The following is a 41,573-nucleotide window of genomic DNA, read 5'->3' as shown; positions in this document are numbered from 1 at the left end:
CCCGCCACGATACGCCGCCCTTCAAATCACGCCATCACCCAAATTCCCGCATAGCTCCATAACCTCGAGCTTGTCCTCGTCTCGCCAAAAGCGCCGCCGCTCCGCACCAAGAATTTCGCCACGCATCACAGGCCCCGCATAAGAGACGTCAGTAATGACGTCATTAGCGACGTCTCTTAGATCATCGCCCCAGCCTCAGGCAGGCGGTGCCAATGGCGCGGTTACGATCAGCAGTAAGCAAATCAGAGCTTATGTCAGTGTCCAGTTTTCGGGGACCACCTCAACCATAGTCTGTGTGCAGCAAAGGCCGGGCGTGTAGCAACACAGCGTTTTGGTGGCACCAGCATCAGTGCGCCGCATCCCAGATCCAGAATGATCAAATTGGGACTCCGAAATTTGGTGGCTTCGGTGTTAGGCTTCTGACGTGAGCAGTTGATACGCGATCAATCGCTTTGTCGGTTCGGCCGGGGAGGGCCCAAAATCAACAGACCCCAACAGGGCATTCATTTTAAACTGGGAGGAAAATTATGAACCTGAGACCTGACCCAACATTCCACGCGTCGCCTAAATTGGCGATGGAAGCACCCGTTGAGAATTATGCCTTTACCGTCATGCTGAGCCCTGATGGTTCTCAGTCTGATGGCATCGCAGTCATTGACCTGAAGCCGGGATCCGACACCTACGGCGAGATCGTGCATCAAGTCATGGTGCCAAATAAAGGCGACGAGTTTCACCATTTTGGGTGGAATGCCTGTTCGTCATCTTTGTCGCCCCTGTCTGGCCATGCGTTCCTTGAACGCCGCTATTTGATCGTGCCGGGTATTCGCTCATCGCGTATCTACGTGATTGACGTCAAAGACCCACTCAAGGCCCACATCCACAAGACAATCGAGCCTGAGGAAGTGTTCCGCAAAACCGGCTATTCGCGCCCCCATACGATCCATTGCGGACCTGAAGGGATTTACGTCTCGTGCCTGGGTGGCGGCGGCGAGGATGGCATCGACGGTCCTCCCGGTATCTTTATCATGGATTGCGAGACCTTCGAGATCATTGGCCAATACGAGATGGATCGCGGCAAACAGGACAAACACTATGATTTCTGGTGGAACTTACCACAGGATTACATGGTCAGTTCCGAATGGGGGCTGCCGCCGCAGTTTGAAAACGGCATTGTGCCCGAAGATCTTCTGTCGAACAAATACGGCCATTCCATCCACTTCTGGGATCTGCGGGCGCGCAAGAACATACAGACGATAGACTTTGGCGAAAACTACCAGATGGCGTTGGAAATCCGCCCTGCGCATGATCCTACCAAGTCATATGGATTCTGCGGTGTCGTCGTAGATACGACAAACCTGCAGGGTGCCATCTTTACGTGGTGGCGGGATGATGACGGTGTGTGGCAGGCCAAGAAGACCATCACAATTGATCCGCGCCCCGAAGACCCTGCAAACCTGCCGCCATTGTTGCAAGGGTTTGGCGCAGTGCCACCGCTGGTCACCGACATTGATCTGAGCCTGGATGACAAATATCTTTACGTCGCATGCTGGGGCTTAGGTGAGATGCACCAGTATGACGTCAGCGATCCGATGAACCCTGTTCTGGCGGGCAAAGTGGAGTTGGGTGGGATCGCCAAAGGCAAGACTCACCCCAATGGCAAGCCCTTTGCATACGGGCCGCAAATGGTTGAAATCAGTCGTGACGGCAAACGTGTGTATTGGACCAATTCGCTCTATTCTACATGGGACGATCAGTTCTATCCAAATGATGAGGGCGGGCAGATGGTGATGGCGGACGTCGGTGAAAACGGGGGGCTGACGTTGAACAAGGATTTTTACGTCGACTTCCCCAAGGGCCTGCGGTCACACCAAATCCGGCTGGAAGGCGGAGATTGCTCTACAGATAGCTTCTGCTATCCGTCTGTCTAGATGATATCCGAGCTGACATCGGTGACGGCCCTTTGGGGGGCCGTCATTTTTTCGGGACTCTACCATGGCATCAATCCCGGGATGGGATGGCCGCTGGCTGTGTCGGCGGCACTTATGGAGCGCCGACACAAAGCCTTGCCAAAGGCATTGGTCATGCTCGCCATCGGGCATTTTTTGGCGATGATCGGGATTTTGCTTCCTTTTTCGATGATGATTGTCTTGATCACTTGGGAAGTCGAAATCCGCATCGGCGCGGGCGTGCTTGTCATTGCGATGGGTATCTATCTGCTGATCAACCGGCGACATCCGAAATTTCTGGCGCGCGTCCATCCGGCGCGGCTGGCACTGTGGTCGTTCTTGGCGGCGACAGCACATGGTGCGGGGCTGATGTTGGTCCCAATCTATCTGGGACTTTGTGCCATTGGCGCCGAAAGCACTGGCCATCTCGCGGCGCAAAGCCTGATGGGAAGTAACATCGTGACGGCTTTCACGGTCGCTGCCGTGCATACTTTGTCCATGACACTTGCCGGGGGCATCATTGCAGTCGTGATCTACTTCTGGCTGGGTTTGAAGTTTCTGTCGCGAACGTGGTTCAACCTTGATGTGGTCTGGGCCGTGAGCTTGGTTTTGGTCGGCGCATTTGGGATATATTCAGCTTACACCGGTCATTGATAAATATACCCTGTCACACCTCGTCTAATTGCAAAGCAGCGGCATGATCTTTTCAAGAACGGACACAAGAAGGGGCGCGCCCGTTTGTATCGCGGGCGCCTTAATCCCCGCGTGGGGTGTTTATGGTCAAGTCGCAGATTGACAGCGCGGCCTTGCAGATATCCTACTTCGTCAAAGTGATAGAAAAGGTGAGCGGATGCCGGACATCGACATCGTTGTAGCAGGGGCGGGGATCGTCGGGATGAGCACGGCGCTTTGGCTGCAACTGCGCGGCCATCAAGTTTTACTGGTGGACCCGCAGTCACCGGGGGCGGGGACCAGCTCCGGGAATGCCTGCACCTTGGCGACCTATGCATGTATGCCCGTGAACAACCCGTCGGTGCTGACCGGATTGGTCGGATTGATGACCCGCCGCGACAGCCCGCTGTCGATCTCTTATTGGCATGCTTTGAACAACCCGCGGTGGATTTTGTCATTCTTGGCCAATTGCCGCGCGTCACGTAGCCGCGAGATTGCTGGACATCTTGCGTCAATACTGTCGCATGCTGATGCTGGCATGAACCCGTTGATCGCCGAGGCGCAAGCCGAAGATTTGGTGGTTGATCGCGGCCAGCTTACTGTTTGGTCGACCCCGTCAGGTGCTGCCAGTGATGTGGCGGCTCTGGCGCTGCGCCGCAGCTTTGGAATTCCGTTCACGGAATTGACGCGCGATGAAGTGCGCACGATGGAGCCGGGCCTGACCATGCCGATCGAAAAGGGCGTGCACTACCCCGGCGCGCGCCACATCCGCGACCCCGAAGTGTTGGTCCGGCGATTTCATGCCCGTTTCGAAGCTCTGGGCGGTCGGACCTTGGCTGCGAGTGTCAAATCGACGCACGCCGATGCCGATGGAGTCACAGTAACGGCGGGCGACGCGGTGATCCGGGCCGGCAGGGTCGTCATCGCAGCTGGCGCGTTTTCGAAACAGATCAAAGGGTCAGGTGCCGAGCAGCTGCCGCTTGGCGTTGAACGCGGCTATCATGTGCTTTACGCCGGAGATGCGCACCGTATCACCCGGCCTGTCGGTTGGTCCGAAGGTGGGTTTTATGCAGTGCCTATGGCCAAAGGCCTGCGCTTGGCCGGCACGGTCGAAATTGCCGCCCTTGGTGCGCCCAAGAACAAGGAACGCATTGACTATATCGCGCGCAAAGGGACCGAGATGTTCGGCGATTTACCCGCACCCACCAGCGACTGGTTGGGCTATCGGCCATCCATGCCTGACGCTCTTCCGGTGATTGGGCCAAGCCCGACGTCGGATCGAATTATCCACGCTTTCGGGCACCAGCATCTTGGTCTGACCCTAGGTGGGATCACGGGACGGATCATGGCCGATCTGGCCGAAGGCCGGCAGCCGAACCTTGCCATTGACGCCTATCGACCGCAACGGCGCTATGCGCCGCTTTGATGCCATGTCAAACGGACCCAACGACCGTAACGCCCGTCGTCAGGGGGGGCTGCACCGACGCGACCCCTTGGTCACCTAGTCGAGTATCGACAACAGGTTTGCGTAGTCATCTGTCCAGATGCGCCCAGCATCGCTTTGCAGGACAGACCAGCGCGCATCGACGCGGAAGGGGGTCAGGCTGGCGGCATGATCCGACATAATGACAACTGTCGAGGGGCTGTTGGTCGGGTCGGTTGTCGCGCCGCGATAGGTCTGGATCAGGGCAGACAGACCCAAATCCTTGGCGCTGCGCCCCAAGGGGCGCGAGATATCATAATACCGGTTTGAGATGTGGAACATGATGATGCCGCCGGGTTTGATCCTGTTGCGGTACAGGTGCAGCGCTTGGTTCGTGGTCAGGTGCACGGGCACGGCGTCGGACGAATAGGCGTCGATCACAAGGATATCGAACCGCGCCGACGTCTGTTGGTCCAGCACGACACGCGCATCCCCGATGTGTGTTGGCGCATCGGGCGCGCATTGCGACATAAACGTAAAAAGCAACGGGTCGCGGGCCACGCGGTCCACCATGGCGTCGATTTCATAGAACTGCCATCTCTGTCCGGGCTCACCATAGCACGACAGCGACCCCACACCGAGTCCGACGACACCGACGTTCGCCGCCGCCTTGCCCGTGACCGAGGTCATGACCTGCGCCATCGGCCCGTCGGGGTGATAGTAATAAAGCGGCGTCGGGCGCGCATCATTGTTCAGCTCGCTACGTCGCTGGGCCCCGTGAACGGTTGTTCCGTTCTTGTATATCCGTGTGTTTTCAAGATCCCGTACGACATGAGTGCCAAAAAAGCTGCGATCCTTGAAGACAGATTGGCCCCGGGTCAACTGCCCGCCGATCCCCAGCACCGCAAGCGTCGCGATAAAGCCGATCAGCGGTTTGTGCCGCGCCATCACCAGAGTCGTGATGAAAACCGCGCCCATTACGCCGACCAGAGTTTCGATGCCTAAATCACCCGGCAGGACACCATAGGCCGCGACAGGCGCAATGATCAGGGCAGCAGCAAGAACGCCTTTGCCCAGGTCGCCTAGGCGCAGCCTGCCTGTCCCAACGAAAAGCAAGGTTGCCGCCAAAATGACCGTGATCCGTGCCTCGTGCAGGTCAGCGAACAGATTTGGCGCAAGAATTGCGTTGAATAACCCGCCCAAGGCACCGCCCACCGACATTGTCACATAGAAGATGGTCAAATTATTTTGTGCCGGTCGCGCATCATAAAGGGTCTGATGCGCCTTCATCGCGATAACTAAAAAGGACAATAGCAATGCCACGGTCAGCGGGATCGTTACCGACCCAAGCTTTACGCCCGTCAGCACCATCGCAAAGATCGCGAGGCTAAGAACAAACACCCCGTTCAGCAGCTTGGCGCCGACCCATGGCCGGTTGGTAAAGCATAGAACAAAGGTGAGCAGATAAAGCGACAAGGGCAAGACCCAGACCAGCGGAAACGATCCGATATCGGTGCTGATCGTGCTGGTGACGGACAGCATCAGCGAAGAGGGGATAAAGGCCAGCAACAGCCACCATGCGTAGTCGCGTGGGGTCGGGTTTTCTGCCAGCGGCGCGCTTGATGTCACCGCAGCGTGACCCTTGCGGGTCGCCAGGCCACTGAGCGCCAAAAAACCACCCAGCGCCACAAATCCCGCAGCCCAGCCCCAGCCGATCTGCGTCGCCCCGAACAGCGGTTCTGCCACGAGCGGAAAGGCCAAAAGCGCGCTGAGCGAGCCAAGATTGGACGCCCCGTACAGGAAATATGGGTCATCGGCGGAAGGTCCATCGCTTTTAGCGTACCAGCTTTGGATCAGTGGCGCATTGGCGGACAGCACGGCAAAGGGCATCCCCACGCCAAGCGCGAACAATGACAGTGTTTGCAGGGCAACGGGCGTGTCTGGGTCAAACTGCCAGCCGCTTTGGATTGAGAGCGGCAGGAATATCAGCGCCATCGCCCAAAGCAGCAGATGCAGCCCGACCTGCGCACTGACGGGCAGATATTTTGTGGACAAATGTGCGTAAAGGTATCCGGCGATCAGGATTGTCTGGAAAAATAGCATCGCTGTGGTCCAGACAGCAGGAGCACCGCCGATATAGGGCAGCACAATTTTGGTGAACAGCGGCTGGACAAAAAACAGCAGGGACGCAGAAAGGAATATTGTTGCGGTAAATAGGACAGGCACCAGCCGGGGGATGCGGCGGCGCCGGATGGCCGTGTTGATCGCAGTTGTCATCTTCTCTGCCTTGTTGGCCATTGTTTCCCCACGGTACACTATCCAAATGTGTCGAATTTGCGGAAACTCGGTGCATTCTAGGCAAGCCTATTGGCGCCATATCCACAATATGGGCCCCCGATTTCAGCAGGAAGCAGATGGACCCACACCGCGCGTTCGCGACCATTGCGCGCGGGGTGCATGGTGGGTTTCGGCCCGCGATGCGAGCTTGAAGCATTTTTGCGCAACTGACCGCTTGACGGGCCGCGCGGGGCCACTTAGAAGCAGCCCACATCCGGTCGATTGATCGGATTAGCAGATGCGCGGTTGTAGCTCAGTTGGTTAGAGTACCGGCCTGTCACGCCGGGGGTCGCGGGTTCGAGCCCCGTCAACCGCGCCACTGCTTTCCCCCTATTTCTGGTGTTGCTTCCTGATATGTCAGGGCTGTGCCATCACGGCGCAAAACAGACAATAACGCCCCATGAATAAAAGATAACAGGTTGGGACGTTTTTGCGTTGACGCAGTGCGCAACCCGGACTATCCCGCCCCTCACGCGCGGTTGTAGCTCAGTTGGTTAGAGTACCGGCCTGTCACGCCGGGGGTCGCGGGTTCGAGCCCCGTCAACCGCGCCATTTCACTAAAACCGATGTTATCCCGTAAGGTGGATCTTGATCCACCCTACTTGTCCGACAGATACTTGATGGCCTGTTGCAGGGTTTCATCCATACCATTGCGCGCCGCATCAACGGCGACGGCAACTTCTATGTCTGGTGGGATGCCGACCCCATCGAGCGATACACCATCCGGCGAGACATAGCGCTGATGTGACAGCCCAAGCGCCCAGCCGTTGGGCAGGGAAAAGCTGGCGATGTTCGACAGTATGCCAGACGTATTGGTCCCGATGACCGTGACCTGGGGCAACTGTCGCGTGGACATGACGAAAACCTCGGCGGCACTGCCGCTGAACCCAGAGATCAGAACCGCCGTGGGTTGTTTGATATGGAAGGTGCCGTTGGGCGCCAGCGCGACGGCATCCGGGGGTGTGTACCCGCCGCCGTTACGCGTTGCCTTTGTAAAAGCGGGGTGGGGGATATCGGTGAAATAGCCAGCATAGGCCAGTGCCACCTCGTCACTGCCACCTGGGTTATAGCGGACATCGAGGATAACGCCCTTGGCTGCTGCAAACGCCAGCGCAATTTCAGCAAATGCGCTGCGCGCCCGATCAGCGCCTTTGATATTGAACCCGGCGTTGGTATCCATGTGGCTCATGTAAACGTAGCCGATCTCGGGGGTGGCCCAGCCATAAAGCAGCCCGGTATCGGCAACGGCGGTCAGTTGACTGAATTGCGCAAGCGTATTGTCGCGCACCATGTGCCTGTCGGCATGCCATGACGGCCTGACCGACGGTGAATAGATCAAACCGTTGGTCGTGCGCAGGGATAGATGGCCATCATCAAGGCCCGCCAGCATGGTTTTGAACAGCGCCAGCAATGCGTCATCATCCAGAACGGTTTGCGCCAAGGGGCGCAGGCTATCGCGCCGTGCAAACCAGTCGACACCATGCAGATCAAAGAACGCATAATGTTCTTGCATGGCCTGCCAAAGCACATCGAAGTTGTCGCGCGCCGTGCCAGGTTGGTCGGGCGTTGTCGGGCAGTGCGCGGGCAGTGTGGTGGTTCTGTCAGCCATGATCGGGCTGACAGAACCACCCGCATCAATACGCAAGCGCGGGCCGTCGCGTGTCAGATGGATGTCCGTCAGCCCCGCGATAAGCCATTGATGCGCCGGGATACGCCGCGTGTGATAGCAACTGATCGCGGTCACCTCATAGACGTCGATTGCGGCCCGGCCGATATCGATCTGCAGGCCATAGCCGTCGGTCGCCCAGGTGCCTCGGATATCGTGGCCCGGCATGTTCATCGCCCAACTGACCCCAAATGCGCCAAACCCAACAACCGACAGCGCCAGCGCCCAACGCAACAGGGCCATCATTTCGAGATCGCATCCAGAATACGCGCCCAGGACCGCATCCCTTTATGGAACGACGACAGGTCATACTTTTCATTGGGCGAATGGATCGCGTCGTCATCCTTGCCAAAGCCGATCAGCATCGCATCCATGTTCAGAATATCCTTGAAATGTCCCGCAATCGGAATTGACCCGCCTGCGCCGACATAGGCCGCCGGGTGCGGCCATTCGTCGGACAGGGCCTTGCGGGCCCTATCGAATGCGGGATGGGTGGTGGTCATCTGCGATGCAGCACTGGCACCATGGCCATGGAACTGCACATCGCAATCAACGGGCACCATATCCTGCACCATCTTGCGAAAGTTATTCCTGATCTCGTGTGGGTCTTGTTGGCCGACCAGCCGAAAGCTGATCTTGGCATGTGCCCGAGAGGGCAGCACGGTCTTAAAGCCATCGCCGGTATAACCCGACCATATCCCGTTGACTTCGCAGGTGGGGCGCGACCAGATCATCTCAAGTGGGCTACGACCCTTTTCGCCCGCAGGTTCCGACAGGTCCACCTTGCCCAGAAACGCCTTGGCATCAAAGTGCAGATTAGCCCATGCGGCGGCCAAATCGTTGGATAATTCGGGCACACCGTTATAGAAGTCGGGCACGGTGATCCGGCCGTCGTCGTCGTGCAGGGCGGCAATGATTTTGGCCAGCACGCGCGCGGGGTTCATCGCGATGCCGCCATACATGCCAGAGTGCAGGTCTTTGTCCGGCCCGGTGATCGTGATTTCTTCGCCCAGGAGCCCACGCAGCTGGGTGATGATTGCAGGCGTGTTTTCACCATAAAGCCCGGTGTCGCAGATCAGTGCGATATCGGCTGTCAGCTCTTTCGCGTTTTCTTGCATGAAGGGGACCAGCGACGGGGACCCTGATTCCTCTTCGCCCTCAAAGAACAGCGATATATTGGCGGGCAGGGTGCCGTGAACAGATTTCCAGGCGCGGCACGCCTCGATGAATGTCATCAACTGGCCCTTGTCGTCGGCGGCACCGCGCCCCCGGATGACCCGGCCGTTGTCGGTGTCCTCGATTTGCGGGTCGAAGGGGTCACGATCCCACAGGTTCAGCGGATCGACAGGTTGCACGTCATAGTGGCCGTAAAACAGCAGATGCGGCCCTTCGCCGCCGCTGTGCGCAACGACCATTGGATGTCCCCTGGTGGGGCGTTTTGAAGCGTTGAACCCGATCGACAGCAGGTCGGCCACCAGCCAATCAGCGGCGGTGTCGCAATCGCCCTTATAGGCGGGATCGGTCGAAATCGACGGGATCCGCAGCAGCTCCAACAGGCGTTCTGTCGCCCGCGGCAGGTCGGCGTCGATATGGGCAAGGACAGGATCAAGGGTCATGGTTCTGGTGCTTTCTATACGGATCCGCCCAAAGGTCGCGGTGTTTGACACGAAGGTCAATGGCCGCGCATGCAATTCCGCGTGCGGGTATCGGCGCATTGCACAGAGCCTACGTTTTTTGTGGCAATTTGATCCAGATCACGGTCTACGTCCGCGAGGGGTGACAACTTGTAGCGTATTGCCCGCAGCGAATAGGCCCTATATGACGCAGGAACAGATTCAAGACGCGGTGTTATCTGCGCTTTGAGACGACGAAAGAAGGAAACAGCAGTGGATTATATCAGCCAGCTGGACACCGCACTGACCCGTTTGCACCAAGAAGGCCGCTATCGCACCTTCATCGACATCGAGCGCAAGCGCGGACAGTTCCCCCACGCCGTCTGGCGCAAGCCCGATGGGTCCGAGGCGCCGGTGACGGTCTGGTGCGGCAATGATTATCTGGGAATGGGCCAGCATCCAGTGGTGTTGGCAGCCATGCACGAAGCGATTGACGCAACGGGTGCTGGATCCGGTGGAACGCGCAACATCAGCGGCACGACTGTCTACCACAAGCGGCTCGAGGCCGAGCTTGCGGATCTGCATCGCAAAGAAGCGGCATTGTTATTTACCAGCGCCTATATCGCCAATGATGCGACGTTAAGCACGCTGCCGAAGCTGTTTCCCGGACTGATCATTTACTCGGATGCATTGAACCATGCGTCCATGATTGAAGGTGTCCGGCGCAATGGCGGTGCAAAGCGGATTTTCCGGCACAATGATATGGCGCATCTGCGCGAACTGCTGGCGGCGGATGATCCTGCTGCGCCAAAGTTGATCGCGTTTGAATCGATATATTCGATGGACGGCGATTTTGGCCCAATCGCCGCAATGTGCGATTTGGCCGATGAATTCGGCGCGTTGACCTATTGTGATGAGGTCCACGCTGTTGGCATGTACGGCCCTCGTGGCGCCGGCGTGGCCGAACGTGATGGCCTGATGGGGCGGATTGATATCATCAACGGAACCTTGGCCAAAGCCTTTGGCGTGATGGGCGGCTATATCGCGGCCTCAGCCAAGATGTGTGACGCCATAAGGTCTTACGCGCCGGGGTTTATTTTCACCACCAGCTTGCCGCCTGCCGTGGCTGCGGGTGCCGCCGCAAGCGTTGCACATCTGAAAACGAGTCAAGCCCTGCGCGATCAGCATCAGACACAAGCCAAGGTTCTGAAGCTGCGCCTGAAAGGGCTGGGCCTGCCGATTATTGATCATGGCAGTCATATTGTACCGCTGATTGTCGGTGACCCGGTGCATACCAAGAAACTGTCGGACATGTTGCTGACTGACTATGGTATTTACGTGCAGCCAATCAACTTCCCCACTGTGCCGCGCGGTACAGAGAGATTGCGTTTCACGCCATCACCGGTCCACGGACCGCGTGAAATGGATGCACTTGTCGGCGCTTTGGATGGTCTTTGGTCACATTGTGCGCTGAATCGTGCCGAACTGGCCGGTTAAGCTATTTTGACGATGTGCATGCGAACTGCCGATATGTTATCTGTTTGTCAGGCGTTCATAATATCCGATTCGGGTATGCTGTGCGCTCAGGGGCAGTAAGCGACGGGACAGTCGATGATCGGTAAGGGCTTCAGGCGCGCAGACGCAGCTGGGGACGTTCAAACCAAGGGGTTTGACGCCTTTGAATTGCGTCTGGGCGATATAATGCGCGGTGAACGGGCAACTATGGGCAAGAGCCTGTTGGATGTGCAACGCGAATTGAAAATAAAAGCTGCCTACATTGCTGCTATTGAAAATGCGGACCCTTCTGCCTTTGATACCCCGGGGTTTATCGCCGGTTATGTGCGGTCTTATGCGCGCTATTTGACAATGGATCCTGATTGGGCGTTTGACACATTCTGCCGGGAAAGCGGATTTGTGACGGCGCATGGCATGTCCGCCGACGCATCATCTGTGAAGATCAAGACTGGCGATTACGCTGTTGGCGCCTTTGGTAAAGACATATTTTCATCGTCAGCAACGCCGTTTATTCCCGCAGGTGAAGCCATTCTTTCGGGGATCGAGCCACGTGCGGTTGGGTCGATGTTGGTGCTTGTCGCGTTGATTGGCGGCTTGGGCTATGGGGGCTGGACCGTTCTGCAGGAAGTGCAGAAGGTGCAATTTGCGCCGGTTGAACAAACGCCGGTCGTGGTGGCGGACCTTGACCCGCTGGCCGGGGCAAGCAACGCGATCGAGACGGGTGATCCGCTGGCCGCTTTTGACGGCCCTTCGCGCGAGGGGTTGGATCGGCTTTACCGACCGCAAGCGCTTGAGGTGCCAGTGTTGGTTGCGCGCGATGCGCCGATTTCGACGTTAACACCGGGATCAATCGGCGCATTGGGCGTTGATCTGGGCGTCGAAGTCGTGATGGCCGAAGCCGTTGTGCCTGAACGTGCCACGCCCGCAATTCAAGTGGTAGAGCCGCAAGTGCCGGAACTGCAATTGGTTGCGGTGCGCCCTGCCTGGGTCAGGGTGCGTGCCGCGGATGGTATCGTGCTTTTTGAAGGCGTGATGGAACCCGGACAGAATTTTGTGGTCCCCGCGACCGAGGAGCCTGCAACGCTGCGTGTCGGCGAAAGCGGCGCATTGTATTTTGCGGTCAATGGCACGCATTATGGCCCTGTCGGGCGCAAGGGCGTCGTGACGTCAAATGTGACGCTGACCACCGAAAGCCTGAGGCAGTCATATGCTGTGGCCGATCTTACGGCTGACAATGATCTTGCTGAGATTGTCAACGTCGCCGAAGTCATAGAGGGCCAATAATCCCGCCAGCGAATGGTTGCTGTGGCCTGATTTGACGCTTAGGTTAGTTGCAAATACTTATCTGAAAGCGGTCCTATGTCCCTGAACCATATACGTCCATGGCGTAATATTTATCGCCGCAAATCTCGTCAGATCATGGTGGGAAACGTGGCCGTGGGGGGGGACGCGCCTATCACGGTTCAGACGATGACCAACACGCTGACGACGGATGTAAAGGCAACGATTGCGCAGGTGCAGGCTGCGGCGGACGCAGGGGCCGATATTGTACGGATTTCGATCCCGGATCAGGCGTCAAGTGCGGCGCTGAAGTTGATCGTCCCAGAGGTGTCGGTCCCGATCGTCGCCGATATCCACTTTCACTACAAACGGGGGATTGAGGCGGCCGAGGCAGGGGCGGCTTGCCTGCGGATCAATCCGGGCAACATCGGCGACGAAAGCCGTGTCAAAGAGGTGATCAAGGCCGCGCGCGATAACAATTGTTCGATCCGCATTGGGGTCAATGCGGGGTCGCTGGAAAAGCATCTGCTGGACAAATATGGTGAGCCTTGCCCGGATGCGATGGTGGAAAGCGGGCTCGATCATATCAAGATACTGCAGGACAATGATTTTCACGAATTCAAGATTTCATGCAAAGCGTCGGATGTGTTTATGGCTGCGGCGGCCTATCAGCAATTAGCTGAAGCGACGGATGCGCCAATTCATCTTGGGATTACCGAGGCTGGCGGGCTGATCAGTGGGACGGTTAAATCCGCGATTGGCATGGGGAATCTGCTCTGGATGGGGATTGGCGATACGATCCGCGTGTCGCTGTCGGCGGACCCGGTGGAAGAGGTCAAGATGGGATTTGAAATTCTTAAATCTCTTGGCCTGCGGCATCGGGGTGTGAATATTATTTCCTGCCCGTCATGCGCGCGGCAAGGCTTTGACGTGATCAAGACAGTCGAAGCGCTGGAAAAGCGACTGGAACATATCAAAACACCGATGTCATTGTCGATCATTGGCTGCGTTGTGAATGGTCCGGGTGAGGCGCTGATGACCGACGTGGGCTTTACCGGCGGCGGGGCCGGTGCGGGCATGGTCTATCTGGCGGGTAAGCAAAGCCACAAGAAATCGAACGACGATATGATCGAACATATCGTGGAGCAGGTGGAAAAGAAGGCTGCGGAACTGGATGCGGCTGCGGATTTGGCCGCCGAGTAAGGCGGGTCAAGACCCACCTTACTCGGCATCAATGCCGCGATATCGGTCTTTATACTGCAACATTGCAAGGTCGTAGGGTGGGGGTCTTGACCCACCCCACTGGTTCGCATGTCACGATGGCATCACACCGCCGTACCAGTTGCCAATCTTGACTTCTGTATCGCCGGTGACAAGCGCGGCGAACTCGCGTGGGTCCTGCGTGCCGTTGTCGCGGCCCCGGTAGTGGTAGGGATAGACATAGGTGGGCCCGAATTCGTTCACGGCAGATGCTGCGGCTTCCATGCCCATTGTAAACGGCAGGTTCATGCAGACGAAGGCCACGTCGATGTTTTCCAGGCTGCGCATCGCGGGCGTGTCTTCGGTATCGCCAGAGATATAGACCCGCAGCCCGTCAACGGTCACGATATAGCCGTTGTCACGGCCTTGCGGGTGAAAGTTCAACCGATCGGGGCTGATGTTATAGGCTGGGATCGCATCGACCATGACATCGCCGGTCATCGTGCTTTCACCGTTGCCGATGGCCGTCGCACGGGCCTGAAGATCCGCTGGCAACATGTCAAAGACGGCGGGATTGACAATCATCGTGGTGTTTTCGCCCATGATCGCTGCAAGCGTTTCGGTGTTGAAGTGATCTCCGTGTTCGTGGGTCACAAGGATCAGGTCGGGTGCGGGCAGGCCGGCATAGGCTGCGGGCTCACCCACAGGGTCGGCATAAATTGTACCGCTGGGTGTTTCCATGACGAAGGACGCATGGGAGACAGGGTGAACAACGATTTCGCCGTTCGCGGTCGCGAATGCGTCACTGCTGTGACCGGCGGCATGGAGGGTATAGGGTAGCAAAGTTGTGGTTCCCACAGCGGCAACCCCAGTCAGAAATGTACGGCGCGTTGGCATGATTGCATATCCTTTGTTCAGAGGCGACTGAGGATGAATTAGCGCACAGACGCGCGACGTCCACGTTGGAGCCTGTTGAAATTATGAACACTCGTTCTGCAATGGCGCACAGTTTCGGACCGTTATTCGCCGCGCAACTGTGCAACCAGTCGTTCCATATCTGGCCCGGGCACATAGCCGCGCACCATTTGGTCATCAAAAACAAAAGTCGGCGTGCCGGTGATCTGCAGCAGTTGGGCCAATGCGCTATTTTCGGCGATAATGGCCGTAACCTCATCACTGGCCATTTTCGCCGTAATTTCCGCCATGTCGAGATCAAGTGTTTCACCGACACGGTTCAGGCTTTGCTGGGTGACATCACCGCGAAATTCCATCAATATGTTGTGCACGTCTTTGTAGGCGGCATCACCTGCAACAAGTTGCGTGGCGATGGCAAAGCGTGACGCGAGGACGGATTGTTCGCCTAGGATCGGAAATTCCTTGATGATGTAGCGGATGTTTGTATCGCCGGCGATCAGGGCTTCGACTTCGGGGAATGCCCGTTTGCAATAGCCACAGCGGTAATCCATGAACTCCACCACGGTCACATCGCCATCGGGGTTGCCACCGACAAAGGAATGACCGTCATTGAACAACGCATCGGCATGCGCCCGTGCAAGGGCCGTGTCGCTGCCAACCTGTTGTTGTTGTTCGCGCTGTTGCAGGACGCCGATAGCTTCGGTCAGTACTTCGGGGTTGTCCAATAGATAGGCGCGTACTTCGGCGCGAAACGCTTCCCGTTCGGCGGGGGTCATGGCATCCAGTTCCAACGCGGCAGCGGGACTGGTCAGAGCGAGCATCATAGGCAGGGCAAAACGGAGTTTCATAAGGCATTCTCATTGGGAAAAGTTAGGCGAGACAGACCATATCGGCCAGCCGTTGCCAAGGTGCATTGACGTCTCATGGGCCACAAGGGCAAACATGACAAAAGTATAAGAGGCAGATGATGCGACATTCAACCCGAGGCGAGGTCGATCCCTTTATTGTGATGGACGTCATGGAAGCCGCCCGCAAGGCCGAGGCCGCAGGCCGCCACATCATTCACATGGAGGTCGGGCAGCCGGGCACGGGGGCGCCCGCAGAGGCGCGCGCGAAACTGGTGGCAGAACTGGCGACGCCTTTGGGGTATACCGTGGGCCTTGGGCTGCCGGAACTGCGCGCCCGGATCGCCCGCCATTATGCGCAGTGGTACAATGTCGATCTGGACCCCGCGCGGGTCGTGGTTACCAGCGGGGCGTCGGGTGCCTTTTTGTTGGCATTTTCGGCCTTATTCGACAATGATGAGCGGGTAGGGTTGGGGGCACCATGCTATCCGTCATATCGGCAAATCCTTAAGGCGGTGGGGTTAACGCCGGTCGATATTCCCACAACATTGGCGCAGCGGTTTCAGCCACGCCCCGGCGATGTGGCCGCGCATGATCTGGCCGGATTGATTGTCGCGTCGCCTGCCAATCCGACGGGGACGATGCTGGATCGGCCCGCGTTGGCCGCTTTGGCCGACGCCTGTGCGGTGGCCGATGCGGCCCTGATCTCGGACGAGATTTACCACGGGATTGACTATGATGTCGCTTCGGTCAGCGCCCTGCAGGTCACCGATGACGCCTATGTCGTCAATTCGTTTTCCAAATATTTTTCCATGACCGGATGGCGTGTCGGGTGGATGATCGTGCCAGAAGATCACGTGCGCCGGGTCGAGCGTTTGGCCCAGAATATGTTCATCTGCGCGCCCCATGCGTCACAACGGCTGGCCTTGCACGCAATGGATTGCACCGATGAACTAGAGGCAAACAAGGCGGTCTATGCGGCTAACCGGGCGCTGATGATTGCGGGTTTGCAGGCGGCAGGGCTAGACCGGTTTGCGCCGCCTGATGGGGCGTTTTACGTCTATGTTGACGTGTCTGCCCATACCGATGATGCGCTGGCGTTTGCCGCTGAGATATTGGAGGTCGCAGGCGTGGCCGTTACTCCGGGGATCGATTTTGATGCCGTGCGGGGCCAGAACTGGCTCAGGTTTTCCTACGCCCGATCAACGGATGATATCCGCGAAGGGATGGACCGCTTGGCGCGTTTCATGCAGGCGCGAAAGCTATGATGCGGCTGCTGTGTCTCTTGCTGGTGGTGGCATCGGGTGCTGCGGCGCAGGTCAATGTCGATCCCGGTCGCAGCAGCGTGGCCGACGGTTGGTGGAGCCTTGAGGTGGAGCTGGGGCTGAGTGCCGTTGTGCCCTACAGAGTGTTCACGCTGGATGACCCGCGCCGTTTGGTGCTGGATTTCGAAGGTGTTGACTGGACAGGCGTGCAGCCCGATCAACTGTTGGAGGCGGGGCGCGCGACGGGGTTGCGATTTGGTCCGATGCGTCCGGGTTGGTCGCGGCTGGTCGTTGAACTGGCCGCGCCATTGGAGGTGACCGAAGCGCAGATGCGGGTGACCGACGCTGGCGCTGATCTTGCTGTTGTACTCCGGCAGGTATCGGCGGCGGATTTCGCCGCGGGTGCTGGCGCGCCGCCTGATCCGGGATGGGACGTGCTGGGGACGGTCGATCTGTCTGCGCTGCGCCCAACCGCCGACGGTATTTTTACCGTGGTGATTGATCCCGGCCATGGCGGCATTGACCCCGGCGCTGACCGCAGCGGTGTGCGCGAGGCGGATGTGATGCTGATGCTGGGCCTTGAGGTGGCGCTGGCGTTGAATGCCATGGACGGTGTGCAGGCATTGCTGACCCGCGACGCGGATGCGTTTGTGCCACTGGATGCGCGCATGACTATCGCGCGGGCGGCGGGGGCTGACCTGTTTATTTCGCTGCACGCGGATGCGCTCGAAGAAGACGAGGCGCAGGGGGCGTCGGTATATACGTTGTCTGAGGGCGGCGGCGATGCGGCTGCGACCCGGATGGTGGAACGCCACGAGAGGGGTGACCTGCTGGCCGGTGTCGATTTGAGCGCGCAGGGCGACCGTGTGGCCATGGTATTGATGGATCTCGCGCGCGACAGCACGGGTCCTGCGGGGCGTCATTTTGCCGATGCGCTGGTCAGCGAGATGCGTGCCGCCGGTGTGGATGTCAATTCCCGCCCGCGCCGCGAAGGCCAGTTGGCCGTTCTGACGTCCGCCGATTTCGCCAGTGTGTTGATCGAGGCGGGGTTTTTGTCCAACACCCGCGACCGAGCATTGCTGGCAAGCAGGGGCGGGCGGGCGGTGTTGGCGCAGGCGATTGTGGCTGCCGTGGCAAGTCTGATCGAGTAGCGATGCTGCTGGTCAGTCGAATGTGATCGGTTTGAAGGCGTCTTCTGGCCGAAATTGGCATTTGGTCTTTTGACCAATGCCGGACGTGCGCGTATAAGCGGGGACTAACAATGAGGAACATCACCCCTGTGCTGCGCTTTATCCTTTCCTTCTTTGGCGGTATTTTTTCGCTGCTGACCCTTGGCCTGATCATGGGCGTGCTGACTTTTGGCGGCGTTTTCCATGTCTATGGCCGCGATCTGCCCAGCTATGAGACGCTATCGCAGTACACCCCCAAGACAATCAGCAGAATCTATTCGGGCGAGGGGCGGATCATTGACGAATTTGCTACCGAACGCCGCCTGTTCACCCCGGCCGAGGAAATTCCTGCCATCGTCAAGCAGGCCTTTATTTCGGCTGAGGATAAAAATTTTTATACGCACCAAGGATTTGATGCTTTGGGGATGGTGTCGGCGCTGCGCGATGCGATCACATCACGCGGCGAGGACGTGCGCGGCGCGTCAACCATAACGCAGCAGGTGATGAAAAATTTTCTTTTGGATGGCGCGCGTGCAGGCGTAAAGGGGGTCGAGCGGAAGATCAAAGAGCTGATCCTTGCCGTTCGTATCGAAGGCGCGATGCCCAAAGAGCGAATTCTCGAACTTTACCTGAACGAGATTTTCTTGGGGCAGAACAGTTTTGGCGTGACCGCAGCCGCCTTGACCTATTTCAACAAGCCGCTCAACGATCTGACACCGGGCGAGGCTGCCTATCTTGCGTCACTCCCCAAATCGCCCAGCAATCGCCACCCGGTGCGTGATCGTGAAACGGCGGTGTTCTGGCGCAACAACACGCTGCGTCTGATGTTACGCAATGGCTATCTTGACGAAGCTACCTATGAGGCAGAGCGCGCGGCGCCGTTGCTGTCGGTGCAGGGCGGTGACTATGAGGATTTCCGCGAGAGCCTGCCGCCGCGTGATTATTTCACCGATGAAATCCGCCGCCAGCTTAGCCAGAACTTTGGCGAAGAGGAATTCTTTTCGGGCGGGCTGGCCATTCGGGCGACGGTTGATCCTGCGTTGCAGATTACTGCGGCGCAATCGTTGCAGGCAGCTCTCGAGAAGTTCGACCGCGAGACCGGAGAGTGGCGCGGCACTGGCGAGACGATTGCCGAAGACGCATTGGGCAGCGAAGACGCGTGGCGTGCAGCATTGGCCGCGGTGAACGTGCCCCGCGACGTGAATCTGGTGGCGCAATGGTATCCTGCCGTGGTTCTGGACGTCGCCGAAAATACGCTGCGGATGGGCATTGAAGGGGTCGATGAAACCGACGCCGAGCCATTTGTCGTGCCCCGCGCTGATATTCAGTGGCTGCGCGGCGATTTCTTTGACAATTTCACGCCCGGTGACGTGGTACACGTCCGCCGCCTGACGCAGGACAGCGATGGCGCATTCATCCGGTGGAGCCTGCGGCAAATCCCCGAAGTGCAGGGCGGTTTCATGGCCATGGACGTCAACACTGGCCGTGTTCTGGCGATGCAGGGCGGTTTTAGCTATGAGGCGTCGGTGTTTAACCGCGCAACGCAGGCGCAGCGTCAGCCGGGTTCCGCGTTCAAGCCGTTCGTTTACGCCGCTGCGTTGGATAGCGGATATTCACCTGCGACGATTGTCGTGGATGCGCCGATTACCATCAACACGCCACAAGGCACATGGCGGCCGCAAAACGCATCGAACCAATATTATGGGCCGACGCCGCTGCGCACCGGGATCGAGCAGTCGCGCAACCTGATGACGATCCGACTGGCCCAGGAAATCGGGATTGATACGGTCGGGCGCTACGCGGAGAAATTCGGTGTTTATGAAAACATGAACCGGGTCTTGTCCACTGCACTTGGCTCGGACGAGACCACATTGTTCAAGATTGTCGCCGCCTATGCGATGTTCGCCAATGGCGGTGAGCGGGTGGAGCCGACATTGGTTGACCGGGTGCAGGACCGCTATGGCAACACGGTGTTTCGCCACGACCAGCGAATTTGCGAAAATTGCAGTGACCCGTTGTTGCGCGAAGGCGATGCGCCCACGATCATTTCGAACCGTGATCGGGTGATGAATCAAATTACCGCCTATCAGCTGACATCAATGCTGCAGGGCGTTGTCCAACGCGGGACCGCGCGCAATGCGATCAATCTGCCGGTGCCGATTGCAGGCAAGACCGGGACGACAAACGATGCCAAGGACGTTTGGTTCGTGGGATTTTCATCCAGTATCGTCGCGGGCTGCTATATTGGTTACGATACACCGCGTACTTTGGGCCGGGGTGCCTCGGGCGGGGGGATTTGCGGGCCAGTGTTCAACACATTCATGGGTCAGGCGATTGAACGGTTCGGTGGCGAGCCGTTCAAGGTGCCTGCGGATTGTCAGTTCATCAATATTGACCGTTTCAGCGGTGCCCGATTGCCGCCAGAAGCCTTTGGCGACAATGTGATTGCAGAATGTTTCCGCCCCGGCGAAGAACCGCTGTTTGGCATTATGTTCGATGGTGGTTTTGCGATGTCGGCGGATTTGCCGCTGTTTGACGAGGCCCCGCGGCCGTCGCGTCAGGTCACGACATCGACCGGTGAAACGGCGACAGTCGGACCCAAGGCCACGTTTGGCACGCTTTCATCGGGTGGTCTTTACTGACCATCCGCTTGTCGTGCGGCGTGCAGCGCTGTAAGACCCCCTGACATTCCCAAGATCCTGATAGGTGCCCGATGCGCGCAGAAATCGAAAATACCGTCGTAGCGATCGAAAAATCGCTGAACCTTCTTGCGCAGCGGATGGATCGCGAGACTGCGCCGCATCGCTTGGAAGAGTTCAACGCGCGCGTGGAGGATCCGACGATGTGGGACGATCCTGATGCCGCGCAAAAGCTGATGCGTGATCGGCAGTTGCTGGTTGATGCAATGACCAATTATGACAATATCGCCCAAGAACTTGCCGATAACATCGAGCTGATCGAGATGGGCGAGATGGAAGACGACGCCGAAATCGTGACCGAAGCCGAAAACGCCCTGAAATCGCTGCGCGAAAAGGCCGCCCAAAAAGAGCTTGAAGCGCTGTTGGACGGCGAGGCCGACGCCAACGATACGTTTCTTGAGATCAATGCGGGTGCCGGTGGCACCGAAAGCTGTGACTGGGCCAATATGCTAGCGCGGATGTATGTGCGTTGGGCCGAAAAAAAGGGCTACAAGGTCGAATTGCAGGCCGAACAGTCCGGCGATGAGGCTGGCATAAAGTCTGCGACCTATAAAATCAGCGGCCACAATGCCTATGGCTGGCTGAAGTCCGAAAGTGGCGTGCATCGTCTGGTGCGGATTTCACCGTTTGACAGTGCAGCCAAGCGGCACACGTCATTTACATCGGTCAAGGTTTACCCGGTTGTCGATGACAACATCGAGATTGAAGTGAACCCCGGGGACATTCGTTTGGATACGTATCGGTCGTCTGGAGCGGGTGGTCAGCACGTCAACACGACCGACTCGGCGGTGCGGATCACGCACTTTCCAACGGGTATCGTGGTGACATCTTCGGAAAAATCCCAACACCAGAACCGCGACATCGCGATGAAGGCGCTGAAATCCCGTCTGTATCAGATGGAACTGGACAAGCGGTCCGCCCTGGTCAACGAGGCGCATGAGAACGCAGGCGATGCGGGCTGGGGCAATCAGATACGGTCGTATGTTTTGCAACCCTATCAGATGGTAAAGGACCTGCGCACCAATTATGAGACGTCGGATACAAAAGGGGTGTTGGACGGTGATCTGGACGGCTTTATGGCGGCGACGCTGGCGCTGGATATGTCTGGTAAAAGCCGGGACGCGGCACTGGCGTACTGACCGCCCATTTGATCTATGCCAAGGACAGGGCATGGCAAGTTGATCATCCTTGCCGGAGCGTGACCGCCCTATGGCGGCGCGGTCACAGGGGGCGGAGCACAGGGATGTTACAGACAATAGCCACATCGCGCCTGACACTGGCGGACCTGCGCAATGCGCTGGCTGCGGGGGTGGGTGATTTCCGCAGGGCGCCGCAATTTGGTTTGTTTTTCAGCATGGTATACGTGGCGGGCGGATTTTTTCTGATTTGGCTCGGGGCGGGGACGGTCAGTTGGACCATTGCAACATCGCTTGGTTTTCCGCTGGTGGCGCCGTTTGCGGCTGCGGGCCTTTATGAGGTCAGCCGCAGGATTGAAACGGGTCAGCCGCTGGATTGGGCGGCAGTGCTTGGCATTGTCTGGCAGGAACGCAACCGGCAATTACCCTGGCTGGGGGCGATCATCGTCATTTATTTCCTGTTTTGGACCTTCTTGGCGCATATGATCTTTGCCCTGTTTATGGGGCTGTCGACGATGACGAACATCTCGGAGACTTGGGAGGTGTTGTGGACGCCCCATGGGATGCGCATGATCGGGGTCGAATTGGGGATTGGCGTGGCGCTGGCGTTTTTGCTGTTTTCGATTACGGTCGTGAGCCTGCCACTGGTGCTTGATCGCGAAGTTGATTTCGTGACCGCAATGCTGGTCAGCATGCAGGTGGTGCGGACAAATCTGGGGGTGATGCTGATCTGGGCGCTGGTGATTGCGGCACTGACGCTGGTGGCGCTGGTGCCGTGGTTTTTGGGATTGGTGGTTGTCCTGCCGATCTTGGGGCATGCGACCTGGCATTTGTATCGGCGGGCGGTGGTCTGACGCAAAAGGGCGCCCCGAGGGACGCCCAGTGGCGATTCGCATGACCTGAAATCAAGGCTTGGTTGCGTCAGGCGTGCCTGTCGTTGGCATCTTTTTGGTGCCAGTGGACAGCGGATCGTCCTGACGCTGGACCGATCCTTCGAAGTGGGCGCCGGACTCTATTGCGATCGTTTTGTGGATGATGTCACCTTCGACCCGCGCGGTCGATGTCAGGCGTACCTTCAGGCCACGCACGCGGCCAACAACGCGGCCATTGACCACAACGTCGTCTGCAACGACTTCGCCTTTGACGGTGGCACCTTCGCCAACAGTCAGCAAATGCGCGCGAATATCGCCATCTACCTGACCTTCGACCTGAATGTCGCCAGTTGTCTTGAGGTTGCCGGTGATCAGCAGATCAGCCGACAGAATGGACGCAGGTGGCTTTGCTTTCGGAGCAGATGATTTGTAATCCGCACCTGTGCCACCCGTCTTGCTGCCGTCCGCGCCAGTTGTTGTATTATCGGCCTTTGGCCCAGGTTCGTTGATTTTGGATTTAGAAAACATCTTGTCCAGCTCTTATATAGGTCATGGGATTGACGGGGTCGCCACCGACGCGGACCTCGTAGTGAAGGTGTGGGCCAGTCGACCGACCAGAATTCCCCATAGCACCTATTCGTTCTCCACGCGAGACCCTTTGACCAACTGACACATCCATTGCGTTCAAATGGGCATATCGTGTCTCGATTCCAAACTCGTGTTGGATTTTGATGAGACGCCCATAGCCAGATGACCAGCCTGCGTGCGTTACAACACCGTCGGCGGTGGTATAAATTGGTGTTCCGATAGGTCCGGCAAAATCAGTGCCGGCGTGCAGCCGGCCCCATCGCGGCCCAAACCCAGACGTGAAACGAAAGTTCGACTTCACCGGGATCGAAAACGGCGCTTTTTCGGCAGCAATACGGTAAAGGTTGATCCGGTCCATCGAGGACAGGATACCGTTGGCCCGTTCGGCATCTGGGTCCGGCGCGCCGCCACGGGTGGAAAACTGTAGCGGGGTCAGTGGCCCGCCAGTGCCGGAATAGCCGCGGCGCACCTGGTCAATCAGGGTGTCGGGGTTCATGCCCGCCGCGCGAAACATTTGATCCAGAGGTTCAACGGAGACCAGCATCGCGTCTTCAAGCTGACGAAAAATCTGGTCATTGCGTTCTTGCAGCAGGCGCAGTTCCAGTTCCATCTCGGCGGCGTGGTCGATCGCAAAGGCGGCGTCGGCGGCGATCAGGTCGCGCTCGGCAGCGGTTTCTGCCAATGCGTTTGCCAAAAGGTCGACCGTGCCAACGGCGTCTTCGCTCATGGCGGCTACGGTCGTGTCATCGGTTTCGGCAGACAGGGATGCGACCTCGCGGCGCGCCTCTTCGCGGGCTTTCATGGTGTCGCGCAGTGTGGACTGAACGACATCAAGCCCGGTTTCCAGCTCGCGGCGCTTTTCTTCGGTGTTCAGCAGCTCGGACTGCATGATGGAAATCTGTTGCAGGGCGGAGTTGAACCGTTCCTGAGCCGCGAGGGCTTCGATCGCGCGGGCATCGCGTTCGCCGGACAGCGCATTGAGCCGCTGTTCATAGGTCATTTGATCGCGTTGCGCCTGCGCGCGGAAGTTTCCAGCACCAATGCTGTCCATCAGCAAGATAGCCGTCGCGATGATCGTCCATGCGACGACGATAATGCTGCCGGTCCATGCGACCAATTGGGTCTCTGATTTCAGCCTGATAAAGCGCGTTTCGGTATCGGATCGCAGAAAAAGACGTTTTTCCGGGAACAATCGCTCTAGTATCGCGTGTACGCGTTTGGTCGCTCTTGATCTCACGTTATTGTCCCGTCTTATTTGCCTTGCCGGTCCCCGCACCGACGTCGCTTAACCTGTGTTAAACAGGCACGGCCCATGCTGCAAGAATTTTGCGCATCTGCCGATGGAATACACCATGTTTATCGGATCTTGGGCGAGGAGTTGCCGACAGAGCAGGGCCGTTGCGTGGTTAAGCTTTGGCGCTTGCGGCCAGAGGCCAGTAAAAATCGGGCGGGATTCCAGCCTCGGCGCGCTTTTCTTCGTTGAACGGTGGTTTGAGCTGCCCGTAAAAATAGCGTTTGACCAGATCATGAAACACGCCTGTCGGGTCAAGATCATGGCGGCCGCACAAAAAGTGGAACCATTTCGACCCATAGGCGACGTGATGCACCTCTTCGGCATAAATCGTTTCCAGTGCCGCGACAGCCGCATCATTTTTGGCCTGTCTGAAGACTTTGATCATGCCCGGCGTGACGTCCAGCCCGCGTGCCTCAAGGACCATGGGCACGACGGCAAGCCGCCCCATCAGGTCATCTGCGGTGTCTTCGGCGGCGCGCCACATGCCGACGTGGGCGGGCAAGGCACCGTAATGACTGCCCAATGCTTCGAGGCAGTCACACATCAGGTTGAAGTGTTTGGATTCCTCGTCCGCCGCCTTGACCCAATCATCATAGAACCCCAACGGCAGTGTCGTATCGGTAAAGCGGGCGATAATGTCCCAATGCAGGTCAACGGCGTTCAGTTCGATATGGGCGACGGCGTGCAGCAATGCGATGCGCCCAGCCTCGGTGCCCGGTTTGCGGTGGGGCACGTCGCGGGGGTTGAGAAGCGCGGGCTTTTCCGGGCGCGATGGCTGCAGCGGCGGTTTGGCGTCACCAATGGCAAGGTGTGTGCCCGCCGCGCGTGCAGCCTGCCATTGCGCCGCCAACTGGCGCGACAGAGCGGCCTTTGCGCGGCCGTCTGCGGTTGTCAGGACCGCGACGGCCATTTCCGAAAGCGTCACAGTGCGCGGACTGCATCAAGCACGGCATCAACATGACCCGGCACTTTGACCTTGCGCCAGACCTGCGCGATCTTGCCGTCCGGACCGATCAGAAACGTCGCCCGTTCGATCCCCATATACGTTTTTCCATACATGCTTTTTTCGACCCACGTGCCGTAGCGTTCGCAAACGTCGCCGGTTTCATCCGAGAGGAGGGCGATTTTCAGGTCATGTTTGGCGATGAATTTGTCATGCTTTTTGATGCTGTCCTTGGACACGCCAAGGATGACGGTATCGCGGGCCGCGAAGGTATCGACGCTTTGGGTAAAGCTGATCGCTTCCTTGGTGCAGCCGGGGGTGTCGTCTTTGGGATAGAAATAAAGCACGACTTTCTTGCCTGCAAAGTCAGACAGGTTCACCAAGTCGCCCCCATCACGGGGCAGGCTGATGGCAGGGGCATTGTCGCCGATGGCTGGGTCGGTCATCTGTTCGTCCTTTTGCGGTTCATGCTTTCGTGGTTTTGTTTTAGCCCGACACAGGCAAAGATAAAGACCAAAGGCGAGGACACGTGACACAGCAGGACGAACATCCCCTCAAGCGAGACCCCAAGCCGCGCAACAGGCGGCGTCGGGGCGGGGTCTGGCTGCGCGCGGCGGTTCTGATTTGTCTGATGCCGCTTGCGTTCGCTCTTGCCGCTGGCGTGATGATCATCGACCGCGAGATCACGGCACCCAGTTGGATCGTCACGCGAATCGAATCCCGCGCGGCAGAGTTGTTGGAGGGGGGTGCACTGCGGTTTGGTGCCATTACGCTGCGCATTGGCCGTGACCTGCATCCGACCGTCCGCCTTGTCGATACCCAGCTTTATGATGAAAGCGGCCTGACGATTGCCCGTGTGCCGCAGGTCGAGGGGCTGATTTCGCCGCGTGGTCTGATCCTGCAACAAGATGTGCTGATCCAAGACATCCGGCTGACCGGTGCGCAGATCAATTTGCGCCGCGCACGCGACGGGTCAATCGGCGTTGCGTTCGGGGCAGGCACCGGAGAGGTGCGCCGTGCCGGGTCGCTGGCGGAATTGCTTGATCAATCTGATCAGCTGTTTGAACGCCCGGCGCTGATCGCGCTTGAGACGGTGCGCGCCGATGGCTTGATCGTCAATTTCGATGATGCGCGGGCCGGTCGTAGCTGGATTGTAGATGGCGGTACGCTCGCGCTTGATCTGCGCGGCGGCCAGACGGTGCTGCGCGGTGATCTGGCGCTGTTGTCGGGGCGGGCTGGGGTGACGACGGTTTCGCTGTCCTATAGCAGTCCGCGCGGCAGTCGTGCGGCGCAACTGGGGCTGAATATCAGTGACGCTGCGGCCAGTGATATCGCGGCGCAATCGCCCGCACTGACGTGGTTGCGTGACATTGATGCGCCGATGACCGCCGCGATGCGTACGTCGTTGGATGCGGATGGTGCGCTGGGGCCGCTGAGTGCCGTGCTTGAGATCGGGCAGGGGGTGTTGCAGCCGAACCCGGCGACGGCACCGGTGCGGTTTGACGCCGCGAAGGCCTATCTGACGTATCATCCGACGCGCGATCAGATTGTTTTTGATCAGATCACGCTGGAAACCGAATGGGGGCAGTTGAAGGCCTCGGGGCAGGCATATCTGCGCGAATTTCGCGACGGCTTGCCGCGTGCGCTGCTGGCGCAGTTCCAGTTTCGTGATCTGGTGGTGAACCCAGCCGGGCTTTATGAGGCACCGCTGGCGGTGCCTGCGGTCGCAATTGATCTGCGTCTGCGTCTTGATCCGTTTCGCATCGAAGTGGGGCAGTTGGTCATCAACGACGGGCCAGTCATGGCAATGGCGCGGGGCAATGTTGCGGCCACTGCTGCAGGCTGGCAGGTGGCGATGGATGTCACGGCGGATGAGATCACGCCCGCCAAACTGATCGCCTATTGGCCGCCCACGCTGAAACCCCGGACCCGCACGTGGTTTGTCAATAATCTGGCGCAGGGGCGGATATTCAATGTTGCAGCCGGGCTGCGGTTGCGGCCCACGGTGGTGCCGCATTTTGCTGCCGGGTTCGAGTTTGCGGGAGCGGAGGTGAAATTTCTACGCCATCTGCCGCCGATTACCGACGGATATGGGGCGGTATCGTTTATCGACAGCAGCGTCGTTGTCAGCCTTGATACCGGGCATGTCGCGGCCCCCGAGGGTGGGCAGGTGAACCTTGCCGGGTCGGTTTTCAGTATTCCCAACATGCGTGTGCCCAACGCGCCTGCCGTGCTGGATTTGCGGGTTGCAAGTTCGGTGACCGCGATGCTGTCTGTCCTGAACCAGCCCCCGTTTGAGTTTCTCAATAAGGCCAATTTGCCGGTAGCCATCGCGGATGGCAGGGCGGTTGCCGCCGGTCGGATTACGCTGCCGCTGAAGCCGCGGTTGACCAACGCCGAGGTCGATTTTGACATGACTGCTGATTTAAGCGGGGTGCGCAGCGCGGTATTGATCCCCGGTCGTACCCTGTCCGCGCCAGCGTTGACGGTGCGCGCCGACCGCAGCGGGTTGCAGATTGGCGGCCCGATCAGGGTGGGGGATGTGCCGGTCAACGGGATGTGGACGCAGCAATTTGGCCCGGAGTTCAAAGGCCGCAGTCAGGTGCAGGCGACGATAGAGCTGTCGCCGCGATTTTTGGATGCGTTCGGCATCGCTTTGCCGCCCGGGACGATCACGGGTGCAGGGCAAGGACAGCTGACGATTGATCTGCTGCGCGGGGCACCGCCTGCCTTTACGCTGGCGTCCGATTTGCGGGGGCTGCGGGTGGCCTTGCCGCCGATTGGGTGGGCCAAAGCTGCCGATACCGCCGGTGAACTGCGTGTCGCGGGTACGCTGGGGGCTGTGCCGCGCATTGAGACGCTTGTCATCAATGGAGGCGGGCTGCAGGCGCAGGGGCGCATCGACCTTACCGATGGCGGGACCTTGGCGGCGGCCCGTTTTGAACGGGTGCGCATTGGCAATTGGTTTGATGCGCCGATCACCATCGTGGGGCGCGGACGTGGCCAGCCCGTGGGCGTCGAGATCGCGGGCGGCACGCTTGACCTGCGCCGGGCCAGCTTTGGTGCCGGGCAAGGCGAGGGCGGGCCGATGCAGATTGCGCTGGATCGTTTGCAGATTACCGAAGGTATCGCGCTGACCGGGTTTCGGGGGGATTTCAACGGCGCTGGCGGGTTCAGCGGGCAGTTTGATGCGCGCGTCAACGGTGCGGTTGCGGTGCAGGGTGCCGTAGCGCCGCGCGATGGCCGATCTGCCGTCCGGCTGCGCAGTGATGACGCGGGCGGCGTGCTTCTTGCGGCTGGGTTCATGCGCAATGCGGTCGGTGGCACGCTTGATCTGACGCTGTTGCCGGCGGGGGACGCAGGCGCGTTTGACGGGGCCTTGGCGCTGCGCGGTTTGCGGGTGCGCGATGCGCCTGCCATTGCAGCGTTGCTGGATGCGATCAGTGTGGTCGGGCTGTTGCAGCAGATGGACGGGAAGGGGCTGGCCTTTGATGAGGTGGACGCGCGGTTCCGGCTAAGCCCGACACAGGTGATTGTCACGCAGGCCAGCGCGGTCGGTCCCGGTCTTGGCATTTCGGTCGATGGTATCTACACGCTGGCGAGCAAACAAATTGATCTGCAGGGCGTCGTGTCACCATTTTATCTTCTGAATAGCGTTGGCTCATTCCTGACCCGCAAGGGTGAGGGGCTGATTGGCTTCAACTTCAACATCGGCGGAACCGCTGATGCGCCGCAGGTCAGCGTGAACCCGCTGTCGGCGCTGACGCCGGGCATGTTCCGCGAGATTTTCCGCAGACCGCCGCCGGAACTCGATCAATGAAGCTAAGTGATTTTGACTTTGACCTGCCCGAGCGGTTGATCGCGGTGCGTCCCGCGCGGCCCCGATCGTCGGCGCGCATGCTGCTGGCTGACGGCGACCGGATCGCGGATCGGACGGTGTCTGATTTGCCAGATATTCTGCGCCCCGGTGACCGGTTGGTGCTGAATGACACCAAGGTGATCCCTGCACGATTGTCGGGCATGCGCCACAGATCAGGCGAGGCGGGCGACACGGCGGCCCGGATCGAAGTGACCTTGCTTGAGCCACGCGCAAGCGGGGATTGGGCGGCCTTGCTCAAGCCTCTCAAGAAGGTGCGCGATGGTGAGATGATCATCTTTTCCGACGATTTGTCAGCGCAGGTCATGGCCCGCGAAGACGGGCAGGCGGTGCTGCGGTTCAACTTGATAGGTGATGATTTCGATGCGGCACTGGCGCGGGTTGGTGCAATGCCCTTGCCACCCTATATCGCCGCCAAGCGACCGGCGGATGAGGCAGACAAGCACGATTATCAGACCTACTGGGCGCGTCAGGCCGGGGCCGTGGCGGCCCCGACGGCATCGTTGCATTTTGACGGCCCGTTGCTGGCGGCGTTGGCCGCGCGTGGCGTGCAGTTCACACATGTGACGTTGCATGTGGGCGCGGGCACCTTTCTGCCGGTCAAGGTGGACGATGTCCGCGATCATAAAATGCATTCCGAATGGGGCGAGGTGACGCCCGAGGCCGCGACCCAGATCAACGCCACCAAAGCCGCCGGTGGGCGGGTCATTCCGGTGGGCACGACCGCCTTGCGGCTGATTGAAAGTGCGGCGAAGGACGGACAATTGCAGCCATGGACCGGGCCGACGGATATCTTCATCATGCCGGGGTTTGCGTTCCAGATCGCCGACGGGCTGATGACCAATTTCCACCTGCCGAAATCAACGCTGATGATGCTGGTTTCGGCGCTGATGGGCAGCGCGCAAATCCGGGCCATCTATACCCATGCAATAAATGCGGACTACCGGTTCTTTTCCTATGGCGATGCGTCGCTTTTACTGCCAAAGGGCGCGTGAACAGGCGGGTTTGTAAGCCCGATTGCGGTAAACTGCGCAGATACTGACAAGCAAGGCGCGACTACGCGGCAGTCGTCAGGGCAAAGGGATCAAAATGTTTCAGGTGTTGTCGGGGTCCTGGGCCCTATTTTTAGGTCTTTTTCTGCTGATGGTCGGGAATGGCCTGCAGGGCACGCTGTTGGGCCTGCGCGGCGATCAGGAAGGGTTTAGCACCTTTGCGCTGTCGATCGTGATGTCGGCTTATTTCCTGGGCTTTCTGTTCAGTTCGCGGCTGACGCCCGGCCTGATCCGCAGGGTCGGCCATGTGCGGGTCTTTGCGGCATTCGGATCACTGATTTCTGCCGTGCTGATCATGTACCCGACACTGGTTGAGCCGTGGGCATGGGCGATTGGCCGTGTGATCATCGGGTTCTGTTTTTGCGGGGTCTATATTACTGCGGAAAGCTGGCTGAACGATGCGTCGACCAATGAAACCCGCGGCAAGGCGCTGTCGCTTTACATGATCGTGCAGATGGCGGGCATCGTGTTTGCGCAGTGGATCGTCAGCCAGGGGGATATTTCGGGGTATGTGCTGTTCATTATCCCTTCGATTCTGGTGTCGCTGGCCTTTGCGCCGATTTTGCTGTCGGTACGCCCAACGCCGGCATTTGCATCTACAAAGCCTATGAAAGTCAGCGGCTTGATTGCTGCGTCGCCACTGGCGTGCGTTGGTATGTTCATGCTGGGCGGCGTGTTTTCCGCGCAGTTCGGGATGTCGGCGGTTTACGGCAACCGGGTCGGGCTGAGCGTCGGAGAGATTTCGCTGTTCGTGTCGGTCATCTATATCGCCGCGCTGTTTCTGCAGTATCCGATCGGCTGGCTGTCGGACCGTATGGACCGGCGGGTCCTGATCATCTGGCTATCGCTGATTGGCGGCGCGGGGTCGCTGATTGCGTTCCTGATGCCGGGCAGTTTTGCGCTGATCCTGATCAGTGGTGCGATTGTGGGCGGCACGTCGAACCCGCTTTATGCGCTGCTGATCGCCTATACCAATGATTATCTTGAGAAAGATGATATGGCGGCGGCGTCCGGGGGGCTGTTGTTCATTAACGGGCTGGGCGCAATCATGGGCCCGCTGATCGTGGGCGGGATGATGGACCGGATCGGTGCCAACGGCTTTTGGTTGTTCACGGCGTTGCTGATGTTGGCGGTCGGGGCGTATGGCCTGTACCGGTCGACGCAGCGTAGCCGCAGCGACCTGGAAGGTGAGCCGGTTCACTATGTGCCGGTTTCGGCATCATCGACGCCGATCGTCGCGGCGGTCGCGCAAGAGGTGTATATTGAGACAGAGGAAGAAGAATCGCCCAATGCAGCGTAGTAACGTCTTGTCTCGACTGGGGTTATCTGTTTGTTTGGGCCTAATTACGTGGCCGTTTAAGGGAGTGGTGCCGTGGTAACCCCGGAAGATGTGCTGGCGTTCTGGCTAGATGAATGCAAGCCGGAAGACTGGTACAAATCGGACCCGGCGTTTGACGCCAAGATCCGAGATTTGTTTGTTGAAACATGGCAACAAGCGACCCAAGGGGCGCTTGGATTGTGGTTGACATATCCGTCCGGTGCGCTGGCCTATATCATTCTGACGGATCAGTTTCCGCGCAACATGTTCCGTGACAGCGGCAAGGCGTTCGCGACCGACAGGCTGGCCCTGGCGGCGGCAAAGATGGCTGTTGATCGCAACTGGGATATGAAAATCAGCGAACCGGCCCGGCAGTTTTTCTATCTGCCAATGATGCATTCCGAAAATCTGGCCGATCAGGATCGCGCCGTGCGCTTGATCCATGCGCGGATGCCCGAAACCGGCCGCAATAATGAAGACCACGCCTGCGCGCATCGTGCTGTGATCCGAAAGTTTGGGCGTTTTCCCTATCGTAACAAGGCCTTGGGTCGGAAAACAACGGCTGCTGAGCAGGCATTTCTGGACGCTGGTGGCTATGGCGCAGCTATTCGCGCACAGCTTGAAGCCGCAAAATAGGCTGCACTGCATCCGCGCGATAGCTGATATGCCTTAAGGTCACTAGAGGTCCCTTTGGAAATAGTTTAGTGTTCAACTAAATTTGAAACTGGAGGGCCCGTGCATGGCTGCGAAGAACTTTGACCTGATCGTAATCGGTGCTGGACCGGGCGGCTATGTGGCCGCAATTAGGGGCGCACAGTTGGGGATGAATGTCGCCATCGTGGAGCGTGAGCATCTGGGCGGTATCTGTCTGAACTGGGGGTGCATCCCGACCAAGGCGATGCTGCGCAGTTCGGAAGTGTTTCATCTGATGCACCGGGCCAAGGAATTTGGCCTGAAGGCGGATGGAATCGGCTATGATCTTGATGCGGTTGTAAAGCGGTCGCGCGGTATTGCGGCGCAGCTGTCGGGTGGTATCGGCCATTTGATGAAGAAGAATAAGGTCACGGTCTTTATGGGCGAGGCTATGATCCCCGCAAAAGGTAAAGTGACTGTTAAAGGTGAGAAGGGAACCGAGGAACTGACGGCGAAGAACATCGTTCTGGCCACCGGCGCTCGTGCCCGCGAATTGCCCGGCCTCGAGGCGGATGGCGACCTGGTCTGGACCTACAAGCACGCGCTGACGCCCAAACGGATGCCCAAAAAGCTGCTGGTCATCGGTTCGGGCGCGATTGGGATTGAATTTGCTAGCTTTTACAACACGCTGGGTGCCGACACGACGGTCGTTGAAGTGATGGACCGCGTGCTGCCCGTAGAGGACGCCGAGATTTCGGCCTTTGCCAAAAAGGCGTTCGTGAAGCAGGGCATGAAGATCATGGAGAAATCCATGGTCAAACAGCTGGACCGTGGCAACGGCAAGGTGGTCGCCCATATCGAGGCTGGCGGCAAGATTGAAAAGATGGAATTCGATACTGTTATCAGTGCGGTAGGCATTATTGGTAACGTGGAAAATCTAGGGCTTGAGGCGCTGGGTGTCAAGATTGACCGGACCCATGTCGTGACCGATGAATTCTGCCGCACCGGGATTGAGGGGCTTTATGCGATTGGCGATATCGCCGGGGCACCCTGGCTGGCGCACAAAGCGTCGCACGAGGGCGTCATGGTGGCCGAACTGATCGCGGGCAAACATGCGCATCCCGTCAAGCCAGAGAGCATTGCCGGCTGCACCTATTGCCATCCACAGGTCGCCAGCGTGGGGTATACGGAGGCCAAGGCGAAAGATCTGGGTTATGACATCAAGGTTGGTCGTTTTCCCTTTATCGGTAACGGCAAAGCCATCGCGTTGGGTGAACCCGAGGGCATGGTAAAGACGATCTTTGATGCCAAGACAGGCGAGCTGTTGGGCGCGCATATGGTGGGCGCGGAAGTGACGGAGCTGATCCAGGGCTATGTTGTGGGCCGCCAGTTGGAGACCACGGAAGAGGACCTGATGAACACTGTGTTCCCGCATCCGACATTGTCCGAAATGATGCATGAAAGTGTGCTGGACGCTTACGGGCGGGCGATCCATTTCTGAGCGGGCGCAACGCACGGTGACTATTGAGGGCCTGTCGGAAACGGCGGGCCTTTTTCATGTGTTAAAGCCCTATTTTATTGGGAAATTGGCGATGCAGACGCCGTGCAGAACCTGTACAGACCGCGTAAGTACCGATGTCATGCACCGGGCGGGTTAATCTGGCGTGCGGTCAAGGTGTGCATGCCGCGTTAAGACATGCGGGATCAGAGGCGTGCAACGCCGATGACGTAGTTCTTGCCATAGGCTTTGGCGCATTTGGGGCAGGTGGTGTAGAAGAAATAAACCGTGTCGGATGTGCCGCCTTTGGATTTGGCGAGGGCGCGCATGTCATCGTGCCAATGTCTGGCTTCGCGATAGGGCCCCTCAAACACTTTGGTGATGAAATCGCCCGACAGCTTGATGGTTTCTTCGTCGGGGACGGGGTTTGACACGGAGAAGAGATGCTCGGCCCGCCATGGGGACAAATCGCGGCTGAGGACGATGCAGTTGTCGTTGTCATAAGCGCCGGCATCGTCGATATGCCCTTGGACCCGGCCAAAGACCCTGCCCATGTCGATTGGGATATGCAGCGCGCTTTTGGTAATAGCGCGGATGAAGTCCTTGTCCTTGAAGTGCAGGTCTGCGTTGTCCCAGCCGCGTGGGTTGAATTTGGGGCAGCAACCGGTGGTGTTCACGCTGTCGTCGTAGTGGGGAAGGGCATTGGTTTGCATGGCCGTCACCTGTATTATTGGGCAATGCCATTTTAGCAGATTGGCGGATGGGCCGATTGCGGCAGGTCAAGTGCGGCGGCAGGCCCGTGTGAATGCGGGCAGGGTGAAATAAATGTGTAAATGTTCCGCCTATGTTCTATATTGCGGTTGGACCATGCTGTTGGCTGCCTTATGTGCCTACAGGTGGATGAGGGTGAAGACATGGCTGAGCTGAAATACATCGAAGTGCGCGGCGCGCGCGAACATAACCTGAAGAACATCGACGTGGATATTCCGCGTGACAAGCTGGTGGTGATCACCGGGCTGTCGGGGTCGGGAAAGTCTTCGTTGGCGTTCGACACGATCTATGCAGAGGGGCAGCGGCGCTATGTCGAGAGCCTGAGCGCGTATGCACGGCAGTTTCTGGATATGATGGAAAAGCCCGATGTCGATCATATTTCAGGGCTAAGCCCGGCCATTTCGATCGAGCAAAAAACCACATCGAAAAACCCGCGGTCCACCGTTGGCACGATTACCGAGATTTACGACTATCTGCGGCTGTTGTTCGCCCGTGCGGGCACGCCCTATTCGCCGACCACCGGTCTGCCGATCGAGGCGCAGCAGGTGCAGGATATGGTCGACCGGGTGATGGCCCTGGAGGACGGCACGCGGGGGTATCTGCTGGCGCCGATCGTGCGTGACCGCAAGGGCGAGTATCGCAAGGAGTTTCTGGAGCTACGCAAGCAGGGGTTCCAGCGGGTCAAGGTGGACGGCGCATTCTATGAGCTGGACGAGCCGCCGACGCTGGACAAGAAGTTTCGCCACGACATTGATGTGGTCGTTGACCGGATCGTGGTGCGCGAGGGGCTGGAGACGCGGCTTGCCGATAGTTTCCGCACCGCATTGGATCTGGCCGATGGAATTACCGTGCTTGAGACGGCACCGGCTGAGGGCGCGCCGGAGCGGCTGACATTTTCCGAGAAATTCGCCTGTCCGGTGTCGGGGTTCACCATCCCCGAGATTGAGCCGCGTTTGTTTTCGTTCAACGCACCGTTTGGGGCCTGTCCGTCGTGTGACGGGTTGGGGGTCGAGCTGTTCTTTGATGAGCAACTCGTGGTGCCTGATGTCACGCTGAAGATTGCCGATGGTGCATTGGCGCCGTGGCGCAAGGGGAAATCCCCCTATTTCCTGCAGACGATCGAGGCGATTGCCAAACATTACGGGTTCAACAAGAACGCCCGCTGGAAGGATTTGGACCCCGCCGTGCAGCAGGTGTTTCTGTACGGCTCGGGCAAGCAGGAGATCAAGTTTCGGTATGATGAAGGTGGCCGCGTCTATCAGGTAGAGCGGGCCTTTGAGGGTGTGATCCCCAATATGGAGCGCCGATACCGCGAGACCGACAGCAATTGGATCCGCGAAGAGTTCGAGGGCTTTCAGAATAACCGCAACTGCGGAGCCTGCGGTGGGTTCCGTCTGCGCGAAGAGGCGTTGGCCGTGAAGATTGGCGGCCTGCATGTGGGTCACGTCGTGCAGATGTCGATCAAGGAGGCCTATGATTGGTGCAAGGCCGTGCCGGATCAGCTGAGCAAGCAGAAGAACGAAATTGCCAAGGCGATTTTGAAAGAAGTGCGCGAGCGGCTGGGGTTTTTGAACAATGTGGGCCTTGAGTATCTGACGCTATCGCGCAATTCGGGGACGTTGTCGGGCGGCGAAAGCCAGCGGATCAGGCTGGCCAGTCAGATCGGGTCGGGGTTGCAGGGGGTGCTTTATGTGTTGGACGAGCCGTCGATCGGGTTGCACCAGCGCGACAATGACCGGCTGCTGACGACGCTGAAGAACCTGCGCGATCAGGGCAATACGGTGATCGTGGTCGAACATGACGAGGAGGCGATCCGCGAGGCGGATTATGTCTTTGATATCGGGCCTGGGGCCGGGGTGCATGGCGGGCAGGTTGTTGCCAAGGGCACACCCGCCGAGATTATGGCCGATCCGGCGTCGGTGACGGGTCAGTATCTGATCGGCGCGCGCGAGATCGCGGTGCCAAAGGTGCGCCGCAAGGGCACCCAGAAAAAGCTGACCGTCGTCAAGGCCACGGGCAATAACCTGCAAAATGTCACGGCGGATTTTCCGCTGGGGATGTTTGTTTGTGTGACGGGCGTGTCAGGTGGCGGCAAATCCACGCTGACGATCGAGACCTTGTTCAAGAATGCGTCGATGAAGTTGAATGGCGCGCGCCAGACGCCGGGGCCTTGTGAGACGATCAAAGGGTTTGAGCATCTTGATAAGGTGATTGATATTGACCAGCGCCCCATTGGTCGCACACCACGGTCGAACCCGGCGACATATACGGGCGCGTTCACCCCGATCCGCGAGTGGTTTGCCGGGCTGCCCGAGGCGAAGGCGCGCGGCTATAAACCGGGGCGGTTTTCGTTCAACGTGAAGGGCGGGCGTTGCGAGGCGTGTCAGGGTGATGGTGTCATCAAGATCGAGATGCACTTTTTGCCCGACGTTTATGTGACCTGCGAGACGTGCAAGGGCGCGCGGTATAACCGCGAGACCTTGGAGATCAAGTTCAAAGGTAAATCCATTGCCGATGTGCTGGACATGAATGTGGAAGACGCGCAGCAGTTCTTTACGGCGGTGCCGAGCATTCGTGAGAAGATGGATGCGCTGATGCGGGTCGGGCTGGGGTATATCAAGGTTGGTCAACAGGCGACGACGCTGTCGGGCGGTGAGGCGCAGCGGGTGAAGTTGAGCAAGGAACTTGCGCGGCGATCAACGGGGCGCACGCTGTATATTCTGGATGAGCCGACGACGGGCCTGCATTTCGAGGATGTGCGCAAGCTGTTGGAGGTGCTGCATGAGTTGGTGGATCAGGGCAATTCCGTTGTCGTGATCGAGCATAATCTGGATGTGATCAAGACGGCCGACCATATCATTGATATTGGTCCTGAGGGTGGCGATGGTGGTGGCCGGATCGTTGCGACCGGGACACCCGAGAAAGTCGCCGAGGTCGCGGAAAGTCACACGGGTCGCTATCTCAAGGAGATGTTGCGCCCGCGCAAGTTGGCCGCTGAATAACGCAGGTTTGCTAAGGGTGTTATCAAATTTCCAGAAATTTGATGCGCGCCGCGCGGGAGTATTTCAGGACATAAGAAATTATCCGCGCCCGCGTTTTTCGAAGCGGGGCAGCATGGCCGAAAAGTCACGACCTGCGCCGTTTTCGTTTTCGACGAACTGTGCATAAAGGGCGCGGGCGGCGTGACCCATGGGTGTGTCCGCATCCACAGCCTGAGCGGCCATTTGCGCGAGATTCAGGTCTTTGAGCATCAGTTCAGCGGCGAAGCCCGGTTTGTAATCGTTGTCAGCCGGGCTGGTCGGGCCGATACCGGGGGCGGGGCAGTAGGCGGTCATGCTCCAGGAGGCACCTGATGATGTGCTGACCACGTCGAACATGGCCTGCCGGTCGAGCCCGAGTTTGTCGGCCAGCACGAAAGCCTCGCAGGTGGCGATCATGGTGACGCCGAGGATCATGTTGTTGCAGATTTTGGCGGCTTGGCCGTTGCCGGCCAGCCCGCAGTGGACGGCTTTTTGGCCCATGATGTCGAAAAGTGGTTTGACGGTGGCGAAGGCGGCATCCGGGCCGCCGGCCATGAATGTCAGGGTGCCGTTGGTGGCCCCGCCGATACCGCCCGAGACCGGGGCGTCCATCGCGTGCAGCCCCCTGCCTTCGGCCTGAGCGGCCACGGCGCGCGCGCTTTCGACGTCAATCGTCGAGCAGTCCAGGTGGATTGCGCCCGGCTTCATCACCGGGTGAATTTCGGATGCGACCGCGCGCAAAATATTGCCGTTGGGCAGCATGGTGATCACGACGTCGGCGTCTTTTGCGGCTGCGGCGGCGCTGTCGGCCAAGGTGAGGCCATCGGGTTTGGCCGCTGTATCAAAGCCGATGACATCATGTTTTTTTGCAAGGTTTGCCGCCATGGGTGCGCCCATGTTGCCCAGTCCGATGAAGCCTATTTTCATGATGGTTCCTCCCATTGCAGCGCATCCTGGCCCAGTGGCAGGGTCATGCGCAAGATATCCTTGCCGGGCACGTCTTCCCAGCTTTTGTGTTGCCAGCGCGGGGTGCGATCGCGGTCGATGATCGCCGCACGAATGCCTTCGATAAAGTCGCCCTGGGCGACGCAGCGGAAGGTATAGCGGAATTCCTGATCCAGTGCGTTTTCAATACGTTGACCCATGCGGACGCGGTGGATGATCTCGGTGGCTACGGCCATTGCCAGGGGCGCGTTGCGGTCCATCAATTTGCGCGCGCGTTCGGCTGTCGGGCCGGGCGTGAATGCCATGGCGCGGTAGATATCGCCAAGCCGGTCACCGCTGAAAATCCGGTCGATGTCGGCTTGCCATCCTTGGAGGCGGCTTGGCGGGGCGGGGTGGGCTGCGGCATCAACGGCGGCGGGCGCGCCGGTGCGGGCCAGGGTTTGTTTGAGCGTGTCCCAATGTAGTTCAGGGATGTAGTAGTCGGCGAAGCCTGCATGGAGCGCATCACCCGCATCCATGCGGTCGCCGGTCAGGCCGAGGTATTCGCCGCAGTGGCCCGGTGCGCGCGCCAGAATAAGCGATCCGCCGACGTCGGGGACCAGTCCGATGGTACATTCCGGCATTGCGATCTGGCTACTGTCGCAGACGATCCTGTGTGAGCCGTGGCAGCCGATGCCGACGCCGCCACCCATCGTAAAGCCCTGCAGAAAGGTGACGACAGGTTTCGGGAACTTGAACAGTTTCGCATTGAGCCGGTATTCGTCGCGCCAGAAGCGGCGGCCATAGTCCGCATCGCCGCGTTTGCCGGTTGCGTACATTTCCGCAATGTCACCGCCCGAGCAAAAGGCGCGGTCGCCGGCACCGTCGATGATGATCAGGGCAACGTCGGGGTCGTTGCGCCAGTCGTCCAGGGCGGTTTCGATGGCGAGGCACATGTCCCATGTCAGCGCATTGAGCACCTGGGGCCGGTTAAGCGTAATATGTCCGGCGCGCCCGGTTTTGCGGATGAGGATATCGGTCATGGTCTGTCCGGGGTGGAGGTCCCGGATCAGGTCCGGGACGGTGTTGCGTTATTGGATCAGGTGCCGCGCGGTGATCAGCCGCATGATTTCATTGGTGCCTTCAAGGATTTGATGGACCCGCAGGTCGCGCACGATCTTTTCGATCCCGTAGTCGGCAAGATAGCCATATCCACCATGCAGCTGCAAGCAGCCGTCGGCGACGCGGCTGCCGACTTCGGTTGCATTCTTCTTGGCCATTGCGCAGAATTTTGTCGCATCAGCCGCGCAGGTGTCGAGTTTCCACGCAGCCTGGCGCAGGAAGATGCGGGCGGATTGCAGGTCGATTTCCATGTCGGCAAGGCGAAATTGCAGACCTTGGAACTGGTCAATGGATTTGCCGAAGGCGTGGCGTTCGCGCATATACGCCAGCGTCTGGTCGAGTGCCGATTGCGCCGCCCCGATGGAGCAGGCGGCGATGTTGAGCCGCCCACCGTCAAGGCCTGCCATCGCGTATCTGAAGCCTTGGCCTTCGTCGCCAAGCAGATTTTCGGCCGGTGTCGTGCAATCATCAAGCTGCACTTGCCGGGTTGGCTGGGACCGCCAGCCCATCTTGTCCTCGAGCCCGCCAAATGACAGGCCGGGTGCGTCGGCTTCGACCAGCAGTGCGCTGATCCCTTTGGGGCCGTCATCGCCGGTGCGCGCCATCACGATATAGCCATCGGAATAGCCGCCGCCTGAGATGAATGCCTTGGTTCCGGTCAGGCTGTAGCCGTTGTCGGTACGCTGTGCGCGCGTTTTCAGTGCGGCAGCATCGGAGCCGGACGCCGGTTCTGTCAGGCAGTACGACAGGACCATGTCCATGCGCAGCGCGCGGGGCAGGACGCGGGCACGCAGGGCATCCGAGCCATAGGTTTCGATCATCTTTGCACACATGTTGTGGATCGAAAGGAAAGCGGCAACCGAGGCGCAGGACTGTGAGAGGGCTTCGAAGACGAACGTTGCGTCAAGGCGCGACAGCCCTGATCCGCCATTGTCTTCGGACACATAAAGCCCGCCAAACCCCAGATCGGCAAGTCTCGGCCAAAGGTCTTTGGGGATTGTGCCCGCGCTTTCCCAAATGCGGGCGTTGGGGGCGATATGTTCGGCGCCAAACGCCTGTGCCATGTCAAAGATGGCGGTTTGCTCTTCGGTCAGGGCGAAGTCCATGATATCTTCCCTCGGTAAGAATTGAACACTTGTTCATATTGTCGAGTTGTTTGTTGCCTTTGGCAACCCATTGCAGCATGGGTCCAGCCATGGGGAGACTGGCATCGTAAATTATCGTTCCGGAGGGTGGTCATGGCGAACCTGAAACCAAAGATAGCGATTGGTGTGATCACACATCGCAGACTGGATATGCTGTCGACATTGTTGGACAGTATTTTGGCCATGGCGCCGTTGCCCGACGCCGATATCATTGTCGTGGTCGTCGAGAATGACACGGTCATGACCACGCAGTCGCTTGTCGAAGGGCACCCGCTGGGAGAGGTGTTTGCGGTCAAGCTGGCGCTGCAGCCGGAACTGGGTATTCCGTTTGCCCGCAATAAGGTGCTTGATATGGCGCTGGCTGAGGGCTGTGATTTTCTTGCGTTTGTCGATGATGATGAGGTGGTCGCGCAAGATTGGCTGCAAAAGCTGTACGCGGGTATTGCGACACGCGACCTTGATCTGGTGGGTGGCCCGGTTCTGTTCGACCCACCGGCGGGCGCGGAATTGGCGTTTGTACAACGCAGCGTGCTTGCCGATGTGCGGACCCGCGCCGCGCGCAACCACGCGGAGCGCGCACAAAGCGTAGGGTCGGCGCGCGAAGGCGGCTTTGCGATTTTCACAGGCAATTGGATGCTGCGCCTTGCGACCCAGCGCCGTCTGGGCACCCGATTCGATGAGAGCCTGCGTTTTTCAGGCGGTGAAGACAGTGCATTTCACGCAAGCTTTGCAGCGGCGGGGGGCCGGACGGGGTGGGTTGCGGATGCGGTGGCGACCGAAATACGTCCGCTGTCGCGTTTGACCCTGAGATATCATTTCCAACGCTGTCGCGAC

The 41,573-nt window shown here is 58.8% G+C and carries 31 protein-coding genes and 2 tRNA genes (1 of these 33 only partly in view); 20 read left to right on the top strand and 13 right to left on the bottom strand.

Going from position 1 to position 41,573, the window contains the following annotated elements:
* Window positions 1-527 precede the first annotated feature (527 nt).
* The 3 genes from QZ196_RS04715 (at window position 528) to QZ196_RS04705 (ending at window position 4,044) form a co-directional block, all read left to right on the top strand.
* A complete protein-coding gene (locus QZ196_RS04715; RefSeq protein WP_296424407.1) occupies window positions 528-1,928 on the top strand; it encodes a selenium-binding protein SBP56-related protein in 1,401 nt (466 codons plus the stop codon).
* Complete coding sequence (locus QZ196_RS04710; RefSeq protein WP_296424406.1) at window positions 1,929-2,600, top strand: hypothetical protein; 672 nt, start codon at window positions 1,929-1,931, stop codon at window positions 2,598-2,600. It begins immediately after the preceding gene.
* Between the two features lie 196 nt (window positions 2,601-2,796).
* A complete protein-coding gene (locus QZ196_RS04705) occupies window positions 2,797-4,044 on the top strand; it encodes an FAD-dependent oxidoreductase (RefSeq protein WP_296424404.1) in 1,248 nt (415 codons plus the stop codon).
* A gap of 75 nt (window positions 4,045-4,119) precedes the next feature.
* On the opposite strand, the gene QZ196_RS04700 is transcribed toward QZ196_RS04705, so the two are convergent.
* Window positions 4,120-6,318 carry a fused MFS/spermidine synthase gene (locus QZ196_RS04700; protein ID WP_296424402.1) on the bottom strand — a complete coding sequence of 733 codons (2,199 nt, stop codon included), beginning with the start codon at window positions 6,316-6,318 and terminating at the stop codon, window positions 4,120-4,122.
* Window positions 6,319-6,620: 302 nt separating this feature from the next.
* Here QZ196_RS04700 and QZ196_RS04695 point away from each other — a divergent pair.
* Window positions 6,621-6,697, top strand: a tRNA-Asp gene (locus tag QZ196_RS04695).
* Between the two features lie 156 nt (window positions 6,698-6,853).
* A tRNA-Asp gene (locus QZ196_RS04690) sits at window positions 6,854-6,930 on the top strand.
* 46 nt (window positions 6,931-6,976) lie between these two features.
* Here the strand turns inward: QZ196_RS04690 and QZ196_RS04685 are convergent.
* Window positions 6,977-8,287 (bottom strand): S41 family peptidase, encoded by a 1,311-nt coding sequence (locus QZ196_RS04685; RefSeq protein ID WP_296424400.1) that lies wholly within the window; start codon window positions 8,285-8,287, stop codon window positions 6,977-6,979.
* Window positions 8,287-9,660, bottom strand: a complete 1,374-nt coding sequence (locus QZ196_RS04680; RefSeq protein ID WP_296424418.1) for a M20/M25/M40 family metallo-hydrolase — start codon at window positions 9,658-9,660, stop codon at window positions 8,287-8,289. The genes QZ196_RS04685 and QZ196_RS04680 overlap by 1 nt, the downstream gene beginning before the upstream one ends.
* Window positions 9,661-9,930: 270 nt before the next feature.
* Here QZ196_RS04680 and hemA point away from each other — a divergent pair, with 270 nt between their 5' ends.
* From hemA to ispG, 3 genes are all read left to right on the top strand, one after another.
* Window positions 9,931-11,154 carry a 5-aminolevulinate synthase gene (gene hemA / locus QZ196_RS04675; RefSeq protein ID WP_296424398.1) on the top strand — a complete coding sequence of 408 codons (1,224 nt, stop codon included), beginning with the start codon at window positions 9,931-9,933 and terminating at the stop codon, window positions 11,152-11,154.
* 114 nt (window positions 11,155-11,268) lie between these two features.
* A complete protein-coding gene (locus QZ196_RS04670; protein WP_296424396.1) occupies window positions 11,269-12,456 on the top strand; it encodes a helix-turn-helix domain-containing protein in 1,188 nt (395 codons plus the stop codon).
* A 75-nt stretch (window positions 12,457-12,531) separates the two neighbouring features.
* On the top strand, window positions 12,532-13,656 hold the full coding sequence (gene ispG / locus QZ196_RS04665) for a flavodoxin-dependent (E)-4-hydroxy-3-methylbut-2-enyl-diphosphate synthase (protein WP_296424394.1): 1,125 nt from the start codon (window positions 12,532-12,534) through the stop codon (window positions 13,654-13,656).
* Window positions 13,657-13,767: 111 nt separating this feature from the next.
* Here ispG and QZ196_RS04660 read toward each other — a convergent pair whose 3' ends face one another.
* A complete protein-coding gene (locus QZ196_RS04660) occupies window positions 13,768-14,550 on the bottom strand; it encodes an MBL fold metallo-hydrolase (protein WP_296424392.1) in 783 nt (260 codons plus the stop codon).
* A gap of 122 nt (window positions 14,551-14,672) precedes the next feature.
* On the bottom strand, window positions 14,673-15,416 hold the full coding sequence (locus QZ196_RS04655) for a DsbA family protein (RefSeq protein ID WP_296424390.1): 744 nt from the start codon (window positions 15,414-15,416) through the stop codon (window positions 14,673-14,675).
* 119 nt (window positions 15,417-15,535) lie between these two features.
* On the opposite strand from QZ196_RS04655, the gene QZ196_RS04650 reads away from it, so the two are divergent.
* The 5 genes from QZ196_RS04650 to QZ196_RS04630 all read left to right on the top strand — a co-directional run bounded on the left by QZ196_RS04650 (window position 15,536) and on the right by QZ196_RS04630 (window position 22,536).
* The gene (locus tag QZ196_RS04650; RefSeq protein ID WP_296424416.1) at window positions 15,536-16,681 is read left to right on the top strand and encodes an aminotransferase class I/II-fold pyridoxal phosphate-dependent enzyme; all 1,146 of its coding nucleotides are present in this window, start codon (window positions 15,536-15,538) and stop codon (window positions 16,679-16,681) included.
* Window positions 16,678-17,829, top strand: coding sequence for an N-acetylmuramoyl-L-alanine amidase (locus tag QZ196_RS04645; protein ID WP_296424389.1), 1,152 nt, complete (start codon window positions 16,678-16,680; stop codon window positions 17,827-17,829). The genes QZ196_RS04650 and QZ196_RS04645 overlap by 4 nt, the downstream gene beginning before the upstream one ends.
* Window positions 17,830-17,957: 128 nt before the next feature.
* Entirely contained in the window at window positions 17,958-20,489 is a 2,532-nt protein-coding gene (locus QZ196_RS04640; protein ID WP_366510948.1) for a PBP1A family penicillin-binding protein, read from the top strand.
* A 71-nt stretch (window positions 20,490-20,560) separates the two neighbouring features.
* The gene (gene prfB, locus QZ196_RS04635) at window positions 20,561-21,685 is read left to right on the top strand and encodes a peptide chain release factor 2 (protein ID WP_296424386.1); all 1,125 of its coding nucleotides are present in this window, start codon (window positions 20,561-20,563) and stop codon (window positions 21,683-21,685) included.
* Between the two features lie 104 nt (window positions 21,686-21,789).
* On the top strand, window positions 21,790-22,536 hold the full coding sequence (locus tag QZ196_RS04630; protein ID WP_296424385.1) for a DUF2189 domain-containing protein: 747 nt from the start codon (window positions 21,790-21,792) through the stop codon (window positions 22,534-22,536).
* Window positions 22,537-22,587: 51 nt separating this feature from the next.
* Here the strand turns inward: QZ196_RS04630 and QZ196_RS04625 are convergent, their stop codons facing one another.
* From QZ196_RS04625 to bcp, 4 genes are all read right to left on the bottom strand, one after another.
* A complete protein-coding gene (locus QZ196_RS04625) occupies window positions 22,588-23,082 on the bottom strand; it encodes a polymer-forming cytoskeletal protein (RefSeq protein ID WP_296424383.1) in 495 nt (164 codons plus the stop codon).
* Window positions 23,072-24,379, bottom strand: a complete 1,308-nt coding sequence (locus QZ196_RS04620; protein ID WP_296424382.1) for a M23 family metallopeptidase — start codon at window positions 24,377-24,379, stop codon at window positions 23,072-23,074. Before QZ196_RS04620 ends, QZ196_RS04625 begins: the two co-directional genes overlap by 11 nt.
* Window positions 24,380-24,548: 169 nt before the next feature.
* Window positions 24,549-25,346, bottom strand: coding sequence for a ferritin-like domain-containing protein (locus QZ196_RS04615; protein ID WP_296424414.1), 798 nt, complete (start codon window positions 25,344-25,346; stop codon window positions 24,549-24,551).
* A gap of 11 nt (window positions 25,347-25,357) precedes the next feature.
* Entirely contained in the window at window positions 25,358-25,825 is a 468-nt protein-coding gene (gene bcp, locus QZ196_RS04610) for a thioredoxin-dependent thiol peroxidase (protein WP_296424380.1), read from the bottom strand.
* A gap of 83 nt (window positions 25,826-25,908) precedes the next feature.
* Here bcp and QZ196_RS04605 point away from each other — a divergent pair, with 83 nt between their 5' ends.
* The 5 genes from QZ196_RS04605 (at window position 25,909) to lpdA (ending at window position 33,760) form a co-directional block, all read left to right on the top strand.
* Window positions 25,909-29,199, top strand: coding sequence for an AsmA-like C-terminal region-containing protein (locus tag QZ196_RS04605; protein ID WP_296424378.1), 3,291 nt, complete (start codon window positions 25,909-25,911; stop codon window positions 29,197-29,199).
* Entirely contained in the window at window positions 29,196-30,251 is a 1,056-nt protein-coding gene (gene queA, locus QZ196_RS04600) for a tRNA preQ1(34) S-adenosylmethionine ribosyltransferase-isomerase QueA (protein WP_296424376.1), read from the top strand. The genes QZ196_RS04605 and queA overlap by 4 nt, the downstream gene beginning before the upstream one ends.
* A 94-nt stretch (window positions 30,252-30,345) precedes the next feature.
* A complete protein-coding gene (locus tag QZ196_RS04595) occupies window positions 30,346-31,608 on the top strand; it encodes an MFS transporter (protein WP_296424374.1) in 1,263 nt (420 codons plus the stop codon).
* Window positions 31,609-31,680: 72 nt separating this feature from the next.
* Complete coding sequence (locus QZ196_RS04590; protein ID WP_296424372.1) at window positions 31,681-32,262, top strand: DUF924 family protein; 582 nt, start codon at window positions 31,681-31,683, stop codon at window positions 32,260-32,262.
* A gap of 103 nt (window positions 32,263-32,365) precedes the next feature.
* Window positions 32,366-33,760, top strand: a complete 1,395-nt coding sequence (gene lpdA, locus QZ196_RS04585) for a dihydrolipoyl dehydrogenase (RefSeq protein ID WP_296424370.1) — start codon at window positions 32,366-32,368, stop codon at window positions 33,758-33,760.
* Window positions 33,761-33,963: 203 nt separating this feature from the next.
* Here lpdA and QZ196_RS04580 read toward each other — a convergent pair whose 3' ends face one another.
* Entirely contained in the window at window positions 33,964-34,470 is a 507-nt protein-coding gene (locus tag QZ196_RS04580) for a hydrolase (protein ID WP_296424367.1), read from the bottom strand.
* Window positions 34,471-34,671: 201 nt separating this feature from the next.
* On the opposite strand from QZ196_RS04580, the gene uvrA reads away from it, so the two are divergent.
* Window positions 34,672-37,530 (top strand): excinuclease ABC subunit UvrA, encoded by a 2,859-nt coding sequence (gene uvrA, locus QZ196_RS04575; RefSeq protein ID WP_296424365.1) that lies wholly within the window; start codon window positions 34,672-34,674, stop codon window positions 37,528-37,530.
* Between the two features lie 78 nt (window positions 37,531-37,608).
* Here uvrA and mmsB read toward each other — a convergent pair whose 3' ends face one another.
* The 3 genes from mmsB to QZ196_RS04560 are packed head-to-tail and all read right to left on the bottom strand — an operon-like array spanning window position 37,609 to window position 40,700.
* A complete protein-coding gene (mmsB, locus tag QZ196_RS04570) occupies window positions 37,609-38,475 on the bottom strand; it encodes a 3-hydroxyisobutyrate dehydrogenase (protein WP_296424363.1) in 867 nt (288 codons plus the stop codon).
* Entirely contained in the window at window positions 38,472-39,515 is a 1,044-nt protein-coding gene (locus tag QZ196_RS04565) for an enoyl-CoA hydratase/isomerase family protein (protein WP_296424362.1), read from the bottom strand. The genes mmsB and QZ196_RS04565 overlap by 4 nt, the downstream gene beginning before the upstream one ends.
* A 48-nt stretch (window positions 39,516-39,563) precedes the next feature.
* Window positions 39,564-40,700, bottom strand: coding sequence for an acyl-CoA dehydrogenase family protein (locus tag QZ196_RS04560; protein ID WP_296424360.1), 1,137 nt, complete (start codon window positions 40,698-40,700; stop codon window positions 39,564-39,566).
* A 132-nt stretch (window positions 40,701-40,832) separates the two neighbouring features.
* Here QZ196_RS04560 and QZ196_RS04555 point away from each other — a divergent pair, with 132 nt between their 5' ends.
* On the top strand, window positions 40,833-41,573 hold the 5' portion of the coding sequence (locus tag QZ196_RS04555; protein ID WP_296424358.1) for a glycosyltransferase. The gene runs 222 nt beyond the window's last position; 741 of the gene's 963 nt are visible here — the first part of the coding sequence; its start codon is at window positions 40,833-40,835; its stop codon lies beyond the right edge, outside the window.

The sequence above is a fragment of the Yoonia sp. genome (assembly GCF_017854565.1).
In the GTDB taxonomy this organism is placed as follows: domain Bacteria; phylum Pseudomonadota; class Alphaproteobacteria; order Rhodobacterales; family Rhodobacteraceae; genus Yoonia.
Note: the sequence above shows the minus strand (reverse complement) of the source record. Positions and strands in the feature narration are given on the sequence as shown.

What these genes read in the sequence shown, in the direction of transcription:
- QZ196_RS04715 (WP_296424407.1), top strand. Translation starts at nt 528, where the DNA reads ATGAACCTGAGACCTGACCCAACATTCCACGCGTCGCCTAAATTGGCG.
- QZ196_RS04710 (WP_296424406.1), top strand. Translation starts at nt 1,929, where the DNA reads ATGATATCCGAGCTGACATCGGTGACGGCCCTTTGGGGGGCCGTCATT.
- QZ196_RS04705 (WP_296424404.1), top strand. Translation starts at nt 2,797, where the DNA reads ATGCCGGACATCGACATCGTTGTAGCAGGGGCGGGGATCGTCGGGATG.
- QZ196_RS04700 (WP_296424402.1), bottom strand. Translation starts at nt 6,318, where the DNA reads ATGACAACTGCGATCAACACGGCCATCCGGCGCCGCCGCATCCCCCGG.
- QZ196_RS04685 (WP_296424400.1), bottom strand. Translation starts at nt 8,287, where the DNA reads ATGGCCCTGTTGCGTTGGGCGCTGGCGCTGTCGGTTGTTGGGTTTGGC.
- QZ196_RS04680 (WP_296424418.1), bottom strand. Translation starts at nt 9,660, where the DNA reads ATGACCCTTGATCCTGTCCTTGCCCATATCGACGCCGACCTGCCGCGG.
- QZ196_RS04670 (WP_296424396.1), top strand. Translation starts at nt 11,269, where the DNA reads ATGATCGGTAAGGGCTTCAGGCGCGCAGACGCAGCTGGGGACGTTCAA.
- ispG (WP_296424394.1), top strand. Translation starts at nt 12,532, where the DNA reads ATGTCCCTGAACCATATACGTCCATGGCGTAATATTTATCGCCGCAAA.
- QZ196_RS04660 (WP_296424392.1), bottom strand. Translation starts at nt 14,550, where the DNA reads ATGCCAACGCGCCGTACATTTCTGACTGGGGTTGCCGCTGTGGGAACC.
- QZ196_RS04655 (WP_296424390.1), bottom strand. Translation starts at nt 15,416, where the DNA reads ATGAAACTCCGTTTTGCCCTGCCTATGATGCTCGCTCTGACCAGTCCC.
- QZ196_RS04650 (WP_296424416.1), top strand. Translation starts at nt 15,536, where the DNA reads ATGCGACATTCAACCCGAGGCGAGGTCGATCCCTTTATTGTGATGGAC.
- QZ196_RS04645 (WP_296424389.1), top strand. Translation starts at nt 16,678, where the DNA reads ATGATGCGGCTGCTGTGTCTCTTGCTGGTGGTGGCATCGGGTGCTGCG.
- prfB (WP_296424386.1), top strand. Translation starts at nt 20,561, where the DNA reads ATGCGCGCAGAAATCGAAAATACCGTCGTAGCGATCGAAAAATCGCTG.
- QZ196_RS04630 (WP_296424385.1), top strand. Translation starts at nt 21,790, where the DNA reads ATGTTACAGACAATAGCCACATCGCGCCTGACACTGGCGGACCTGCGC.
- QZ196_RS04625 (WP_296424383.1), bottom strand. Translation starts at nt 23,082, where the DNA reads ATGTTTTCTAAATCCAAAATCAACGAACCTGGGCCAAAGGCCGATAAT.
- QZ196_RS04615 (WP_296424414.1), bottom strand. Translation starts at nt 25,346, where the DNA reads ATGGCCGTCGCGGTCCTGACAACCGCAGACGGCCGCGCAAAGGCCGCT.
- bcp (WP_296424380.1), bottom strand. Translation starts at nt 25,825, where the DNA reads ATGACCGACCCAGCCATCGGCGACAATGCCCCTGCCATCAGCCTGCCC.
- queA (WP_296424376.1), top strand. Translation starts at nt 29,196, where the DNA reads ATGAAGCTAAGTGATTTTGACTTTGACCTGCCCGAGCGGTTGATCGCG.
- QZ196_RS04595 (WP_296424374.1), top strand. Translation starts at nt 30,346, where the DNA reads ATGTTTCAGGTGTTGTCGGGGTCCTGGGCCCTATTTTTAGGTCTTTTT.
- lpdA (WP_296424370.1), top strand. Translation starts at nt 32,366, where the DNA reads ATGGCTGCGAAGAACTTTGACCTGATCGTAATCGGTGCTGGACCGGGC.
- QZ196_RS04580 (WP_296424367.1), bottom strand. Translation starts at nt 34,470, where the DNA reads ATGCAAACCAATGCCCTTCCCCACTACGACGACAGCGTGAACACCACC.
- uvrA (WP_296424365.1), top strand. Translation starts at nt 34,672, where the DNA reads ATGGCTGAGCTGAAATACATCGAAGTGCGCGGCGCGCGCGAACATAAC.
- mmsB (WP_296424363.1), bottom strand. Translation starts at nt 38,475, where the DNA reads ATGAAAATAGGCTTCATCGGACTGGGCAACATGGGCGCACCCATGGCG.
- QZ196_RS04565 (WP_296424362.1), bottom strand. Translation starts at nt 39,515, where the DNA reads ATGACCGATATCCTCATCCGCAAAACCGGGCGCGCCGGACATATTACG.
- QZ196_RS04560 (WP_296424360.1), bottom strand. Translation starts at nt 40,700, where the DNA reads ATGGACTTCGCCCTGACCGAAGAGCAAACCGCCATCTTTGACATGGCA.